Source organism: Georgenia sp. 311 (assembly GCF_006151955.1).
In the GTDB taxonomy this organism is placed as follows: Bacteria; Actinomycetota; Actinomycetes; order Actinomycetales; family Actinomycetaceae; genus Oceanitalea; species Oceanitalea wutianyii.
Genome location: NZ_VDFS01000052.1, coordinates 85,360 through 143,030 on the forward strand (window position 1 = coordinate 85,360; position 57,671 = coordinate 143,030).

Consider the following 57,671-nt stretch of genomic DNA (forward strand, 5'->3'; position numbering starts at 1 on the left):
GCGGCGTCGTGCTCGCCGCGTCCTACGAGGCGAAGGCGCACGGGGTGAGCGGCGGCATGCCCGGCTGGCGGGCCGCCCGGCTGTGCCCGGGGCTCACCTTCGTCCGGGGCAGCTTCGAGCGCTACCAGGGGCTGGCCGACGAGGTCATGGCGGTCCTGCGCGACGTCACTCCGCTCGTCCAGCGGATCTCCATCGACGAGGCCTTCCTCGACGTGTCCGGCGCGACCCACCTCTTCGGGCCGCCGGAGCAGATCGGCCGGCTGCTGCGCCGGCGGGTGCGGGAGGAGGTCGGCCTGCCGATCTCGGTCGGCGCGGCGAGCACGAAGCACCTGGCGAAGATCGCCTCGCAGGTGGCCAAGCCGGACGGGCTCGTCGTCGTCGAGCCGGGGACCGAGCGCGAGTTCCTCGACCCGCTGCCCGTCTCGCTCATCTGGGGCGTCGGCCCGGTGACCGAGCAGCGCCTCGCCGACCGCGGCATCCACACCATCGGCGACCTCGCCCGCTCCGACCGCAAGGCCGTCGAGCGGTTGCTCGGGCGGGCCGTCGGCTCCACGCTCCACGGCCTGGCCCACAACGAGGACCCGCGCCGGGTGAGCACCCACACCCGCGCCGGGTCGGTCGGGGCGCAGTCGGCGATGCGCCGGGTGGTGCCCACCCGCGAGCTCGTGCGCGCGGTGCTCAGCCACCTCGCCGAGCGGGTCGCCGGGCGGCTGCGGGCGAAGGGGCGGGCCGGGCGGACGGTGACCGTGCGGGTGCGCTTCGCGGGGATGCGCGCGGTGACGCGGGCACACACGCTCGCCGCCCCGGTCTCGGCCACCCTGACGATCACCGAGGTCGCCGAGCAGCTCGCGTGGCAGGCGATCGGGGACCAGGAGGAGGAGCGCCCGGAGATCACCCTGCTCGCCGTCTCCGTCTCCAAGCTCACCACCCAGGTGGCCGTCCAGCTCGAGCTCGAGCTGCCGCCGCCCGACCCGTGGCGGCCCGGCTCGCCCACCGGCGCGGCCCGCTGGGCGCTCGACCGCTCGATGGACGCCGCCCGGGAACGGTTCGGCCGTTCCGCCGTCGGCTACCTGCCGGCGACGATGCGCCGGGGCGGGGTGCCCGACGAGTTCCGCGAGCTCGCCGAGCACGACCTGTGAGCCGCTGTCAGTAGCCGCGCCCGAGGTCGACGGCGAGCGGGGGGCGGCGCCCGGCGGTGAGCGCCTCGTAGGCGGCGAGCACCGCCTCGACGACGTCCTGCGGCTCGGTGGGGCCCGAGATGTGGGGGGTGACGGTGACGCGCGGGTCGCGCCAGCGCCAGTCCTCGGCGGGCAGCGGCTCGGTCTCGTGGACGTCGAGGACCGCGCGGCGCACGTGGCCGGCGTCGAGCGCGGCCCGCAGGTCCTCGGGCACGAGGCTCGCGCCGCGGCCGACGTTGACGACGACGGCGCCGTCGAGCCGGGCGAGGAGGCCCGCGTCGATGAGCCCTCGGGTGGCGTCGGTGAGGGGGAGGGCACCGACGAGCGCGGCGCACTCCGCGAGGTGGGGACCGGCGTCCGTCAGGGCCACGACGTCGTCGAAGGCCGGCGCGGCGGTGCCCCGTGTGTTGACGCCGACCGTGCGGTACCCGCCGGCGCGCAGCGCTCCGGCGACCCCCGAGCCGATCTCCCCGGTCCCGAGGACGACGGCGGTGCTCCCCTCGACGCGCGTGGGCCCGAGCGGCTCCCACCGGGCGGCGAGCTGCTGGGCGGCGTACTCGCGCAGGTGCCAGGCGTCGGCGAGGAGGTGGGCCAGGACGTAGCTGCCGATGCGGCGCGGCATCGCGCCGACCGTCCGGGTGAGGACGACGTCGGTCCCGGCGAGGTCGGCGACGACCCGGTCCACCCCGGCCATCGGCAGGTGCATCCAGCGGATGCCCGAGCGCTCGAGGCCGGGAGGGACGGTGAAGCCGACGTAGCTGTCGGCCCACGCCGCGTCCTCCTCCGTCAGCGGGCCGTGCCGCACCGTCCGGGTCTCGAGCTCGGGCAGCGCCCGTGCGAGGTCGGCGGCGACGCGTTCGGCGTCACGGCCTGCGAGGAGCATGCGGCGGGGGGTGAAGGCGTCCACGTGATGGCTACTCATGTGGTCGTGTACAGCCGGCAGGGGTGCGGGGCATGTCTGCTGACGATGCGGAGCGTGCCGGGGTGGACTTCGAGGTCCGTGGACCTGGATGCCAACCCCGCGGCGCTGCGACTGGTGAAGGCGCTTGAGCTCAGCTCGGCGCCGGTGGTGGCGACGGGGGACCGGTGGTGGTCGGGCTTCCGGCTGGAGCAGATCCGGGCGTTGCGCCACGAGGCGTGACTGGGGGGAGCGGGGGACCGCACCTCACGGCTCGCCGGCGTCGGAGCTCGGCGGCTCTCCGCGCCCGGGCCGGCCGCACGATCGTCGGGCGGTGGGGCGGTCTCCCGCTCGACGTCGGCCGGGACCTCGGCGGCGCGCCAGCGGTCGAAGAGCTTCACGGCCCCATATTCCCGACGCGCGGGGCGGGCCGTCACTGCGCCCGCGGCGTCAGCGTCGTGACGACGCACCGCCACCCGCCGTCGGCGTCCCGGGCGAAGACGTCGGTCGTGTACTCGTCCTCGTGGAAGGGCCGGCCCTCCCAGTGGCCCGAGTTGGTCCCGTGCGCGAGGACGACGACGACGTCGCCCAGCTCCCGCACGTCGAGCACCTCGAAGCCCATCTCCTCGTGCGTCAGCCGCCCGCTGCGGACGAGGTCGAGGAACTGCCGGCGGTCGACCGTGCCGCCCGTGCCGACGAGCACCCAGTCCTGCGCGGCGTAGGCGCCGATCCGGTCGGCGTCGTTGGCGACGATCGCCTGCGCCCAGGCGTCGAGGACGCCGCGCATCTCCTGCCTCAGGTCCTGGCCCATCCCCCGATACTGCTCCGCCGCCGGCCTGGTGTCACGGTCTGGTAATAGGTGAGCTGTCAGCGCGAGGGGGGTGAGGGACACGAGGGGGACGCGCTGATCACGGCGGAGGACCTCCGGGGCGGCGGTGGGTCGCCGCCCCGGATGTCCTCCCGTCCCTGGCCTAGCTCAGCGTCAGGAGCGTCACCGCCCCCCGGCCGTTCCCGCTGCCGACGTCGCTGCGGGCCGCGGCCCGCAGGATCGCGTCGCGCTCGCGGACGGTGAGCACGCCGTCGGAGACGAGCACGCCGGTCACGTCACGGACGTGCCGCACGAACTCCCCGGGACGTGCCCACGTCGCGTCGTCGCGGATGAGGTCGTTGACCGTGCACCCGTCCGCGGTCCGGTGGTTGGGCACCCGGCTGTCGACGTCGCCGACGACGACCGTCTCGCGGGTGTCGGAGTCCGGGCACTCACCCGGGGGCTCCTCCTGCCCGACGATGCGGAAGGTGACCGTCTGCCACTCCTCGACGTTCCCCGCGATGTCCGCCGAGCGGAACTCCACCGTGTGCTCGCCCTCCTCCTCGAAGGTCACCGGGCCGCCGTAGACCGTGAAGTCCTCGGCGCCGGCGAGCCGCCAGTGGGTCTGGGCGACCCCGGAGGTGGCGTCCTGCGCCGTGAGGCTCAGGGCGACCTGACCGGTGTAGTCCTCCCCGTCCTGCTCCCCGGCGAGCGCGGCCGTGGTGCCCGGCGCCGTCTGGTCGATGAGGAACTCGATCTCCTTGATGCCCGTCTCCACCGGCTCCTCACCGGAGGAGGAGGGGGTCACCTCGAAGGTCGCGACCATCCCGCGCCACGTCGTCGGGTCGGTGAGGTCGGGCAGGTTCGCGTGCGGCGTGCAGTACACGTAGAACCGACCGGCCTCGGTGGCCTCGAAGTAGAACGGGTCGTCCTCCCAGTCCGAGCCCTCCGGACGGGAGGCGAGCACGTTCCCCTCGTCGTCGGTGACGACGACGTCGTGCGGGTAGCCCGGCACGTACTGGAACTTGATCGTGTCCCCCTGCTGGACGGCGAAGTCGGTCTCGCTGAACCCGAACCCGCCGGACCCCACGAGGATCTCCTTCTCGCTCGGCTCCTCGCCACCACCACTACCCGGCCGCACGGCCTTGTAGTCGATGTTGTAGACGCCGTCCTCATCGAAGGTGACCGGCTCGGTCCACGTGCGCCACTGCGTCTCGTCGGTCCGCGGACGCCACAGCAGCTGCGCCTGCGGGTCGTTGGACTCCAGCGTGAGCGTCACGGGGGAGACGTACCAGCGGCCGTCACCGTCGGGCGCGCCCGGCTCGAGCGTGGCGTCGACCGTGAGCTCTGGGACCTCCTGGGTGAGCTCCTTGATCCACACGTTGCGCAGCTCGACGTTGTCCCCGGCCTGCTGGCCGGAGGCGTGGTTCTGCAGGCCGACGAAGCCCTCGAGCCCGCGGCTGCCGTCACCGGTGTACGTCGCGACCTCGACGTCGTTGATCGTCACCCGGTACTCCTGGCCGATCGCCTCGATCTCCATCGTGTTCCACTCACCGATGGGGTTGGTGGCGACGGGCTCGGCCGGCGCGAAGGTGTAGATCGAGCCGGTGCGGGTCATCGGGTCGGTCGCCGCCTCGTAGATCTGGATCTCGTAGCCGTCGTCCACCGGCTTCCACGGGTCACCCTCCGGGTCCGGGAAGCGCACGAACACCCCGGAGTTGTCGGTCGGGTTCTGGACGCGGAAGTCGACCTGCATGACGAAGTCCTCGAACATCTGCTCGTCGTACCAGAGCAGACCCATGCCACCGTGCGGCTGGAGCACGCCGCAGTCACCGATCTCGAAGCCTCCGGTACCGGCCTGCGTCCACCCCTCGAGCGACTCGCCGTCGAACAGCGAGACGTAGCCCTCGGGCGGGGTCTGCTCGTCGGGGCAGGTCGTGTCCCCGAGCTCCTGGACCCAGACGTCGCGGAAGAACACGTTGTCCTCCACGCGGTTGTTCTGCAGCCCGATGTAGCCGGAGGACAGGTCGCGGCCGAGGTCGCCCGGGTCCTCGTAGTCGTTGACGAGGATGCCGTTGATCCACACCTTGACCATCGGGTCGTCGACCTCGATGACCATCTCGTTCCACTCACCGGCGACCGTCGGGAACGACGTCGGGGCCTGGTAGGTGTAGATCGACCCGGTCTTGGAGCTGTCGGCGGCGTTCGGGCTGCCGCCGGTGTCGTCGATGTTGATCTCGTAGCCCTGGCGCACCGCGACCCACGGGTCGTCACCCGGGTCCGGGAACCCGAAGAACACGCCTGAGTTGTCCGCCTCCGTCACGGCCTTGAAGTCGACGTGCAGCCGGTAGGACTCGAACTCCTCCTCGTACCAGAGCATGCCCAGCCCGGCCGGGTCACCGATGGTCTCGAGGGCGCACGCGCCCTCGCGGTCCGGGTCCGGGACGACGGCGAGCCCACCGGGCCCGGACTGGCGCCAGCCGTCGAGCGAGGCGCCGTCCCACAGCGCGCGGTAGCCGGCGTCGGGCGTCGGTGCGGCGCACACCGGCGGGGTCGGCTCCTGCTGGCCGCACAGCGAGAAGTCGCTGAACGTCGCGGTCTGCGGTGTCTGGATGGCGCCGGGGCCGTGCACGGCGAAGAAGCCGATCTTCGGCGCCTCGTACTGCCCGACCGGCGCCGGACGTCCGATGTTCACCCAGGAGCTGCCGGCCACGGAGTAGGCGGCCGCGACGTTGGTGCCGTCGCTCGTCAGCCGCAGGGTCAGCGTCCGTGGCGCGTTGTACAGGTACTGGTCGTCGACGTCGCCCTGGTAGCGGATCTCGCCGTCCTGGTGGAAGAGGTACTCGAACCGGGCCTCGGTGCTGTTGCCGTACGGCGGGAAGTACGCCAGCTTGGTGAAGTTGGCGTCGTCCTCGTAGACGATGAACCCGGCCTGGTCGTAGTCGACCGCGCCCGTCGGCATCTCGAGCGTGACCTCCGAGACCCACCGGCCCTCGGGGAGGTCGGTGAGCACGAGGTTCTGCCCGTCGGTCAGGATGTTGCCGCTGAGGTGGTTGCTGATCATGTCGCCCTGGAGCATGTCGATCTCCAGCGCGCCGTCCACCTGGCGGTAGCCGTCGGGGTTCTCCCGCACGATCGTCGACCACAGCTCGCGGTCGAGCTCCTCGCCGGCGAAGTCGTCGGCGCGGCAGACGTCGGGCACCGACCCGCCGTCGTCGCTCACGTAGTCGATGCGGTAGAGCGCCTGGCTGGCGCCGGTGTCGAACGAGCCGCCCTCGAGCACGTACAGCGAGCCGTCCGGGCCGAACTGCCCGTCCATGAGGCCGGCCCACCACTCGCCCGCCATGAAGTCGTCGATCGCGGTGACCTGCTCGTTCTCGTCCAGCTCGGCCGTCTTGATGTGGCCGCGGTGGTAGTCGAGGAGGAACCAGCGCCCGTCGTAGTGCTCGGGGAACTTCGTGTCGGAGTCGAGGTCCGCGTCGTAGCGGTACACCGGTCCGGACATCGGGCCGCCTGCGCCGGAGCCCATGTTGAGGAAGGGCTCGGGGATCGGGTTGATCTCCTGGGCGGGCCAGCCCTCCCACGACTCGGGCCAGTTGGCCCAGCTGCGCGGGTAGTAGATGGTCGCGGGCTTGACCGGCGGGAGCTTCTCCAGGCCGGTGTTGTTCGGGGAGTCGTTGACCGGACCGCCCACGCAGTCGTAGAAGTCGCCGAGCGGCTGGTCGGTCACGTAGTCCCACGGCCGGTACGGGTAGTTGTTCCCGATGCAGAACGGGTAGCCGAAGTTCGCCGGCTCGGACGTCGCCATGTACTGGTCGAAGCCCCACGGCCCGCGCTCGGTCCACTCACCGAGCCGGTCGGGCCCGTAGTTGCCGATGTGCAGCCGGTCGGTCGCCGGGTCGATCGAGATGCGGAAGGGGTTGCGGAAGCCCATCGCGTAGATCTCGGCCCGCGTGAGGTCCGGGTCGGAGGTCTCGGGCGGGAAGAGGTTGCCCTCGGGGATCGTGTACGTCCCGTCCGGCTGGGGCGTGATCCGCAGGACCTTGGCGCGCAGGTCGTTGGTGTTGCCCGACGTGCGGCGGTCGTCGTTGTACCAGTGGGTCGGCCGGTTGTCGATGGGCGAGTACTGGTTGTTGAGGTCGGGCGTCGACTCGTCGCCCGTGCTGAGGTAGAGGTTGCCCTCGGAGTCGAAGTCGAGGTCGCCCGCGACGTGGCAGCAGTTCGTCTTCTCGTAGGGGACCTTGAGCATGACGATCTCCGAGGAGACGTCGATCTCGTCGTCCACCAGCGTGAAGCGCGAGAGGACGTGGTTGTTCTCCTCGCGGCTCGTGTAGTAGGCGTACAGCCAGCCGTTGGACTCGAAGTCCGGGTCGAGGGTGAGGCCGAGGAGGCCGCCCTCCTGGTTCTTGGACCCCTCGATGTCCGGGCGCGCCGGCAGCGGGTGGTCGTCGAAGACGCTGAGCTCGGCGGCGACCGTCGTCTCACCCGTGTCCGGGTGGTAGATCTGGACGACGCCGTCGCGGCTGGTCGTGAAGACCCGGCCGTCGGCGGCGATGTCCATGGTCATCGGCTGCGGCACCGAGGCCAGCCGGACCTTCTCGAACTCGTCCGTCGCCGAGAGCTCGGCGAACGTCCGTTCCTCCGCGACGTCCTGCGCGGCCACGTCGACAGGGTCTGCCCCTGCCGGCGCGGCCACGAAGAATGACATCACCAATGGTAACGACAACAATCCAGCAATGGATCGTCTACTCATGACCCCTCCACTCTGAGTAAACATACGGAGTTATTCACAGTGTCCGCAGGTGTGGGGGTTGTCAAGGGTTCGTCCTGCATTTGAGAAATGTAATTCGCGGCTTTGTCGTGCGGGCGCGCGCAATTGCGCGAACCGAATATTCGCAGGCTGTCGCGAGGTCCGCGTGGTGCATTGATTTCTCAAAGGCCGCCGGAGCGGCTCGTGTGCGGCAGGTGGGAGCGGTTCCTCCTCCCCCCGGGTGCCCCCACCTGCCTGCCGCGGGCGGGGCCGTCGCCGGACCCGCCCGCGGTACCGCTCAGCCCGGCTGGCCGACCGTCTCGAGGATCTCGCCGGTCTCCCGGTGCTGGAAGAGCACCTTGGTCCGGCCGTCGGGCAGGATCTCCCGCTTGATGACGGCGTGCCCCTCGTGCAGCTCGGGGGACCGGGAGATGCGCGGCGTCGTGCCCCCGCGCCAGTCCTCGATCTCCACCGGCGCCCACGCACCGCTCTGCGCGGAGGCGTAGCACGCGTCGATGATCGCGTTGACGACGTACCCGTCGTAGAACGACTCCTGCGGCCGGGTCCCGGCGTCCATGGAGTCGAACATGTCGGTGAACATGTCGAGGTAGCCGAGCTCGGTGACCTCGTCACCCACCGGGAAGAGCCAGCCGCTCGTCGTCTCCGCCTTCTCCGCGACGTAGCCGGCCGACTTGCCGGTGGTGAACATGTCGAAGCCGGTGCGCAGGAAGTGGTTGAGCCAGATCGTGCCCTCGGTGCCCTGGACCTCGTCGCGCAGGTCGAGCCCTCCGCGGAACGCCCAGGAGACCTCGAACTGCCCGATGGCGCCGGACTCGAAGCGGATGAGGGCGACCGCGTGGTCGTCCGCGCTGATCGGGTGGACCAGCGTGTCCTTCCAGCAGAAGACCTCGACGGGCCGGTTCCCCTTGCCCACGAAGTTGCGGCAGATCGCGATGCAGTGGCAGCCGAGGTCGACGATGACGCCGCCGCCCGCCTTCTTCTCGTCCCAGAACCACGCGCTGTGCGGACCGGGGTGCGTCTCGCGCGACCGGACCCACAGGACGTCCCCGAGCGCGCCGTCCTGCACCGACTTCACCGCGGTGAGGGTCTTGGGGGTGTAGACGAGGTCCTCGAGGTAGCCGGCGAACACCCCGTGCTGCTCGACGATGTCGAGCATGCGCTTGGCCTCGGCGGCGGTGCGACCCAGCGGCTTGGTGCACAGCACCGCCTTGCCGTTCTCGGCGGCCAGGCGCACCGCCTCCTCGTGCATGTCGTTGGGGAGCCCGATGACGACCGTGTCGATGTCCGGGTCGGCGCAGGCCGCCTCGAGCGACGTCGTCGAGCGCGGCACCCCCCAGCGCTCACGGAACGCGGCTCCGCGCTCCTCGCTGCGCGAGTAGACGAGCTCGACCGTGTCCTTCGTGCGGCCGCGGTTGAGCGCGGCGGTGTAGAAGTCACCGATGAGTCCGGTGCCCAGCATGGCGATTCGATGTGCTGTCACAGCACAGTCCTCCTTCGTCGAGTGCTTGCGTGGTGTCCGCGCGGCGACGCCGCCTCCGGGCAGTGGGCCCGCCGGTCGGCGCCGCCCGTCGTGTGTTCCCCCTGACCACCCCTCCCGCCCGAGACGCGGTCTCAGTCCGACCGCTGCCCGGAGACGGCGACGTACACCCAGGCCAGGGCCAGGACGATCGCGCCGTACACGAGCTGCTGGACGGCCTGTCCCACGCCGAGGGTGAGCAGCAGCCGGTTGAGGACGGTGAGGACGAGCGCGCCGACGATGGTGCCGCCGTACCCGCCCGCCCCGCCGAGGATCGAGGTCCCGCCGATGACGGCCGCGGCGATGCTCGGCAGCAGGAAGGAGTTCGTCTGGCTCGGGCCGACGGAGCCGCTGCTGCCCGAGATGAGCAGGCCGGCGATCGCGGCGAGGACGCCGACGACGACGTAGGTGGCGATGAGCACCTGCCACACCTTGACCCCGGAGAGCCGGCACGCGAGCGGGTTGTCCCCGACGCCGTAGATGTTGCGTCCCAGCCCGGTCCGGGCGAGCCCGAGGACGAGGACGACGGAGACGACGGCCCACACGACGGCGTTGAGCGGGACGGGCCCGACGAGCGTCCCGCCGCCGACGGTCTCCAGCACCGCAGGCACGACGGTGGGGCCGGAGAGGAAGCCGCCGCTCGAGAGCCCGACGGACACGAGTCCGAGCAGGACGCTCGACATGCCGATCGTCATGATGAGCGGGTGGACGCGGAAGATGCCGATGCCGACCCCGTTGACCAGGCCGGCGGCCGCGCCGACGACGAGAGCGAGGGCGAGTGCCTGGACCGGTCCCGCGCCGCTCTGGGTGGCGGCGACGTAGGCCGCGACGTTCGCCGTCATCGTCACCGACAGGTCGATCCCGCCGGTGAGGAAGGCGAGCGTCTGGCCGGCCGCGAAGATCGCGAGCGGGCAGGCGAGCAGGAGGATCGAGCGCAGCCCTCGCATGGTGAACAGGCTCGGGTCGAGCAGCGCCGTCACGAGGTAGAAGACGACGAACACGACGCCGAGGACGATGACCGGTCGGTCGGTGAGCCCTCGCCGCAGGCGCTGTGACCTGGGGAGGGGAGGGGCGACGGCGGTGCTCACAGCTTCCTCCTGCGCAGCTCGAGCAGGCCGCCGAGCATGACCACCCCGATGATGATCAGCCCCTCGAGCAGCACTGCGACGTTCGGGTTGACCCCCAGGCTCAGCAGGATCGCCGGGATGAGGGTGAGGACGAAGGCGGCGAGGACGGGGCCGAGCAGCTGGCCGCGTCCGCCGGAGAGGGCGACGCCGCCGAGGACGACGGCCGCGACCGAGCCGAGGAGCGCGCCGAGGGCGATCGACTCCTGCGGGCTGCCGCTGCCGAGCAGCGCCGTCGTCACGAGGCCGGCGAGCCCGGCGAACACGCCGGAGACGACGTAGGCGTGGACGCGCGCCCGCTTGACGACGATGCCGGCGAGGAACGCTGCCTGCCGGTCGCTGCCGATGGCGTAGGTCGCGATCCCGGCGCGGCTGCGCCGGAAGGGGATCCAGATCAGGCAGTAGATGCCGGTGAGCCAGAGCAGGGCGGGCCAGGGGTTGGAGAAGCCGCCGACGATCAGCTGGGAGAGCTGCGGGTTCGCCCGGCCACCCGGCCCGCCGAGGATGAGCAGCGCGAGCCCGACGAAGGCGAAGTGCAGCGCGAGGGTGACGACGATGTCGGGCATCCCGGACACCGTGACGATCCAGCCCATGAGCCCGGAGAGCAGCGCGGTCCCGGCGACGGTGAGGACGGCGACGAGGACGCTCGTGCCGAGGGACGCGTCCTCCATGAGCCAGGCGGAGAAGCAGTTGGCGAGCACCATGAGCGCCCCGACCGCGAGGTTGATGCCCCCGGACAGGACGACGACCCCCTGGGCCATGGCGAGGAGCGCGAGCATGAGGCTGCCGGCCGTGAGGGCGCGCAGCTCGAAGCCGCCGAAGTTCTCCACCTGGAGGTAGCGGACGAGGATCATCGCGAGCAGCAGCACGGCCACGCCCGCGACCCACCCGTTCTGCTGGCGGAAGCGGGTGAGCCGGCTGGTCGGCTCGGGGACGGTGGTGGTGACGCTCACGAGGTGGTCACCTCCGCCTCGTGCAGCCCGTGCGCGGCGTGCAGCAGCGCCTCCTCACCGGCGTCCGCCGGCAGCTCGGCGACGACGGTGCCGCGGTAGAGGACGAGCACGCGGTCGCAGACGAGCCCGATCTCGCGCAGCTCGCTCGTGTACATGAGGACGGCGGCACCCGAGTCGGCGACCTCGCGGACGAGGTCGTAGATCTGGCGCTTGGTGCCGATGTCGATCCCGCGGGTGGGGTCGAAGAGGAGCAGCGTGCCGAACCCCTCGGCGAGCCAGCGCCCGATGGTGAGCTTCTGCTGGTTGCCGCCGGACAGGCGCCGGGCCTGGGAGGCCGCCCGGGTGTCGATCGACAGTCGCGCGACCGCCCGGTCGACGGCGCGGTCCTCCCGCCGCCGGCTGATCGGCCCCCAGCGGGAGACGCGCGCCCGGGAGGGCAACGCGATGTTCTCCCGGATGGACCGCTTGGGCAGCAGTGCCCACGACCTGTCGGCGGGGACGAGCACGACCCCCTTGCGGATCGCCGCCGCCGGGTGGCGGGCCGTGAGCACCTCGCCGTCGACCCGGATCTCCCCGGTGCGCGGGCGCTGGTCCCCGGCGAGGACGTCGAAGAGCGTGTCCTGCCCCTGGCCCTCGAGCGCGACGAGGCCGAGCACCTCGCCCGGACGGACGTCGAGGCTGACGTCGTGGAGCATGTCCCCCGCGCCGAGGTCCTCCACGACGAGTCGGGGCGCCACCTCCGGCCGGTCCGCCGTGCGGGTCCGGCGGCCCTCCGCTGCCTCCTCGACCAGCCGGTCCCCGAGCATCGAGGCGACGATCCGCTGCTCCCGGCCCTCCTTCGGGGCGAAGCGTGCGACGTCGCCGCCGTCGCGGAAGACGGTGCACATGTCGCAGTGCTCGACGACCTCCTCGAGCCGGTGGGAGATGAACAGGACCGACCCGCCCTCCTGCCGCTGGCGGGCCATGACGGCGAAGACCTTCTCGCTGAGGTCGGCCGGCAGGGCCGCGGTGATCTCGTCGAGGATGAGCAGCCGAGGCCGGTGCGCCAGCGCGCGGGCGAGGTCGATCATCCGGAGGAACGGGAGCGGGATGTCGCGCACCCGCTCGTCGAGGTCGAGGCCCCGGATGTCGAGCCCGGCGAGGTGCTGCTCGACGGTGCTCGCGTCGGTGGCGGTGAGCCGGAGGTTGTCGCGCACCGTGAGGTCGGGGATGAGCGCGGGGTCCTGGAACACCGCGGCGATGCCGCGGGCGTACCCGTCGGCGGGGGAGCGCAGCGTCACGGGTGCGCCGTCGAGGGTGACGGTGCCGGCGTCGCGGGTGATGACGCCGGTGAGCGCCTTGACGAAGGTGGACTTGCCCGCGCCGTTCGCGCCGAGGAGCGCGTGCGTCTCCCCGTGGCCGACGGTGACGTCGGCGGAGCGCAGGGCGAGGACGCTGCCGTAGGACTTGGCCACCCCGCGGGCGGCCAGCAACGTTTCGGAGGACATCGTGCTCTCTCACGTCAGGGCCGGGGTGTCCGGGGCGTGACCGCCCCGGACACCCCCTGCCGTACGGCAGGTCAGGAACCGCTGGGGCCCTCGCAGGCGTAGAGCTGCTCCCGGGTCATCTCGAGCGGGTAGTCGATCTCCACGGCGGCGCTGGTGTCCTGCCCGCGGTCGGGCTCGTGCGCCTCCTCGAGCCGGTCGGCGGCGTCGGCCATCGTCCACAGCTCGGGGGTGAGCATCGTCGTCTGCTCGACGTCCTCGCCGGCGAGCACCTTGAGCGCGACGTTGGTGCCGACAGCGCCGATGACGGCGGGGTTGGTGACGACGGCGCCCGGTGCGCCGTCGAGCAGCTGCCCGACGAACGCGTTGCTGTCCTGCCCGGTGACGGGGACGAGGTCCTTGCCGGCGGTGCGGATGCCGTTGACGACGGTGTAGTCCGCGCCGGTGGTCCACACGCCGTCGTAGTCGCTCGCGCTGAACTGCTGGACGGCGATCTCCCCGGCGAGCGTGTAGTCCCAGTTGCTCCACACGGTGGTGAGCTCGATGTCGGGGTAGTTCTCGAGGGCGGCCATGACGCCCTCGTGCCGGTCGGTGTCGGACTGGACGCCCTCGATGCCCCGGACGTAGAGGATGTCGCCGGAACCACCGACCTCCTCGGCGAGCCACTCCATGCCCACGCGGCCCCACTCGACCTGGTCGTTCGTGACGACGTAGGCGTTCTCGCTCGTCACGGCGGCGTCGACGGCGACGACGACGATGCCCTGGGCGGTCGCCTCGTCGATGATGCCGTTGAGCTGCTCGGGGTCCGAGGGGTTGACGACGATGGCGTCCACGCCCTCCGAGATCAGGGTCTGCAGGTGCTGGACCTGCTCGGTGGGCCCGGCGTTCTCCGAGAGCACGACGACGCGGGAGACCTGGCCGCTGGCGAGGGCCTCGGCCTGGATCGAGCAGACCATCTGCTCGCGCCACCCGTTGCCGGCGAGGGTGTTGCTCACGCCGATGACGTAGTCACCCCCGCCTCCGTCGGCGTCGTCGGTACCGTCGCCGCTCGCGTTCCCGTCACCCGAGCCGCAGGCGCTCAGCGCCAGGACGAGTGCGGTGGCGACTGCTGCCGTGCCGGCTTTCGTGTTCAGCCTCATCGCTGGTTTCTCCCGTGTATTCGATTTGTCGTTTCGAATTGGCGTCCGGGCGCGCCGAACCACTCGGTCGTACGTCCCCGGGTGCGCAGCTCCTTTGCTTTTGTACGACCTCATAACTAAAGCGGGGCGCCTGCGTGTACCTAAGAAACTAATGACTCCGGACAGAAGCCGTCAAGGGTTGACGCAAATGTTTGTCGTCAGTCGCTGCGAAGGTCGGTGCGCCGGGTCGCGCCCGCTCGTGCTCCCGGACGTCCGCGCTCGGCCGGAGGGTGGAGCCGGGACGTGGCGGGACCGGCAGACCCGGTGACTTCGGCCCGGCCGGCCACTACCCTCCCGGCCATGAGCGGTGAGCCGGGGGGCGCCGCCGGGCGGACCACGGGTCCGTCCGGCGGGCTCCGGCTCGCCGCGCTGCGCGGCGGGTTCGGTGCGCTGGACCGGGTCGCGCCGGAGGTCGGCGCGCGGTGGGCGGTGCGGATCTGGTGCACGGTCCCTCGCGGCGGAGGGCTGCGCCGGGACGAGCGGCCGGGCGAGGGGGAGCGTTCCACCGTCGCGGTCGCGCCGGGACGTGACGTCGTCGTCGAGACGTGGGGGAGCGGTGAGCCTGTCTACCTCGTCCACGGGTGGGGTGGCTGGCGCGGGCAGCTCGGCGCGTTCGTCGCCCCGCTCGTCGCGCAGGGTCGTCGCGTCGTCGCGTTCGACGCCCCCAGCCACGGCGAGTCCGCTCCCGGGTTCCTCGGCCCGCGCCGGTCGACCGCGCTCGAGATGGTCGACGCGCTGAAGGCGGTGACCGCCGCCCACGGCACACCGGCCGCCGTCGTGGCGCACTCCCTCGGCGCGACGGTGACGACGATCGCCGTCACGGACGGCGTCGCGGCGGGCCGGCTCGCCCTCCTCGCCCCGAGCGCGGAGGTGCTCTCCATGACGCGGACGATGGCGCGCCACCTGGGCTACGGAGAACGGACCCGGAGCCGGTTCGACCGGCGCCTGGAGGCGCTGGCCCGGCGGCCCCTGCGCGACTTCGACCTCACCGCCCACGACGTCACCGTGCCCGTGCTCGTCGTCCACGACCGGCAGGACAAGGAGGTGCCACACGCCGACGGCGTTCGCGTCGCGGGCACCTGGCCGGACGGCACGCTCGTGACGACCGAGGGGCTCGGGCACCGGCGGCTGCTGCGTGACCCGGGCGTCGTCGACGTCGTCACACGGTTCGTCGCCGCGTCGGACGGTGCGCAGGGCAGCTCTCCCGCGCGCTGACGGCGATGTCGGTGGTCGCCGATAGCGTGGCGGCAGGCACCGAGGGAGGTGGACGGCGTGACGGCAGTGGTAGCGGGACCGGCCTGCGAGGAGTGGGAGTGGCCGGCGGGTACAGCCGAGGAGGGTCCTGCCGTCCTCCGTCCGCTGCCGCCCGACCCGCTCGGCGAAGGCGGTCCGGGTCTCGACCTCGCCCGGCTGGACGACTGGGCAGGCGACGAGGAGGACGGTCCGTCGCCGAGCGACCACCTGCCCAGCGACGTTCTCGCCACCGTGGAACCGGGCGAGCTCCTCCTGGCCGAGCTCGAGTCCACCGACCCACGCACGGCGGACGACTACCACCTCGTGGAGATGATCGCCGGGTACCAGCGGGTCGCGGCCTGGGCGCAGTGGCGGATGGCCTGCCTGGCCCGCCGGCTGTCGCGTCGCCCGGCGCTGAGCCCTCGTCACTCGCTGCCGACCGGCGAGCAGGTGGTCGACATGACCGCTCAGGAGCTCGCCCCGCGCCTCGGCATCTCCCGGTTCGCCGCGCGCCGGCTCGTGGAGAACGGGCGGCTGTTCGACCTGAAGCTCGAGGACACCGGCGCCGCGCTCGAGCGCGGCCGGATCGACTACCCCAAGGCCTGCACCCTCGCGCGGCTCCTCAAGGACCAGCCCGACGACGTCGCCTGGGCCGTGCAGCAGGAGGTCCTTCCCCACGCCCCGCACCAGACGGTCACCCAGCTCGAGCGCGCGGTGAGCAGGGCGATCATCGCGATCGACCCGCTGCGGGCAACGGCCCGGGCCAGGGAGGCGCGCGAGCTGCGGCGTGTCCACCACCCGCGGCCGCTGCCCGACGGCATGGCCTCGCTCACGGCCGTCCTGCCCGCCACCGACGCCGCGGGTCTGGACCTCGCGCTGGAGGCCGCGGCCCGGTCGGCGCGGGCCGGTGGTGACCCGCGCACCATCGACCAGCTCCGCGCCGACGCCCTCGCCCTGCTCGGCCACGGCGCGCTCGACCGCGGGTTCATCGGGGAAGCTCCCGGCGACTGTCGCCCGGCAGGGGCGGAGGCGGGCGGCCCCTCGGCCCACTCGGCACCGCCGCGGGACCTCGGTGACGATCTGCCCCGCATGGAGACCGGCAACAGCTTCCTGCGCACCCGGCACATGCCCGTCGGGGGCATCGGCGGCGACAGGGCACAGGTCAGGGTGACCGTCCCGCTCTCGGTCCTCCTCCCGCCCGCCCCGCCCGCCGGCGGTCGTCCCGGGTACGGCCCGCCCGACGAGGACTTCGCCGACCAGGGCCCGCCCGACGACGCTCCACCCGACGACCGCCACGACGGACCCGCGGTCGAGGTCGCCGAGCTCGACGGCTACGGGCCCATCACCCCGGACGTCGCCCGCGCACTCGCCCACAGCGGCGGCACCTGGCGCCGGATCGTCACCGACCCGTTCTCCGGGCGGCTGCTCGACGTCGGCCGGTCCCGCTACCGCCCACCCGCGCCTGTCGCCGACTTCGTGCGTGCCCGCGACGGCACCTGCGTGGCCCCGGGCTGTTCCACACCGGCCGGTGCGTGCGAGATCGACCACGTCGTGCCGTGGGCGTTCGGCGGCCGCACCGGCATCGACAACCTCGCGGCGCTGTGCCCCCGGGACCATGCCGCCAAGACCGTCGGCGACTTCCGGCTCCGCCACCTGGGCGACGGTGCCTTCGAGTGGACCACCCCCACCGGCCACCACTACGTCCGGCACAGGTCCGGACGTGTCACCTCCCTCGGCCGGGCGGAGGCCCCGGGCAACCCGCCGTTCTGACCGGCCGGACCGAGTGGCTCGCCACCTTGGCCGAGGGCCACGAACCGGGCCGCGGGTCTGTCCGCGGGACGGGTGCCCGCCCTACGATGGCCGCCTCAGCGCCGACGCCGCCGAGCGCCGGCCCCGCGACGTGGAGGTCAGCATGACCGGTCGAGTCGTCCACTTCGAGATCCCCTTCGAGGACAAGGAACGGGCCAAGCGCTTCTACGGCGAGATCTTCAACTGGACCTTCGACGAGATGCCCGAGCTCGACTACGTCGGGGTGTCCACCGGCCCGGCGCGCGAGGACGGCATGCCGGACGAGCCGGGCTACATCGGTGGCGGGATGACGCAGCGTCAGGGCGCCAACACCGCCCCGATCATCGTGCTCGCCAGCGCCGACATCGACGCCGACCTCGCGCGGGTGGAGTCGAACGGGGGAGCGGTGCTCGAGCCGAAGTCGCCGGTGGCCGAGATGGGTTTCGCCGCGTACTTCACCGACTCCGAGGGCAACGTCGTCGGGCTCTGGCAGAGCGCCTGACCGGACACGTCCGGCCTGGTCCGCCGGCAGGGCCCGGCCCGTGCGACGAGCGCGGCCCGGCTGTGCCCGACCCTCGCACGCCTGCGCGCGCGGGTGCTCTCTGGTGGGATGCTGCGGGGACGCGATGATCGTCGGAACGGAGACACCATGCGACCACACGAACCGGCCCTCGGGCCGGCGGGACGTGGCAGGGCCTGGAGACCGTGGTGAGACGACAGGCGCCCCGGCCCGCGGAGCTCCGCGAGCTCCTTCAGCTCAAGCGCCCCACGTTCGACGCGCGACGGCGGCGACTGGAGGCCGCCCTCACCATCGAGGACCTGCGGCGCATCGCCAAGCGGCGCACGCCGGCCGCGGCGTTCGACTACACCGACGGTGCCGCGGAGGACGAGCTGTCGCTGAAGCGGGCCCGCCAGGCCTTCCGGGACGTCGAGTTCCACCCCGCGATCCTGCGCGACGTCTCCCACGTCGACACCTCGACCACCGTGTTCGGCGGCCCGTCCGCGCTGCCCTTCGCCATCGCCCCCACCGGCTTCACCCGCCTCATGCACACCCAGGGCGAGCACGCCGGGGCGGCCGCCGCCGGGGCGGCGGGCATCCCCTTCACCCTCTCCACGCTCGGCACCGCGACCATCGAGGACGTCCGCGCCGCCAACCCCCACGGGCGCAACTGGTTCCAGCTCTACGTGATGAAGCAGCGCGAGATCTCCTACGGCCTCGTCGAGCGCGCGGCGCAGTCGGGCTTCGACACGCTGTTCTTCACCGTCGACACGCCCGTGGCCGGTGCCCGGCTGCGCGACACCCGCAACGGCTTCTCCATCCCGCCCCGGCTCACCGTCCGCACCGTGGCGAACGCCGTCCCGCGCCCCTGGTGGTGGGTCGACTTCCTCACGACGCCGAAGCTCGAGTTCGCCTCCCTGTCCTCCACCGGGGGGACTGTCGGAGAGCTGCTCGACTCGGCCATGGACCCGTCGATCACGTGGGCCGACCTCGAGACGATCCGCTCGATGTGGCCCGGCCGGCTCGTCGTCAAGGGCGTGCAGACGGTCGCCGACGCGCGGCAGCTCGTCGACCACGGGGTCGACGGGATCGTGCTGTCCAACCACGGCGGGCGCCAGCTCGACCGCGCGCCGGTGCCCTTCCACCTGCTGCCGGAGGTCGTGCGCGAGGTGGGCCGGCACACCGAGGTCGCCGTGGACACGGGGATCATGAGCGGTGCCGACGTCGTCGCCTGCCTCGCCCTCGGGGCGCGGTTCACGATGGTGGGCCGGGCCTACCTCTACGGCCTCATGGCCGGGGGACGCCAGGGCGTGGACCGGGCGATCGAGATCCTCGCCGGGCAGGTGGTGCGCACGATGAAGCTCCTCCAGGTGACGTCGGTGGAGGAGCTCGGTCCCCAGCACGTCACCCAGCTCCAGCGACTGGTGCCGCGGCGGCTGCCGGGAGGCGACCGGTCGCCGATCTGAAGCCGACAGGGGTCGTCGCTAGTCCGGTTGTCCGACGTCGAGCAGCCGCAACGCCACCCGCAGCGTGTCCCCGACCTCCAGGCCCTCGGCCCGGCGCACGGCCCGCTTCACCGGGAGGACGTAGGTGCGTGCCGCGGCCGACGGGAAGAGCGAGGTCCGCCACGTCGTCGTCCCGACGGTCACCTCGACCCGCACCGACCCGAACCCGCGGGTGAACCCCTCGGCGCGCTCGAGCACCTCGTCCGCGAGCTCCGGCGGGAGCGACACGAACGTCCAGGCGTCGGTCGCCCGGGCGTCCCACAGCCACAGCTCGGCGTCGAACTCGAGGGCGGCCATCAGCCCACCCAGCGCCGCACGAACGCGTTGGTGAACTTCCGCTCCGGGTCGAGCGTGCGGGCGAGGTCGAGGAAGTCCGCGCGCCGCGGGTAGAGCCCGCGCACCCGGGCCGGGTCGGCGGCGGACACCTTGCCCCAGTGGGGCCGGCCGCCGAGCGGGGCGAACGCCGCCTCGACGAGCGGCAGCACCGCCGCCACGCGCTCGACGTCGCGCACGAGGGTGAGGTGGACGGCGACGCACGGCTGGTCGTGCATCGGGCTCAGCCAGGCGCGGTCGGCCGCCACCGAGCGCACCTCGCAGACCTGGAGGAGCCCGGCGAGCGGGCGAGCCAGGCCGGCGAGGGCGCGCAGCGCGGCGCGTGCCTCCTCGCGCGGCACGAGGTACTCGCACTGGATCTCGGCGCCGGCGCTGGGCATCCCCTCCGCCCGGAAGTGGGGGAGGCGGTCCGCCGCGGGGCCGGGGACCCCGCCCTGCGGGGTGCAGTTCGCCGGGTCGACGCCCGGGATGGGGTGGACGGGGGAGGTGAGCGCCTTGGCCCCGAGCACCTCCTCGGGCATGCCCTCGTCCGCCAGCCGCTTGACCCACACCGTCTCGACGTCCGGGCCCCGGAGCGTGGTGAAGCAGCTGACCGAGTAGCCCAGCGCGCTGACCTCGTCGAACGCCTCGACGAGCCCGGCGAGGGGGAGGGGGCCGTAGACGGTCTGCGCGACGTCGAACGCGGGCACCGTCGCCAGCGTCACGCCGTGGACGAGGCCGAGGGCGCCGAGGGAGACGGTCGCGCCGTCGAGGACGTCGCCGTCGGTGTCGCGGTGCAGCCGGCGCTCGGTGCCGTCGGCGAGGAGGAGGTCCAGCCCGACCACCGAGGCCGCGAGCACCGGGTTGCCGGTCCCCGAGCCGTGGGTGGCGGTCACCACCGCCCCGGCGACCGTGATGTGGGGCAGGGAGGCGAAGTTCGGCAGGGTCCGGCCGTGGTCCGCGAGGAACAGGGCGAGGTCCGCGTAGCGCGTGGCCGCCGGGACCCACACGTGCCCGGTGGCGGGGTCGAGGCGGGGTTCGGGGCCGCCGGTGAGGTCGTCGGGGCCGGTCCTGCTGCCCGGGTGGCGGTAGGCGAGGCGGTCGAGGCTGACGAGCGCCCCCTGGGAGTCCGCGGCGTCGTTGAACCCGTGCCGGCTGCCCAGGGCGCGCACGTGCCGGGAGCGGGCGACGACGTCGGCGGCCTCGTCGAGGGAGCCCGGGTGCACGAGCGTGCCCGCGTAGGCGCGGTTGCCGGCCCAGGTCAGCAGCGGTTCCACCCGCACACGCTAGCCGGACACGCGTCGCCGTGTCGGTGGGTCGCCGTAGGGTGGCAGCGTCCCAGGGGAAGGAGGCCGGCCGTGCTGCACGTCCACCGGTCCGAGCGCGCCGACGCGCTCGTCGCGCCGCTCGCCGCCGTGCTCGCCGAACCGCCCGCGGACCCCTTCGCCCCCGACGTCGTGGCCGTGCCCACCCGCGGGGTCGAGCGCTGGCTCGCCCAGCGCCTGTCCCACCACCTCGGCGCGGGACCGGGCGACCGGGCCGGCGTGTGCGCGAACGTGTCCTTCGACCCGCCCGCCCGGCTCGTCGCCACCGCCCTCGCCGGCGTGCTCGCCCGCGACCCGGACGAGGACCCCTGGGACCGCGAGCGGCTCACCTGGCCGGTCCTCCAGACGCTCGACGCCGCCGCGCGCGAGCCGTGGTTCGCCCCGGTCGCCCGCTACCTCGGCGAGGAGGACGACGAGCTGCGCCGCGGCCGGCGCCTCGCCCTCGCCGGGCGCCTCGCGGGCCTGTTCTCCCGCTACGCCGCCCAGCGGCCGGACCTCCTCACCGCCTGGGCCGCCGGCCGCGACGAGGACGGCGCGGGCGCGCCCGTTCCGGCCGACCTCGCCTGGCAGCCCCGGTTGTGGCGGCAGGTGCGGGCCGCGGTCGGCGAGCCGAGCCCGGCCGAACGGCTGCCCGACGCCCTCGCCGCGCTGCGCGCGCGGCCGGACCTGGCCGCCCTGCCCGCCCGGCTCTCCGTCTTCGGGCCGACCCACCTGCCCGAGGCCCAGCTGCGGGTGCTCGAGGCGCTGGCCGAGCACCGCGAGGTCCACCTGTGGCTGCCGCACCCGTCCCCGGCGCTGTGGCAGGCCGCCGCGCCGCGGGCGGCGCGGCCGCTGCGGCGGGTGGAGCACCGCTCCCCGGCGCGCCACCCGCTGCTCGCCTCCCTCGGTCGCGACGTCGCCGAGCTCGGTCACCGGCTGCGCGGCGTGGCCGGCAGTGACGAGCACCACCCCGCCCCCGCGCCGCCCGCCACCCTGCTCGGTGTCCTCCAGCGCGAGCTCCGCGCCGACTCCCCGGGCACGGCCCAGCACCTCCTCGCGCCGGACGACCGCAGCGTGCAGGTCCACGCCTGCCACGGCCGGGCCCGGCAGGTCGAGGTGCTCCGCGAGGTCCTCGTCGGCCTGTTCGCCGACGACCCCGGCCTCGAGCCGCGCGACGTCCTCGTCATGTGCCCGGACATCGAGGCCTACGCCCCGCTCCTCGCCGCGACGTTCGCCCCCGTCCCCGAGGGGGAGACACACGCCCACCCGGGCCGGTCCTTCCGGGTGAGCCTGGCCGACCGGTCCCCGCGCCAGGTCAACCCGCTCCTCGACCTCCTCGCCACCCTCCTCGAGATGGCCGACGGCAGGGTCACCGCCTCCGAGGTGCTCGACCTCGCCGCCTCCGCGCCCGTCCGCCACCGCCTCGGCCTGGACGACGCCGACCTCGCGAGGCTGCGCGAGTGGGCGGTGCAGGCCGGCGCCCACTGGGGCGAGGACGTCACCCGCCGCGCCCGCTTCGGGCTGCCCGACCTGCGCCAGGGCACCTGGGACATGGCCCTGGACCGGATCCTCCTCGGGGCAGCCATGGCGGAGGAGGACCACCGGTTCGTCGGCGCCGCGCTCCCGCTCGACGACGTCGACAGCACCGACATCGAGCTCGCGGGCCGCCTGGCCGAGCTGCTCGACCGGCTCGCGGCGGTGCTCGCCCGGCTCACCGGCACCCGCCCGCTCACGGTCTGGCTCGATGCCCTCGAGGACGCCCTCACCCTCCTCGCCGAGACCGCCCCGGAGGATGCCTGGCAGGAACCGCACGCGCGCGCCGTCCTCGCCGACGTCCGCGTCGCCGGGGCCACGCACGAGGGCACCGACCTGCGACTGCCCGATGTCCGGGCCCTGCTGGGCAGGAGGCTTCGCGGACGCCCCACCCGGGCCGGCTTCCGCACCGGCGCGCTCACCATCTGCTCCCTGGAGCCGATGCGCGCCGTCCCGCACCGCGTCGTGTGCCTCCTCGGCCTCGACGACCGCGCCTTCCCGCGCCGCGCCACCGCCGAGGGCGACGACCTCCTCCAGCGCGCCCCGCTCGTCGGGGAGCGCGACCGGCGCAGCGAGGACCGGCAGATCTTCCTCGACGCGATCACGGCGGCGCAGGAGCGCCTCGTCCTCCTCCACAGCGGCGCCGACGACCGCACCGGTGCCATGCAGCCGCCCGCCGTGCCCGTCGGTGAGCTGCTCGACGCCCTCGCGGCCGCCACCGTCGTCCCGGAGGGTGGCAGCGTGCGCGACCACGTCGTCGTGCACCACCCGCTGCAGCACGTCGACGAGCGCAACTTCACCGGCGGCGCGCTCGGACGACCCGGTCCGTTCAGCTTCGACGTCCTCGCCCATCGCGCAGCGCTGGCCGCCCGTGCGCCCCGCGCCGGGCGCGCCCCCTTCCTCAGCGCGCTGCTGCCGGCCGAGCCGCCCGCCGCGGACCTCGACCTCGACGACCTCGTCGCGGCCCTCGAGCACCCGGTCAAGTGGTTCCTGCGCGAGCGGCTGGGCGTGTCCCTCGCCGGCGAGGTCGATGACGTGGCCGACGAGCTGCCCCTGGAGCTCGGGCCGCTCGACACGTGGCAGCTCGGTGACCGGCTGCTCGCCGCCGGGCTGGCCGGGGTGGACCCGGTCCACGCCCTCAACGCGGAGTGGCGCCGCGGGCAGGTCCCGCCCAAGGAGCTCGGCCGCGCCGTCCTCCTCGACGTCGCGGGCCGGGTCGAGCCGCTCGCCGCCGTCGCGCGGCAGCGCGCCACCGGGGAGGCGCGCGCCGTGGACGTCGCCGCCGTCCTGCCCACCGGCCAGGTCGTGTCCGGCACCGTGCCCGGCGTCCACGGCGACACGGTCGTGCGCGCCGTCTACTCCAGGCTCGGTGCCAAGCACCGGCTGCGGGCGTGGGTCCAGCTGCTCGCCCTCGCCGCCACCGATCCCGGCCGGCAGTGGCGCGCCGTGACGATCGGCCGGCCCCCCGGCACCCGCCCCGGCGCCGCCCTCGCCGAGCTGCGGGCACCGGCCGACCCGGCCGCCCACCTCGCCCGGCTCGTCGAGATCCGCGAGCTCGCACGACGCGAGCCGCTGCCCCTGCCGGTCGCCACCGCGAGCGTGTACGCGACCTCGCGGCTGGCGGGCAACACCGTCGAGCAGGCTCTCGAGGACGCCGAGCGCACGTGGCGCGAGTCCTACGAGTCCGTCGACGCCCACCACGCCCTGTGCTGGGGGGAGGGGGCCTCGCTCCGCCAGGTCGCCGGTGAGGCGGGCGAGGCCGAACGGGCCTGGGGGAGTGAGGAACGGCTGCGGCTGGGGGCCCTCACCCGGCGTGTCTGGGACCCGCTGCTCGACCACGAGGAGATGGCACGCGCATGAGCTCCCTCCAGGTCCGGCCCGACGTCTTCGACGTGTGCGGCGCGCTGCCCAGCGGCACCACCGTCCTCGAGGCGAGCGCCGGCACCGGCAAGACGTGGACGATCGCCGCCCTCACCACCCGCTACGTCGCCGAGGGCGTGGCGAGCCTCGCCGAGGTCCTCGTCGTCACCTTCGGGCGGGCCGCCACCTCCGAGCTGCGCGACCGCGTCCGCGAGCGGCTCGTCGGCACGGCCCGCGCCCTGCGCGAGCCCGGCGCCCGGGACGCGGATGACCCCGTCGTGCGCCACCTCGCCGCGGTCGACGACGCCGAGCTCGTCCGCCGCCGCGCGCGCCTGGACGCCGCCGTCGCCGACTTCGACGCCGCCACCATCACCACGACCCACGGGTTCTGCGAGCAGATGCTCACCTCCCTGGGGATCGCCGCGGACGTCGACCCGGACACGTCGTTTCTCGCCGACCCGGGCGACCTGCGCGAGGAGGTCGTCGCGGACCGCTACCTCCAGCGCTACAGCCGCGACCCCCACCCGCCGCTCACCGTCGCCGCCGCCCGCGAGGTGGCCCGCGCCGCCGTCGGGGACCCGCACGCCGCCCTCGCCCCCGCCGACGCGCCGCCCGACTCCCTGCCCGGGCACCGCCACGCCTTCGCCCGCGACGTCGTCGCCGAGGCCGCCCGGCGCAAGCGGCAGCGGCGGCTGCGCGACTACGACGACCTCCTCCTCGTCCTGCGCGACGCCCTCACCGACCCGGTCACCGGGCCGGCCGCCAGTGAGCGGGTCCGCTCGCGCTACTCCCTCGTCCTCGTCGACGAGTTCCAGGACACCGACCCCGTCCAGTGGGAGATCCTGCGCACCGCCTTCCACGGCCACCGCACCCTCGTCCTCATCGGCGACCCCAAGCAGGCGATCTACGCCTTCCGCGGCGGGGACGTCGTCACCTACCTCGCCGCCCGCGCCGAGGCCACCGCGACCGCCACCCTCGGGCGGAGCTGGCGCGCGGACGAGCCGCTCCTGCGCGGCCTGGACACCCTCTTCGACGGCGCCGCGCTCGGCGACCCGGACATCCTCGTGCGGCCCGTCGACGCCGAGCACACCGGGCGGCGTCTGGTCGGCGGCGCGCCCGTGCGCATCCGGCAGGTGACCCGCGAGCCCTTCGGCAAGCGCGGCAACCGCAACCCCGCCGTCGCCCAGGTGCGCGAGCTCATCGCCGCCGACGTCGCCGCCGACGTCGTCCGCCAGCTCGAGGACACCCGGCTGGGGACCGGCCACGGAACACGGTCCCTCGCGCCCGGCGACGTCGCCGTCCTGTGCCGCCGCAACGCCGACGCCGCGGCGGTGCGCGACGCGCTCGTCGCCGCGGGGGTGCCCGCCGTCGTCTCCGGGCTCTCCAGCGTGTTCGGCACGCCCGCCGCCCGCGACTGGCTCGCCCTCCTCACCGCCCTCGAGCAGCCCGGTCACGCCGGGCGCACCGCCGCGCTCGCGCTCACCCCGTTCGTCGGCTGGGACGCGCGCAGACTCGCCACTGCCGGCGACGACGAGCGCGACCGGCTCGCCGACACCGTCCGACGCTACGCCGAGCTCCTGTCCGGCGGGGGAGTGGCCGCCCTCGTCGAGGCGCTGCAGGCCGACGGGCTCGCCGGCCGGCTGCTCGCCGGCACCGACGGGGAGCGCCGGCTCACCGACGTGCGCCACGTCGGCCAGCTCCTCCACCTCGCGGCCGTCGAGAACCGCTACGGCGTCGCCGCCCTCACCGACTGGCTGCGCAGCCGCGTGTCCGAGGCGCCGGAGGACTACGCCGAGGAGCGCAGCAGACGGCTGGAGACCGACGCCGCCGCCGTCCAGGTCGTCACCATCCACGCGAGCAAGGGCCTGGAGTTCCCGGTCGTCTACGTCCCCTACGAGTGGGACCGCTTCGAGTCGCGCACCCCGGCCGTGCTGCGCCTGCACGACGACGACGGCCGCCGGGTCCTGCACGTCGGTGGCAGCGAGGACCCGGCCTACCCGGCGTTGCGCGAGCGGCACGCCGAGGAGGAGCGCGGGGAGGACCTGCGCCTGCTCTACGTCGCCCTCACCCGCGCGGCCTGCCAGGTCGTCACCTGGTGGGCGCCCACCCGCAACTCCGCGTCCGGGCCGCTGAGCCGGCTGCTCCTCGCCGAGCGGGCGCCCGGCGAGGTCCCTCCGCGCACCGTCCCCACCCCGGCCGACGACGTCGTCGCCGCGCGCCTGGCCGCGCTGGCCGAGCGGTCGGGCGGCACGGTCGCGGTCGAGCCGGTGACCGCCGCCCCCGCCCCGGGCCGCTGGGTGCCGCCCGCCGGCGAGCCGCCCGCGCTGTCGGTCGGGACGCTGCGCCGGTCGGTCGACCAGACGTGGCGGCGGCTGTCCTACTCCGGCCTCACCGCCGCCGCGCACGAGTGGCTGCACGCGGGTGGGCCCGAGCCCGAGTCGCCGGGCACCGTCGACGAGGTGGACGTCGACGTCACCGGGTCGGCGGTGACGCCGGCCGAGGAGGCTGCCCGGGAGATCTCGCTGCCCCTGGGCGACATGCCCGCGGGCACGACCTTCGGCACCCTCGTCCACGACGTCCTCGAGCACGTCGACACCGCCGCCCCCGACCTCCTCGCCGAGCTCCGCCGCCGGTGCGCCGAGGGCATGCGGATGCCCGGGGTCGAGCCCGAGGAGCTCGCCGAGGCGCTCCTCGCCGTCCTGCGCACCCCGCTCGGCCCGGCCGCCGGCGGGCGCACCCTCGCGGACGTCGCGCCCGGCGACCGGCTCCCCGAGCTCTCCTTCGAGCTGCCGCTCGCCGGCGGGGACGCCCCGACCGGCGCCGGGGCCACCCTGCCCGACCTCGCCGCGCTGCTGCGCCGCCACCTGCCGGCGGACGACCCGCTCGCCCGCTACGCCGACCTCCTCACCGGGCTCGGTCCCGCCCACCTGCGCGGGTACCTCACCGGGAGCATCGACGCCGTCCTGCGGGTTCGGGACGAGACCGGGGAGCCGCGCTACCTCGTCGTCGACTACAAGACCAACCGGCTCGCGCCGTGGGACGAGCCGCTCACCGCGTGGCACTTCCGGCCGGCCGCCCTCGCGGAGGCGATGATGGCCGCCCACTACCCGCTGCAGCTGCTCCTCTACCTCGCGGCGCTGCACCGCTACCTGCGCTGGCGCCAGCCGGGGTACGACCCCGCCCGGCACCTCGGCGGCGGCCTGTACCTCTTCGTCCGCGGGATGAGCGGCCCGCACGCCCCGGTGCTCGGCGAGGCGCCCACCGGGGTCATGGCGTGGCGGCCGCCGGCCGCGCTCGTCGTCGAGCTCTCCGACCTCCTCGAGGGGCAGCGGTGAGCGCCGTGAGGGAGTGGGCCGGGGGACCGCCCACCGACGGCGACGCCCGCCTCGCCATCCGGGCCCCGGACCTGCTGCGACGGCACAACACCGCCGGCACCGTCTCGGCCGCCGACGTGCACGTCGCCCGGCGGCTCGGGCGGCTCACCGGGGAGGCCGACGAGCGGGTGCTCCTCGCCGTCGCCCTCGCCGTGCGCGCCGTGCGCGGCGGCTCGGTGTGCGTGCGCCTGGACGAGCTCGACGCCCTGGCCGCCGAGTGGGACGCCGGCCCCGGCCCCGCCGCCGAGCTCCCCGAGCCGGACGCGTGGCACGCGGCGGTCACGACCAGCCCGCTCGTCGCCGTCGGGGTGGACGGCCCGGCCGACCGGCCCGCCCGCTGGGTCGACGGACGGCTCTACCTCGACCGGTACTGGCGCGACGAGCAGCTCGTCCGTCGCGAGGTCGACGCCCGGCTCGCCGCACCGCTCGCCGCACCGCCCCCGAGGCTGGGCGAGACGGTCCGCCGGCTCTTCCCCGCGCCGGCCGACGCGCGCCAGCGCCTGGCCACCGCCGCCGCCGTGACGAGCCGGCTCACCGTCCTCACCGGCGGGCCGGGCACCGGCAAGACGACGACCGTCGCCCGGATGCTCGCCGCCCTCCAGGCGACCGTCGGCCCCGGGCTGCGGACCGCGCTCGCCGCGCCCACCGGCAAGGCTGCGGCCCGGCTCCACGAGTCGGTCCGCGCAGAGCTCGCCCGCCTCGGTCCGGCCGACCAGGCCGCGGTCGGCAGCCCCGAGGCGATGACCATCCACCGGCTGCTCGGGTGGCGCCCGGGCAGCTCGACGAGGTTCCGGCACCACGCGCGCCACCACCTGCCGCACGACGTCGTCGTCGTCGACGAGACCTCGATGGTGTCCCTGCCCCTCATGGCGCGGTTGCTCGAGGCGCTGCGGCCCGACGCCCGGCTCGTCCTCGTCGGCGACCCGGACCAGCTCGCCTCGGTCGAGGCCGGGGCGGTGCTCGGCGACCTCGTCGCCCGCCCGGCCGTCGCGGACGCGCTGCCCGGCGCGCTGCGCGCCGTCCTGCCCGGCGACCTGCCGGCCGACGGGCCCGCGCTCGGCGCGCTGCGCAACGGCGTCGTGCGACTGGAGACCGTCCACCGCTTCGAGGCCGGCATCGCCGCCCTGGCCGAGGCCGTGCGCGCCGGTGACGTCGACGCCGCCCTCGGTGTGCTGCGGGCGGGCCTGCCGGACGTCGAGCTCGTCGAGCCGCGCGGCGAGTGGCCGTCGGACGCCGACGTCGCCGGGCTGCGCGCGGACGCGGTGGCCGCGGGGGAGCGGGTGCTCGCCGCCGCCCGGGCCGGGGACGAGCGGGCTGCCCTGGCGGCGCTCGAGGAGCACCGGCTGCTCCTCGCCCACCGGCGCGGGCCGGCGGGCGTGGCGCACTGGGCCGAGCAGGTCGAGGACTGGGTGACCGAGGCCGCCCACCTCACCCCCGAGGGGCCCTGGTATCTGGGGCGCCCGCTGCTCGTCACCGCCAACGACCGGGGCACCGGCCTGTACAACGGCGACACCGGCGTGCTCGTCGCCGACGGCGCGGGCGGCGTCGTCGCCGTCCTCGGGGACCCGGACGAGCCGGTGCGCGTCCGCCCGCACCGCCTCCCGCCGGTGGAGACCGTCCACGCGATGACCGTCCACCGCGCCCAGGGCAGCCAGTTCGCCACCGTCTCCCTCGTCCTGCCCGAGCCTGCCTCCCCGCTGCTCACCCGTGAGCTGCTCTACACCGCGGTGACCCGAGCCCGGCGCAAGGTCCGGGTGGTCGGCAGCGAGGAGGCCGTCCGCGCCGCCGTCGCCCGCCCCGTCCGCCGCGCCAGCGGTCTCATGCACCCCCAGTAGGACCCCGGCCCGCGCCCCATCCCGCCGAGCGCTGGATCCTGCACGGGCTGGGCGTGCGGGAGACGGGGACGCCTCAGGGCGTCGTGAGGTGGAGGAGGACGAGCTGCTCGGGGTTGAGGACGGGGGCCTGGACCCCGACGGCGGCGAGCACGCGACCGGTGAGCACGGCCGGCTCGTCCCACCACGGCGCGGGCCCGTGGCCGGCGCGGCCCGTGGTGACGTCTCCGGGTGGCAGCGGCGCCACCCGGTAGGTGAGGTCGTCGGCGAGCCCGGGCAGCCGCACGCGCCCCACCGGTGAGGCCACCGGCGTACGCGCCTGGACGACGGCGAAGATCGCCTCCCGCCGGTCCGGCGCGACGACGCCGTGCACCCACAGCGACGGCTCCTGGTGGTCGGCGTGGACGACGGTCCCGGTGTGGAGCAGCCGGCGGTGACGCTTGTGCGCCGCAACCCACTCGGCGAGCCGTTCGCGCTCCTGCGGGCTCGCCGTCCGCACGTCCCACTCGATGCCGAGGTGGGAGAAGAACGCCGTCCCCGCCCGGAAGTCGAGGCTGTGCGCGCGGCCCGTCGCGTGGCTCACCGGCGAGCCGATGTGCGAGCCGATGAGCTCGGGCGGGATCAGCAGCCGCGTGCCCGTCTCGATGAGCTGGCGCTCGAGCGGGTCGATGCAGTCCGAGGCCCACACGCGGTCGGTGCGCGCGAGGATGCCGAGGTCGGCGCGGCCCCCACCGCCGGCGCACGACTCGATCTCCAGGCCGGGGTGCGCCGCCCGCACCTCCTCGAGCAGGCGGTAGACCGCCAGGGTCTGCTCGTGCGCCCCCGCCCGCCCGGTCGGCTGGTGCCCCGGCTCGACGAGGTCGCGGTTGTAGTCCCACTTGACGTAGTCGATCTCGTGCTCGGCGAGCACCGCGAGCAGCCGGGTGCGCACGTGGTCGTACGCCGCGGGGTTCGCGAGGTCGAGGACCTGCTGGTGACGGGCCGGCACCGGCACCCGGCCCCCGGCGGACAGGATCCAGTCCGGGTGGGCGCGGTAGAGGTCGGAGTCGGGGTTGACCATCTCCGGCTCGAACCACAGCCCGAACTGCATGCCGAGCGCGTGGACGTGGTCGACGAGGGGGGCCAGGCCCTGCGGCCACACGTCGGGGGAGACGTACCAGTCGCCCAGGCCGGAGGTGTCGTCCCGGCGCGAGGCGAACCAGCCGTCGTCCAGGACGTAACGCTCGACGCCGATCGCGGCCGCGACGTCGGCGAGCTCGGACAGCCGCTCGAGGTCGTGCCCGAAGTACACGGCCTCCCACACGTTGAGCGTCACGGGCCGCGGGGAGCGGGGGTGCTCGGGCCGGGCACGCAGGAATCGGTGGAAGCGCTCGGCGAGCTCGTCCAGACCCTCACCGTGCGAGGCGTACACCCAGGGTCCGGTGTAGGTCTCGCCCTCGGCGAGCCGGACCTCCCCGGCGAGGAGGAGCTCCCCGCCGGCGAGCATCGAGCTGCCGAGGTTCGTCCGCTCCGCGTAGCACCGGGTGTTGCCCGACCAGGCGACGTGGACCGCGTGCACCTCACCGGACCGGTGGCCGAACCCGGCGACCCCCGCGGCGAGCACGAGGCTCGCGTCGTGCCCGCGCGCCCGGCGTGACTCGCGCAGGTGGGTGCCGAGGGTGAGCTCGTGGCGCTGGACGGCCCGCTCGCGCAGGTGCCTGCCGGTGAGGTCGAGGACCTCCGCCGCCGAGCGCGGCACCGGCAGCGCGAGGTCGAGGGAGCCGACGTCGAACACCCCCGGTGCCTCGTTCCGCAGCGACGCGCGCATCCGCAGCAGCCCGGAGGGCAGCAGCTCCAGGACGATCCCGATGCGCAGCCCCGCGACGTCGTCGGCCGCCTCCACCCGCACCCGGGCGGCGACGTCGTCCTGCGGCGCCGGGTCCTGGACCTCGAGGGACCGCACGACGAAGGCCGTGCTGAAGTCGGTGCCGGCGCGGTGGCCGGTGAGGCCGGGGGTCCCCATCCAGCCGCTCGAGTGCTCGGCGAGGAGCGCGAGGGGGACGACGACGTCGAGCTGGCCCGAGACGAGCGGCGGCTCGCTCACCCGGACGAGGTCGACGAGCACGTGGCGGTCGACGTCGCCCAGGTCGGGTCCCCAGTGCAGGACCTGGGGCAGCGCGGTGCCGGCGGTGGCGAGGACGACCGACGTCCCGCCCGCGCGCAGGTGGTGGACCGTCCCCGCGTTGCTCACCCGGCCGTTGTACCGCGCCTCACCGCCGGCCGCACGGGCGCGCAGGCCAGGGCCGGGCCCTCCGGTGGCGGGCGACACCCGTCCTCGGATAATGGGCATCGTCCAAGGCAGGGCTGCTTCCGGGGGGACCGCAGTGACCAGAGCGACGCGCACCGTGGCGGCCGGGGCCGTCGTGGCCTCCCTCGCGCTCGCGGCCTGTTCCGGAGCCTCGGGCGAGGGCCGCACCGAGATCGTCTTCTTCCAGTTCAAGCCGGAGGCGGTGGACTTCTTCACCGAGGCCGCCGCCCGCTTCGAGGAGGAGAACCCGGACATCCGGGTGACGGTGGACAACGTGCCGAGCGCGGAGACCGCGATGCGGATCCGGCTCGTCAAGGAGGACGCGCCCGACGTCCTCACCTTCAACGGCAACGGCACCTTCGGGGAGTTCGCCTCCGCCGGGGTCTTCGCCGACTTCGCCGACAGCCCGCTGCTCGACGGCATCACCCCCGCCTACGTCGAGGTCGTCCAGAGCCTCGGGGCCGACACCCCGGGTGCCGTCAACGGCATCCCGTTCGCCGCCAACGCCTCCGGCGTCCTGTACAACGTCGAGCTGTTCGCCGAGCACGGGCGCGAGGTCCCGACGACGTGGACCGAGCTCATCGAGACCGCCCAGTACTTCGAGGGCGAGGGTATCTACCCGTTCTTCGGCATGCTCGCCGACGCGTGGACGGCGCAGTCACCGCTCGCCCCGCTCACCGCCCAGACGCAGCCCGAGGGGTTCTTCGAGGACCGGTTCGCGGGGGAGGTGACGTTCCTCGCCGGCTGGGCCGAGGCGATCGAGAAGGAGGGGACCCTCTTCGAGTACACGCAGCCCGACCCGGCGGCCTTCGGCTACGAGGAGGGCACCCGCGCGTTCGCGGCGGGGGAGTCGGCGATGCTCCTCATCGGCAGCTACGCCGTCCCGCAGATCCGCTCCTTCGACCCCGAGTTCACCGTCGGCACCTTCGCCCTGCCCGCCACCGACGACCCGGCACGCACGACGCTCGTCTCCGGCGTCGACGTCGTCCTGTCCGCCTCCGTGGACACGCCCCACCGCGAGGAGGTCGACCGGTTCCTCGCCTTCCTCCTCGAGCCCGAGCTCGTGGAGGAGTACGCCGAGCAGCAGGTCGCCATCCCCACCCTCGAGGGCCTGAGGAACGACGACCCGGCGCTCGCCGGCATCCAGTCCTACATCGAGGAGGGACGGATCGTGGGCTTCACCGACCACCAGTTCATCCAGGCCATCCCGCTCGGCCCGCTGCTCCAGCAGTACCTCATCGACCGCAACGCCGAGGCCTTCCTCGAGGGCCTGGACGACAACTGGGACCGCGTGGCGCAGCGCCGCACGTGGGGCCTGGGGGCGGTGGAGGACTCGTGACCACCTCGTCCACCCCCACCCGCGACGACGCAGCCGCCGACGCACCCGCCGGTCCGCCCACGACGCGCCGCGCCCGCGGGCTGGACCGGGCCTACTACTGGATGGTCCTGCCGGCGTTCGTGCTCTTCTTCGTCCTCCACACCATCCCGGTCCTCCAGGGCATCTTCTTCAGCCTCACCGACTCCCCGGGCTACGGCGCGTGGAAGTTCATCGGCCTGTCGAACTACGCGGCGCTCTTCTCCGACCCCCGCGTGGTCGACGCCTACCTCTTCACCTTCAAGTTCGCCGCGGTGACGACGGTGCTCGTCAACGTCATCGGGCTGCTCATCGCGCTCGGGCTCAACGCGCGGATCAGGCTGAAGAACACCCTTCGCGGGGTGTACTTCATCCCCTACGTGCTCGCGCTGCTCGTCATCGGCTACGTCTTCTCCTACATGCTCAACCAGTCGCTGCCGACGATCGGGCGGGCCCTGGGCATCGAGGCGCTGAGCAGCTCCCTGCTCGCCGACCCCGACCGCGCGTGGCTCGGCATCGTCGTCATGACGGTCTGGCAGGGCGCGGCGTTCACGATCATCATCTACCTCGCCGGCCTGCAGACCGTGCCCGCCGACCTGCACGAGGCGGCCTCGATCGACGGCGCCGGGCCGTGGCGCCGGTTCTGGAGCATCACGCTGCCGATGATCTGGGGCTTCTTCACGATCAACGTCGTCCTCGCGCTGAAGAACTTCCTCCAGGTCTTCGACCAGATCATCGCGATGACCGGCGGCGGGCCGGGCACGTCCACCGAGTCCATCGGCGTCCTCATCTACCGGGGCGGCTTCGAGGGCGGGGAGTACGGCTACCAGCTCGCCAACGCCGTCGTCTTCATGATCGTCATCGTCGCCTTCGCCTTCTTCCAGCTACGCGTCCTGCGACGCGAGGAGGTGAGCGCCTGATGTCCGCCGTCACCATGCCACCGCCGCGCCGCCGCCGCCGCGGCCGCCGCGCCGGGGGCGTCAACTGGTGGCTCACCGCGCTCCTGTGCGTGCTGTCCCTCACCGTGCTCGTCCCGCTGTACTTCACCGTCGTCACCGCCCTCAAGACGCCCGACCAGCTCGGCGGCACCGGGTTCTCCCTGCCCACCGAGTGGGCGTGGGGCAACTTCGCCGAGGCGTGGCGCACCATCGACTTCCCGGCCCGCGCGCTCAACACCGCGTTCATCACCGTGGGCGCCGTCGTCCTCACGCTCGTGACGAACTCGATGGTCTCCTACGCCATCGCCCGCCAGATGCACCGGCCGCTGTTCAAGGCGCTCTTCTACTACTTCATCGCCGCGCTGTTCATCCCGTTCCCGGTGCTCATGCTCCCGGCGGCGAAGCAGGCGGCGATCCTCGGGCTGGACAACCAGGCCGGGCTCATCCTGCTCTACACGGTCTACGGCCTGTCCTTCAACGTCTTCCTCTACACCGCCTACATCCGCTCGATCCCCGTCGAGCTCGAGGAGGCCGCGCGGATCGACGGCGCGAGCACGTGGGGCGTCTTCTGGAAGGTGGTTTTCCCGCTCCTGTCACCGATCAACGCCACCGTCGGCATCCTCACCTGCGTGTGGGCGTGGAACGACTTCCTCCTGCCGCTCGTCATCATCTCCGACCCCGACGGCGCGACGATCCAGCTCGCCCAGTACGTCTTCCAGGGGCAGTTCAGCGCCGACTACACCCTCGCGTTCTCCTCCTACCTCATGGCGATGCTGCCGCTGCTCGTGGTCTACCTCGTCGCCCAGCGGTGGGTGATCTCCGGCGTCACGCGCGGGGCGATCAAGTGACGCGCCGGGCGGCAGGACCATCGGCCCGGACCGGCTCATAACGCCCGCGAGACGATCCTCACGGGTCGAGGTCCGGCCCGTGCACCGGGGGCCACATCTGGAGGACGTCATGGAGATCGCGGGCAAGGTATTCGTCGTGACCGGGGGCGGCAACGGCATCGGACGCGCCGTCACCCTCGAGCTGCTCGCCCGAGGGGCCGAGGTCGCGGCCGTCGACATCGGGGAGGCCGCCCTCGCCGAGACCGCCGAGATGGCCCGCAGCACCCGGCTGAGCACCCACGTCGTCGACCTCGCGGACCGTCCCGCCGTCGAGGCACTGCCCGAGGCGGTCGTCGCCGCCCACGGCCAGGTCGACGGCGTGCTCAACGTCGCCGGCATCATCCAGCGCTTCGTCCCCGTCAACGACCTCGCCTACGAGGAGATCGAGAAGGTCATGGCGGTGAACTTCTGGGGCGTGGTCCACATGTCCAAGGCGTTCCTGCCGTACCTGCTCGAGCGGCCCGCCGCCAGCCTCGTCAACGTCGCGAGCATGGGCGGGCTGTCCCCGGTCCCCGGGCAGTCGACGTACGGCGCGAGCAAGGCGGCCGTCAAGCTGTTCACCGAGGGGCTGTACGCCGAGCTGCTCGAGACACCGGTCGCCGTCACGGTGATCTTCCCCGGCGCCATCGCCACGAACATCACGCAGAACTCCGGGGTGTCGATGGGGAGCAGCAGCGACGCGAGCGGGTCGAAGATGAAGCTGACGACGGCGCAGGAGGCGGCCCGCCAGATCGTCGCCGCCGTCGAGAAGGGCGCCTACCGGGCCACCATCGGCTCCGACGCCCGCATGGTCGACCGTCTCTCGCGGCTCATGCCGCGCCGCACGACCGAGCTCATCGCCAAGAAGATGAGCGCGCTGCGCGCCAAGCCCGAGGCGAGCTGATCAGCGGCGGCGGGTGAGCCGTCGCCGCAGCCGGGCGACGAGCCCCTGCCGCCCGTCCGGGTGGACCGCGGCGAGCGGCCGCAGGTGCGCGGTGCCGGCCGGGGGCACGTCCAGCTCGAGGTTCGCCACGACCTGGAGCCCCGGCCGGTCCTCCGGCCCACCGGCGACCCGGCCGCCGAGCCACTCGGTACGCAGCCGGCCGTCGGCGATCTCGAGCACCGCGAGGTTGTTGTCGAACCACGGGCCGGCGATCCCGTGCCACCGCCACGGCGGCTCGGCGATCCCGGCCAGGCGCAGCACCGTCCCCAGCGGCCGGGCGGCGTGCGAGCCGAGCGCCGCGAACGCGCGCAGCGCACCGGGCAGCGGGTTGCGGATGGGGGAGCACACGAGCTGGAGGATGCGGGAGCCGGACTCCCGGTGCACCTCGGTGATGTAGGAGAAGTGGACGTCACCGGAGAGGAACAGCACCGACGCCGGCGCCCCGCCGCGCCGACCCTCGGCGACCTCGGTGACCATGCCGACGACGGCGTCGAAGCTCTTCCCGAACGCCGCCCAGTGCTCGAGGTCGATCTCCTGGCGCACCTTCTCCCCGGCGCGCGCCGCCCGCCGTCCGAAGCGCCCCTCGGCCACCGCCTCGCTCAGCGCCTCGACCCGGTGCAGGCCCATCGGCAGGAGGAAGGGCAACGACGTCGCGACGAGCAGGTGCTCGACGTCGCCGGTGAGCCGTTCGTCGAGCCAGTCCTGCTCGGCGCGGTCGAGCATCGCGCGCTCACCCGGGTCCAGGGTGCGGGCCGCGCGCGAGTCGACGACGACGAGCCGGGAGCGCCCGAGGTCCTTGGTGTAGCTCCACCGGTAGCTCGCCGGTTCGACGTCGGCCCGCTCGGCGAAGGCGTCGAGCGCGTCGGTGAGGTCGACCTCGGCCGACGGGTCGGTGTCCTGCCGGCGCTGCAGCTCGCGCCACAGCGGGTCGGCGGCCCGCTCGGTCGGGGAGAGGTTCCCCAGGTGCTGGTGGACCCAGTAGGACCCGAGCGCCGCGACGATGCGCCCGTGCCACCAGGACGTCGCCGCCATCTGCGCCCGCCACGCGGCCGAGGTGTTCCAGTCGTCGCGCACGTCGTGGTCGTCGAAGATCATGAGCGAGGGCAGCCAGGACCACAGCCAGCGCAGCGCGGGCTCGCCCCAGGCGAGGCGGTACAGGTGCGCGTACTCCTCGTAGTCGGCGAGCTCCTCGCCGGGCTCCTCGGTGATGTCGCGCCTCGCCGCGATGAACTCCTGCATCGCCTCGCTCGTCGCGTCGGCGTACACCTGGTCGCCCAGGAGGAGGAGCAGGTCGGGGGCGGCGTCGAACGGCCCGGTCTCCCCGTCGGCGAGGGCGAGCGCGTAGGTGCGCAGGGCGTCGACGCCGTGGCTGAGGTGGTGGGTGGCGTCGTGCGGCACGCTCGTGCGGCACGAGCCGAACGCGAGCCGCACCGGGTCCCCGTCGCCCGGGGTCGTCACGGTGCTCGGGGGGAAGGGGGAGTCGGCCTCGGGCCAACGGACGACGTCGTCGAGGAGGACCTCGTACGTGGCGCGGCGCCCCGGCTCGAGGCCGGTGAGCTCGACGAGCGCGTAGTGGTGACCGTGGGCGGCGAACGTCGGCGCCCGCCACGTCGCGCCGTCGTCGGTGAGGCGGACGGTGACGGTCGCCGCGGCGTCGGTCTCGACCCAGACGGCGGCGGACGTCGGCTCGGTGCGGCGGAGCATGGGTCCGAGCACGAGGGAGGGGGCCATGGGCCAAGTGTGCCGCCCACGGGAGGTCCCCGGCCCTGTTCGGCGGCACGCGCGGCGCGGCGCGGGCAGGATGGCTGTCGAATCCGGGCGAGCCCGTTCGTGTACATGGTGAGACGCCGGACCGGCCGGCGTCCCGAGACACGGAGACGACGATGAGCCAGTACCTGCTGAGCATCTACCAGCCCTACGGCGAGACGATGGACCAGTTCCCGGGCGCCGAGGTCCTCGAGCCGATCATGCGCGAGGTCACCGCCCTCAAGGAGGACATGCGCCGCGAGGGCGTGTGGGTCTTCGACGGCGGCCTGCACGCCCCGACGACGGCCACCGTCCTGCGCACCCAGGGGGAGGACGTCGTGACGACCGACGGCCCGTTCGCCGAGGCGAAGGAGTACCTCGGCGGCCTCACGGTGGTCGACGTCCCCGACCTCGACGCCGCGCTCCACTGGGGCGGCCGGCTGGCGCGGGCGACGACCCTGCCGGTCGAGGTCCGGCCCTTCCAGGAGGGCTGAGTGGCCACGGCCGACGACGTCGCGGGGGTCTTCCGCGCGGAGTACGGCCGCGTGGTCGCCGCCCTGGTCCGCCGCCTCGGGGACATCGACCTCGCCGAGGAGGCGGCCCAGGACGCCTTCGTCATCGCCCTGGAGCGGTGGCCGCTGACCGGGCTGCCGCCCAGCCCGGCGGGCTGGCTCATCACCACGGCCCGCCGGCGGGCGGTCGACCGGCTGCGCCGCGAGGCCACCCGCGACGCGCGGCACGCCCAGGCCGCCCTGCTGCACACCCGTGAGGAGCCGGATGAGGAGGACACCGTGCCCGACGACCGGCTGCGCCTCGTCTTCACCTGCTGCCACCCCGCGCTGGCCCCGGAGGCGCAGGTGGCGCTCACCCTCAAGCTCCTCGGCGGGCTGACCACGGCCGAGGTGGCGCGCGCCTTCCTCGTCCGGGAGCCGGCGATGGCCCAGCGCCTCGTGCGCGCCAAGGCGAAGATCCGCGACGCGCGCATCCCCTACCGGGTGCCCCCGGACGGCGAGCTGCCCGGGCGGCTGCGCGCCGTGCTCGCCGTCGTGTACCTCGTGTTCAACGAGGGGTACGGCGCGAGCTCGGGGGAGCACCTCGTGCGCACCGACCTGTGCGCCGAGGCGATCCGCCTCGCCCGGCTGCTCGTCGAGCTCATGCCCGACGAGCCGGAGGCCCGCGGCCTGCTCGCCCTCCTGCTCCTCACCGAGGCCCGCCGTCCCGCCCGGACGGCGCCCGACGGCGCTCTCGTCCCGCTCGCGGAGCAGGACCGCTCACGGTGGGACGGGCGGCTCGTCGCCGAGGGGCAGGAGCTCGTGCGGCAGTGCCTGCGGCTCGGGCGGCCCGGGCCCTACCAGCTGCAGGCCGCGATCGCCGCCGTCCACTCCGACGCTCCCGACGCCGGACGGACCGACTGGCGGCAGGTCCTCGCGCTGTACGACCGGCTCCTCGCCCTCGCCCCCACGCCCGTCGTCGCGCTCAACCGGGCGGTCGCGCTGGCCGAGGTGGCGGGACCGGGGCCGGCGCTCGGGGTGGTCGACCAGCTCGCGCTGGAGGGGTACCACCCCTTCCACGCCGTGCGCGCGGACCTGCTGCGCCGGCTCGGCCGCGGGCCGGAGGCGGCGGTGGAGTACGCCGCCGCGGCGGGCCACGCCGGGAACGCCGCGGAACGCGACTTCCTCCGGGCGCGCGCCGCCGAGCTCTAGTCCGCCCAGCGGGCGACGACGACGGTGCGCACCTCACCGCCGCCGGTCTGCCGGACCTCGGTCCAGCCGAGGAACGGTCCGCCGCAGGTGAGCTCGCCGGTGTACGGGCCGAGCGGGAGGACCGACGCCGTGCCGCGCGCGGTGTCCAGCACATACACCGACTCCGGCGGCCCCTCGGCCTGCGGTGCCCAGACCACGCGCCCGTCACACACGACCGGGTGCGCGGCGTCGTGGGAGGGGTCACCTACGGCATGGAGTCCGTGCCCCTGCTCGCGCGGCTCTTCGCGGACGAGTCGCCCGGCAGCCCCGAGGGCTAGCGGCCGCCGCGGCGTCGGCCCGGAGGCCCCTGGCGTCGTGGTCCGCTGCGACCCCGTCCGCGACCGGGCTGGGCCACCCCGCCGCGGGCAGCGGACGGGCGCGGCTCCTCGCGGGGACGCGCGCCGTCGTCGACCGGCTGGCGCGAGCTGCGCTCGGTGCGCCCCCGGACGATGCCGATGAACGTCTCGACGCGCGGGTCCTCGTTGTCCACCAGCCAGGCGAGCCCGATGCCGGAGCCCTCCACCCCGGTGAGCGGCCGGTACCGGACGTCCTTGCGCTGGTGCAGGCGCGCCAGGGACATGGGGACGATGAGCACGCCCGCCCCGCTCGCGGCCACCTCGACGGCCTGCTCGAGGGTCATCGGGGGTGTCTCCACCCGTGTCCCGTCGCGGACCTCGTCGGCGACGGCGGCCCACGCGGGGCAGGTGGCCGGGTCCTGGAGGAGGTGCTCTCCGGCGAGGTCGGCGACGTCGAGCTCGTCGAACGCGGTGAGCGGGTGGTCCTTCGCGGCCACGACCACCGGGGCCTCGGTGTAGAGGGGGATGAGGTGGAGGCCCTCGCGCTCGAGCGGCAGACGCACGAAGCACACGTCCAGCTCGCCCCCGGTGAGCAGCTCGCGCTGCTCCTCGACCTCGACGAGCCGGGGCGCCAGCGGGGAGTCGGGCAGCCGCTCCTCCCACTTGCCCAGCCACTTGCCCGGACTCACTCCGGGGACGAAGCCGACTCGGAAAGGCTCGGCCATCGGGGCTCCTCAGCACGGGGACGGGACGTCGCGAGACTATCGGGCCGCCGCGTCCGCAGCGGCCGCGGACACCGGGCGCGGCGCGGCCGGGTCGGGCAGGATGACGGCCATGCTCATCGTCGAGGACCTCCTCCTGTGCCTGACCGCTGACGACACCGGACGCCTGCTCGTCTCCGGCCCCGAGGCGGACGTCGGCCTCGGCGGCGCGCTGCTCGTCGAGCTCGCCCTGCGCGAGCGGGTCACCGTGACGCCGGGACGCTCGGGGCGGCTCACCGTCCTCGACGCGAGCCCCACCGGCGAGCCGCTGCTCGACGACGCGCTCGCGACCCTCACGGCCAAGGAGGGGCGCCGGCCGCAGGGCGCGGTCACCGCCCTCGGCCGGGGGACCCGCGAGCAGGTCTACGCCCGGCTGGTCGAGGCCGGGATCCTCGACGCCGACGAGCGCCGCGTCCTCGGTCTGTTCCCCTCCCGCTCCTGGCCGACGGTGCAGCCCGCCCACGAGGAGTCCGTCCGCGCGCGGCTGGCGCAGGCGCTCGGCACCGGGACCACCGGCGACCCGCGTCTGGCCGCGCTCGTCTCCCTCCTGCTCGCCGTCGGCGCCGTCCACAAGGTCCAGCCGCCGGACTCCCTCGGCCTCACCCGGCGCGAGCTCACCGCTCGGGCACGCGGGATCGCGGAGGGGGAGTGGGCGGGCAGGGCGGTCCGTGACGCCATCGCGGGAGCGAACGCCGCGATCATGACCGTCCTCGGTGTCGCCGTCGCGAGTGCGGGTTCCGGCTCCGGCTCCTGACGGGCGGCCCGGGCGCCCCCGCGCAGCCGATATCCTGCGGGCATGGCCACGCCGCAGATGCTCAAGCCCCTGACCGCCGCACGCAAGCTCGGGGTGCTGCTCTCGGCGACCCCGGAGGACTTCCAGGGCCGGGACATCTCCCGCGAGGAGCTCGCCGAGCTGCAGGCCGACCCGCCCGAGTGGCTGCGTGACCTGCGCCGCAACGGTCCGCACCCGCGCCAGGAGGTCGCCCGCCGCCTCGGGGTGTCCGCCTCGGGGCTCGCCCGCGCCGGCGTCACCGAGCCGCTCACCACCGAGCAGATCAAGGAGCTCCTCGAGGCCCGGCCGGAGTGGCTGCGGGCCGAGCGGGAGACCCAGGCGAAGGTCCGTGCCGAGGAGGCGCGCCTCAAGGAGCGGCGGTCCGCGGAGGGCTGACCCCCTCCGGATGCCGACACCTGTCGGTTCTGCGAGTCTCGCCCGCATGAGTGAGACACAGGATCCGGACCGCAGCACGACCGACAAGCTCGCCGACGCCGCGGCGTCGGCCGCGCACGCCGCGAAGGACGCCGTCGCCGGCGTGGCGCACGCCGCCAAGGACGCGGCCGGGGGCATCCGCATCCCCGGCGCGCCGGGCAGCGAGCCGCCGACGGTGGCCGAGCCCACCGAGCCGCGTGAGCCGCTGCCGCCCAAGCCGGAGCAGCAGGCTCCTGCCCCGGTCTCACCGACCGGCCGCGACACCGGCGCGCCGCCGGACGCACGCGCCCAGGACGGCGCCTACCTGACGACGGCGCAGGGCGTGCGGCTGTACGACACCGCCCACTCGCTCAAGGCCGGCGCGCGCGGCCCGGTGCTCCTCCAGGACCACCACCTGCGCGAGAAGATCATGCACTTCGACCACGAGCGCATCCCCGAGCGCGTGGTCCACGCCCGCGGGACCGGTGCCCACGGTGTCTTCCAGTCCTACGGCAACGCCGCGCCCGTCACGCGCGCCGCGTTCCTCGCGGAGGGTGCCGAGACCCGGGTGTTCGTCCGGTTCTCCACGGTCCAGGGCTCGCGCGGCTCGGCGGACACGGTGCGCGACACCCGCGGCTTCGCGGTGAAGTTCTACACCGAGGAGGGCAACTTCGACCTCGTCGGCAACAACATCCCGGTGTTCTTCATCCAGGACGCGATCAAGTTCCCCGACGTCGTCCACGCGGTGAAGCCCGAGCCGGTCCGCGAGATCCCGCAGGCGCAGAGCGCCCACGACACCTTCTGGGACTTCGTCTCCATCCACACCGAGGCCCAGCACCACACGATGTGGCTCATGTCCGGGCGTGGCATCCCGCACACCTACCGCACGATGGAGGGCTTCGGCGTCAACACCTTCCGCCTCGTGGCCCACGACGGCGCGACGACGCTCGTGAAGTTCTTCTGGAAGCCGCGCCTGGGCACCCACTCGCTCGTGTGGGAGGAGGCCCAGCTCATCGCCGGCGCCGACCCGGACTTCCACCGCCGCGACCTCTACGACGCGATCGAGGCAGGTGCGCTGCCGCAGTGGGAGCTGGGGATCCAGACGTTCCCGGACACCGAGGACCAGATGTTCCACGGCATCGACCTCCTCGACCCGACCAAGTTCGTCCCCGAGGAGCTCGCGCCGGTCCAGCCGGTGGGCCTGCTCACGCTCACCGGCACGCCGACGAACTTCTTCGCCGAGGTCGAGCAGGTGGCCTTCCACCCCGGCCACCTCGTCCCGGGCATCGACGTGTCCAACGACCCGCTCCTCCAGGGCCGGCTCTTCTCCTACCTCGACACCCAGCTCACCCGGCTCGGCGGGCCGAACTTCCCGCAGATCCCGGTCAACCGGCCGCACGTGCCGGTCAACGACATGCTCCGCGACGGCTTCCACCAGGACGCGGTCCACGTCGGCAACGCCTCGCACTACAAGCCGAACAGCATCGACGGCGGCTGCCCGTTCACCATCGGGGCCGACGGCGGCGGCTACGTCGAGGTGCCCGAGCCGGTCGCGGCGTCGGTGAAGGAGCGCCGGGCCCCGGAGTCCTTCGACGACCACTTCAGCCAGGCCCGGATGTTCTGGCTGAGCATGACGCCGCTCGAGCAGGAGCAGATCGTCCAGGCGTACACCTTCGAGCTCGGCAAGTGCTACGAGCAGGCGGTCAAGGAGCGTCAGCTCCTCGCCCTGGCGAACATCGACCCCGAGCTGTGCCGCCTCGTCGCGCAGGGGCTGGGCCTGCCCGCCCCGGAGGCGACGATCCCGCTCGCCGACGACGTCGTGGTGAGCCCGTCGCTGTCGATGATCGGGAAGGCCTGGCCCACCGACGGACGCCGCATCGGCATCGTCGCGGACGAGTCCAGCGACCTCGACGGCGTGCGTGAGCTGCGGGAGGCGATCGACGCCGCGGGCATGGTGCCGCTCGTCATCGCGCCGCACGGGGGGATGCTCGGTGACGCCACCGGCGCGCCGTTCCCGGTCCAGCGCACCTTCCTGACCGCGCGGTCGGTCGAGCTCGACGCCGTCGTCCTCGCCGGCGCCCCCGCGCCCGGTCCGGACGCCACCCCGGCCCACGACGCGAAGGCCGGCGGCGAGCCGCGGGCGGCGTCCGTGGACCCGCGCGTCACCATGCTCGTCGCCGAGGCCTTCCGTCACTCCAAGGCGGTCGGCGCGTGGGGGCAGGGCAGCGCCGTGCTCGCCGAGGCGGGCATCACCGGCCCCGGCGTGGTGACCGGGGACTCCCCGGCCGCCGTCCTCGAGGGTGTGCGCGAGCTCCTCGCCGCCCACCGGGTGTGGGAGCGGTTCCCGGTCCGCGTCTAGGGCTCAGGCGTCCCAGCGGAAGGAGCGCGTGGCGAGCAGCCCGCCCGCCACGGCCCAGGCCGCGAGGACACCGAGCGCGACCAGGTCGACCTGCCCCACGGTGCACAGGGTGCGCAGTGCCTCACCCAGTGCGCCGGGGGGCAGGTAGGCCGCGACGGCGGCGAGCGGTGCGGGCAGCGTGTCGAGCGGGAGCAGCAGGCCCCCGCCGACGACCATGAGGACGAAGAGCAGGTTGGCGATGGCGAGCACCGCCTCGGGCCGCAGCGTCCCGCCCAGGAGCAGGGCGAAGGCGACGAACACCCCCGTCCCCACGACCATGAGCACGGCCCCGCCCCCGACCTGAGCAGCGGTCACGCCGTCCGGGCGCCACCCGACGGCCAGCGCCACGCCCAGCAGCGTGAGGACCTGCACGCCGAGGACGAGCAGGACGGCACCGAGCTTCCCGGCGAGCAGGCCGCGCGGCCCGAGCGGCGTCGTCGCCAGCATCCGCAGCACGCCCCAGCGCCGGTCGAAGGCCACCGCGATGGCCTGGGAGGTGAAGGAGGAGGCCACCGCCATCGCGAGCGCGCCACCGAGAGCGGCGTCGGCGCGCGGCTCCGGAAGCGGCACGAGGTCGGTGGTGGTGAGGACGACGAGCGCGATGGCGGGCAGCAGGATCATGAGGACCAGCTGCTCGCCGTTGCGCAGGACGGCGACGGTCTCGAAGCGGGTCTGCGCCCAGACCCGGCGGGCGGTGGCGCTCATGCGGCCTCCCTCCGCAGCTCGCGGCCGGTGAGCGCGAGGAACGCGTCCTCGAGCGTGGGGCGGGCGAGGGCCACCTGGGCGGCCCGGTGCCCGGCGCGCGTGAGGGCGGTGGCGACGAGGGCGAGGTCGGCGGTGTCGAGGTCGCCCCCGTCGCCGTGGCGCACGAGGACGTCGCCGCCCTCGAGGGCGGTCACCAGTCGCGGGTGTGCGGCGAGCGCGGACCCGAGGTCCGCGGCGACGGCCGCTGCCGTGGCGCCCGGTGGGACGACGACGCGCACGTGCGGCGTCCCGCGCAGCTCGTCGGGCGTGCCGGCGGCCACGACCGACCCGCGGTCGACGACGACGACGCGGTCGGCGAGGTCCTCGGCCTCGGTCATGAGGTGGGTGGTGAGGACGATCGAGGTCCCGGCCTCGCGCAGCGAGCGGACGAGGTCCCACACCGCCAGGCGCGCCTGGGGGTCGAGGCCGGCCGTCGGCTCGTCGAGGAAGACGAGCTCGGGCTCCCCGACGATCGCGCAGGCCAGTGCGAGACGCTGGCGCTGCCCGCCGGAGAGGTGACGCACCCGCGTGCGGGCGACCGCCGTCAGACCGAGCCGCTCGAGCAGCGGCGCGGCCGCGCCGGGGCGGTCGTGCAGCCGTGCGACGTGCTCGAGGACGTCGACGGCGCGGGGCGAGAGCGGCAGCCCGCCCTCCTGGAGCATGACGCCCACCCGGCGGCGCAGCTCGGGGGCGTTCTCGGGGGCGGACCGGTCCAGGCCCAGGACGGCGACCCGGCCGCCGTCGGGGCGGCGCAGGCCCTCGCAGCACTCGATGGTCGTCGTCTTGCCGGCGCCGTTGGGGCCGAGGACGGCGGTGAGCTCCCCGCGCTCGGCACGCAGGCTCAGCCCGGTGACGACGTCACGGTCGCCGTAGCGCTTGCGCAGGTCCGCGACGAGGAGCGCGGGGGAGTCGGTGGGCACGGGCCCAGGGTAGACGGCGCCCACGGGGGCCCCGGGAACGGCGCCGACGGAGGGGAGTGACGCCCGACACGTGAGGTATGCCTTCCTTGCCGGGAACCATTTCGGCAACGACACTGTTCTCTAATGCGTGGGTGAGGTGTGCCCCCCGGAGAAGAAGGAAGGAGCGGTGATGAGCGAGACGAACGTCGAGTCCGACGTGACGACTCAGGACCGCGTCCTGCGCCTCGTCGTCGAGCAGGGGCCGATCAGCGCCGCCGAGCTCGCCCGTCTCCTCGAGCTCACCCCGGCGGGCGTGCGCCGCCACATCGCCGCCCTCGAGCGCGAGGAGCGGATCGTCGTCCACCTGCCCACCGGGCCGGAGCAGCGCCGCCGCGGGCGGCCCGCGCGGTACTACGTCGCCACCGACGCGGGGCGGGCCGGTCTGTCCCACGCCTACTCCGACCTCGCCACCCAGGCGCTCGGGTTCATCGAGACCGTCGCCGGACCGGACGCCGTCGAGCGGTTCGCCGGGCAGCGGGTCGGTGAGCTCGAGGAGCGCTACGCGCCCGTCGTCGCAGCCGCCGGCGACGACGTCGCGGACCGCGCCCACGCGCTGGCCGGCGCCCTCACCGCCGACGGCTACGCCGCCACGGTGCGCTCTGTCGGGCCGCACGGTCTGGCCGTGCAGCTGTGCCAGGGCAACTGCCCGGTGCTCACCGTCGCCGAGTCCTACCACCAGTTGTGCGACGCCGAGACCCGGGCCTTCTCCCGCCTGCTCGGCGTGCACGTCCAACGGCTGGCTACGCTGGCCCGCGGCGAGCACGTGTGCACCACCCACATCCCCACGGTCCAGATCGGCCGACCGAGCACGACCACGTCGCCGCGCGGTGACGCCATGGAAGGAAACTGATGACGAGTACGACCGACACCCCGATGACCCAGGACGAGACCATCGCCTCGATCGGGAACTACCGTTTCGGCTGGCACGACAAGGACGACGCCGGCTCCACCGCGCGTCGCGGCCTGGACGAGGCGGTCGTGCGCAACATCTCCGCGCTGAAGGACGAGCCGGAGTGGATGCTCAAGCGCCGCCTGCGCGCCCTCAGCCTCTTCGACAAGAAGCCCATGCCGAACTGGGGCGCGGACCTGTCGGACATCGACTTCGACAACATCAAGTACTTCGTGCGCTCGACGGAGAAGCAGGCGACCTCGTGGGAGGAGCTCCCCGAGGACATCAAGAACACCTACGACCGCCTCGGCATCCCGGAGGCCGAGAAGCAGCGCCTCGTCGCCGGTGTCGCCGCGCAGTACGAGTCCGAGGTCGTCTACCACCAGATCCGCGAGGACCTCGAGCAGCAGGGCGTCATCTTCCTCGACACCGACACCGCGCTCAAGGAGCACCCGGAGATCTTCGAGGAGTACTTCGGCACCGTCATCCCGTCGGGTGACAACAAGTTCGCCGCGCTCAACACCGCGGTGTGGTCCGGTGGCTCCTTCGTCTACGTCCCCAAGGGCGTGCACGTCGAGATCCCGCTCCAGGCCTACTTCCGGATCAACACCGAGAACATGGGCCAGTTCGAGCGGACGCTGATCATCGCCGACGAGGGCTCCTACGTGCACTACGTCGAGGGCTGCACCGCGCCGATCTACAAGACCGACTCGCTGCACTCCGCGGTCGTCGAGATCATCGTGAAGAAGGACGCCCGCGTCCGCTACACGACGATCCAGAACTGGTCGAACAACGTCTACAACCTCGTGACCAAGCGCGCGACCGTCGAGCAGGGCGGCACGATGGAGTGGATCGACGGGAACATCGGCTCCAAGGTGACGATGAAGTACCCGGCGGTCTACCTCATGGGCGAGCACGCCCGCGGCGAGACCCTGTCCATCGCCTTCGCCGGCGAGGGCCAGCACCAGGACACCGGCTCGAAGATGGTCCACATGGCGCCGCGCACGTCCTCCTCGATCGTGTCGAAGTCGGTCGCCCGCGGCGGTGGCCGCGCCTCCTACCGCGGCCTGGTCCAGGTGCTCGAGGGGGCGGCGCAGTCGAAGTCGACCGTCCTGTGCGACGCGCTGCTCGTCGACCTCATCTCGCGCTCGGACACCTACCCGTACGTCGACGTCCGCGTCGACGACGTCGAGATGGGCCACGAGGCCACCGTCTCCAAGGTCAGCGCCGACCAGCTCTTCTACCTCATGTCGCGCGGCATGGAGGAGCCCGAGGCGATGGCGATGATCGTCCGCGGCTTCGTCGAGCCGATCGCGCGCGAGCTGCCCATGGAGTACGCCCTCGAGCTCAACCGCCTCATCGAGCTGCAGATGGAAGGGGCGGTGGGCTGATGACCGCGACGACCGACACCACCAAGGGAACGACTGACGACCAGATGAAGACCGACCACTCCCGCGCCACCACGGACGCCGCCCACACCCACGGCGGCGGCACCGTCCCGGAGTCCTCCCGCGCCGACCGCGCCACCTCCTTCGAGCTCGCCGACTTCGCCGTGCCCACCGGGCGCGAGGAGGACTGGCGCTTCTCGCCCGTCGACCGCCTCCAGGGCTTCTTCGCCGGTGCGCTCGACGGCGCCTCGCCCGACGTCACCGTCGAGGCCGCCGACGGCGTCCTCGTCGAGCGCGTGGGCCGCGAGGACTCCCGCCTCGGCCAGGTCGGCGCCCCCGGCGACCGCGCCGCGGCCGCCGCCTGGACGTCCTTCACCGAGGCCCTCGTCGTCACCGTGCCGCGGGGCCACGCGGCGGGTGCGCCGACGATGGTCACGGTCAGCGGGACCGGCGCGAAGGGCGTCGCCGCGCAGCACGTCCTCGTGCGCGCCGAGGAGAGCAGCGAGGCGATCGTCGTCCTGGACCACCGGGGCTCCGCGAGCCTCGCCCAGACCGTCGAGATCGACGTCGAGGCGGGCGCGCGCCTCACCCTCGTCAGCGTCCAGGACTGGGAGGACGGTGCGCTGCACCTGTCCTCGCACCGCTCGCGCCTCGGCCAGGACGCCAACCTCAAGCACATCGTCGTCACCCTCGGCGGCGACGTCGTGCGCGTGACCCCGGACGCCTCCCTCGGGGCCCCCGGCGGCAACGTCGAGATGCTCGGTCTGTACTTCACCGACGCGGGCCAGCACCAGGAGCACCGCCTGTTCGTCGACCACGTGGCGCCGAACTGCGTCTCGCGGGTCACCTACAAGGGCGCGCTGCAGGGGCAGGACGCGCACTCCGTGTGGATCGGCGACGTCCTCATCCGGGCGGCCGCCGAGGGCACCGACACCTACGAGCTCAACCGCAACCTCGTCCTCACCGAGGGCGCGCGCGCCGACTCGGTGCCGAACCTCGAGATCGAGACCGGCGAGATCGAGGGTGCCGGGCACGCCAGCGCCACCGGGCGCTTCGACGACGAGCAGCTGTTCTACCTGCGCTCGCGCGGCGTCCCGGAGGCCGAGGCCCGCCGCCTCGTCGTCCGCGGCTTCTTCGCCGAGCTCATCGCGCAGATCGGTGTCCCGGTCGTCTCCGAGCGGCTCATGAAGGCCATCGAGGCCGAGCTCGACCGCACGATGGAGCACGCGACCGCATGAGCGCCCAGTACGTGTGCGACACCGGGGACCTCGAGCCCGGTGAGGTGATGCGCGTGGACATCGAGGACGCCGACGGACGGCCCGTCCCGGTGGCGATCGTCCGCGACACCGACGGCGAGTACCACGCCATCTCCGACACCTGCTCCCACGGCCAGGTGAGCCTCTCGGACGGGGAGGTGGAGGACGGCGCGATCGAGTGCTGGCTCCACGGGTCGAGCTTCGACCTGCGCACCGGCAAGCCGACGAGCCTGCCGGCCACCCAGCCCGTGCCGGTCTACCCCGTCTCCGTCCAGGGCGACTCCGTGCTCGTCGACGTCACCACGACCGTCGCAGCCAACGCCTGACCCCCTGACACACCTTTTAAGGAAGAGAACACGAATGTCCACGCTTGAGATCAAGAACCTCCACGTCAACGTCGAGACCAACGACGGCCCGAAGCAGATCCTCAAGGGCGCGACCCTCACCATCAACAGCGGTGAGATCCACGCGGTCATGGGCCCCAACGGCTCGGGCAAGTCGACCCTCGCCTACGCGATCGCCGGCCACCCCAAGTACGAGGTCACCGAGGGCGAGATCCTGCTCGACGGCGAGAACGTCCTGGAGATGAGCGTCGACGAGCGCGCCCGCGCGGGCCTGTTCCTCGCCATGCAGTACCCGGTCGAGGTCCCCGGCGTCACCGTCTCCAACTTCCTGCGCACCGCCAAGACCGCCATCGACGGCGAGGCCCCCGCCCTGCGGACCTGGGTCAAGGACGTCAACGCGGCCATGGAGAAGCTCCGCATGGACCCGGTGTTCGCCCAGCGCGACGTCAACTCCGGCTTCTCCGGCGGTGAGAAGAAGCGCCACGAGATCCTCCAGATGGAGCTCCTCAAGCCGAAGTTCGCCGTCCTGGACGAGACCGACTCCGGGCTCGACGTCGACGCGCTGCGCATCGTCGCCGAGGGCGTGAACCGCGTCCACACCGAGACGAACGCCGGCTTCCTCCTCATCACCCACTACACCCGGGTGCTGCAGTACATCAAGCCCGACTTCGTCCACGTGTTCGTGGCCGGTCGCGTCGCCGAGGAGGGTGGCCCCGAGCTCGCCGACCGCCTCGAGGCCGAGGGCTACGACAAGTACGTCGCGGCCGCGGTCTGACCCGCTCCGGAAGGACAGCCATGAGTGCACCGGTCACCGCCGGCTCGGGCGCGCTGAGCGCGGCCGAGCTGGCGGCCGTGCGCGCCGACTTCCCGATCCTCGGGAGGACGACCCGCAGCGGCCGGCCGCTGGTCTACCTGGACTCGGCGGCCACCTCGCAGAAGCCGCAGTGCGTCATCGACGCCGAGCAGGACTTCTACGAGAAGCGCAACGCGGCCGTCCACCGTGGTGCCCACCAGCTCGCCGAGGAGGCCACCGAGGCCTACGAGCAGGCACGGGCCGCGGTCTCGGCGTTCGTCGGGGTCGCCCCCGACGAGCTCGTCTGGACGAAGAACGCCACCGAGGGCATCAACCTCGTGGCCTACGCGATGTCCAACGCCACGCTCGGGCGGGGCGGGGCTCGCGCGCAGGAGGTCTTCGGGCTGCGTCCCGGTGACGAGATCGTCGTCACCGAGGCCGAGCACCACGCCAACCTCGTCCCGTGGCAGGAGCTGTGCGCCCGCACGGGCGCGACGCTGCGGTGGGTCGGCCTGACCGACGACGGCCGGCTCGACCCGGCGACCTTCGACGTCGTCGGTGAGCGCACCCGGCTGCTCGCCTTCACCCACGCCTCGAACGTCACCGGGGCGGTGAGCCCGGTGGCCGAGCTCGTCCGCCGGGCCCGCGCCGTCGGCGCCCTCGTGCTGCTCGACGCCTGCCAGAGCGTGCCCCACCTGCCGGTGGACCTGCGTGCGCTCGACGTCGACTTCGCGGTGTTCTCCGGGCACAAGATGCTCGGGCCCACCGGCGTCGGCGCCCTGTACGGCAGGCGCGAGCTGCTCGCCGAGATGCCCCCGTTCCTCACCGGCGGGTCGATGGTCCAGGTCGTGACCATGGACCGCACGACCTACGCCGAGGCGCCCCAGCGCTTCGAGGCGGGGACCCAGATGGTGTCCCAGACCGTGGGCCTGCACGCCGCGGTCGACTACCTCGGCGAGCTGGGGATGGACGCCGTCGCGGCGCACGAGCACTCGCTCACCGAGCGCCTCATCGCCGGCATCTCCTCGGTGCCGGGCGTGCGGGTGCTCGGTCCCACGGACACGCGCGACCGCCTCGCCGTCGTCGCCTTCTCGGTGGACGGCGTGCACCCGCACGACGTCGGCCAGGTGCTCGACGACGCCGGGGTCGCGATCCGGGTGGGCCACCACTGTGCCCAGCCGGTCCACCAGCGGCTCGGGGTGCACGCCTCGGCGCGCGCCTCGGCCGGCATCTACACGACCGAGGAGGAGATCGACGTGTTCGTCGAGCAGCTCGGCACGGTCCGCCGATTCTTCGGGGTGGACCATGGCTGACGCGATGGAGCAGCTCTACCAGGAGGTCATCCTCGACCACTACCGTGCCAAGCACGGCGCGGGTGAGCTCGACCCCTACGACGCCGAGTCCTTCCAGGTGAACCCCACCTGCGGGGACCAGGTCACGCTGCGCGTGCGGCTCTCGCACGACGCCGGTGTGCCCAGCGTCGAGGCGGTCGGCTGGGTCGGTCAGGGGTGCTCGATCTCCCAGGCCTCCTTGTCGGTGCTCAACGACCTCGTCGTCGGGCGCACCATCAACGAGGTCGACACGCTCAACGAGACGTTCCGCGAGCTCATGCACGGGCGCGGCGCCGAGCTGCCCGAGGACAAGCAGGACTCCCTGGGGGACGCCAGCGCCTTCACCGGGGTCGCCAAGTACCCGGCGCGCATCAAGTGCGCGCTGCTGGGCTGGATGGCCCTGCGCGACGCGCTGGCCCACGCACTGACGAGCGAGCCCGCCTCGGGCACGCAGGAGGAGGAACGATGACCGAGTCCACCCAGACGAACCCGAGCCCGACGACCGCCGCGGACGTGGAGGAGGCGATGCGCGACGTCATCGACCCCGAGCTCGGCATCAACGTCGTCGACCTCGGCCTGGTCTACGGCATCACCGTGGACCAGAACAACAACGCGGTCATCGACATGACGCTGACGTCCGCGGCCTGCCCGCTCACCGACGTCATCGAGGACCAGGCCGCCCAGGCGACCGACGGCCTCGTCAACGACATGCGGATCAACTGGGTCTGGCTGCCGCCGTGGGGCCCGGAGAAGATCACCTCCGACGGCCGCGAGCAGCTGCGCGCCCTCGGCTTCAACGTCTGAGCACGATCCAGTTCTCGACGCAGACGCCCCCGCCCACCCCGGCGGGGGCGTCGCCCTTTCCCCCGAGAGCTGGATCGTGCGCGTGCCGGTCAGGCCTCGAAGCGGTAGCCGGCTCCAGGGTGGGTGATGAGGTGACGCGGGTGTGAAGGATCGACCTCGAGCTTGCGGCGCAGCTGGGCGGTGTAGACGCGCAGGTAGTTCGTCTCCGTGCCGTAACCCGGCCCCCACACCTCCTGGAGCAGCTGGGTACGGGTGACGAGCCGGCCCCTGTTGCGCACGAGCACCTCGACGATCGCCCACTCGGTGGGCGTGAGCCGTACCTCCTGCCCGGCACGCAGGACCCGTCGGCGGGCGAGGTCGACGGTGAGCTCCCCGGCCTCGACGAGGCCGTCGTCCTCGCTCGCCGGGGCCGAGCGCCGCACCGCCGCCCGCAGCCGGGCGAGGAGCTCGTTCATCGCGAACGGCTTGGTCACGTAGTCGTCCGCGCCCGCGTCCAGTGCGGCGACCTTGTCCTCGCCGTGCTGGCGGGCGGACAGGACGACGATCGGTACCCGGCTCCAGCCCCGGATGCCGGCGATGACGTCCATGCCGGGGAGGTCCGGCAGCCCGAGGTCGAGGAGCACGACGTCGGGGTGGGCGGTCGCGGCGAGCCGCAGGGCGTGGGTGCCGTCGAGGGCCGCGGCCACCTCCCACCCGTGGGCGCGCAGGTTGATCGTCAGCGCCCGGACGAGGTCGGACTCGTCGTCGACGATGAGGACCCGAGGGCTCACGGCGCCCGCCTCCCGGCCACCGGCACGGTGAGCACCATGGTGAGCCCGCCACCCGGGGTGTCCTCGGCGGAGATCTCCGCCCCGACCGCTCCCGCGAGACCGTGCGCGACGGCCAGGCCCAGGCCCAACCCGCCGGAGGAGGTGTCCCCGAGCCGCTGGAACGGCTCGAAGAGGTGCTCCTTGCGGTCCTCGCTCACCCCCGGCCCGGTGTCCACGACCCGCACCTCCACGTGCGCGTCCGTCGCCGAGGCGTTGACGAGGACCGGTGCCCCGGCCGGGGCGTGCCGCACGGCATTGGACACGACGTTGGCGATGACGCGCTCGAGCAGCCCCGGGTCGGTGAGGACGAGCGGGAGCGTCTCGGGCACGTCGAGCCGCACGGCCGCAGTGGCCAGGCCCTCGGTCGCGAGCGGGACGATCTCGTCGAGGCTCGCAGCCCGCAGGACAGGGGCCACGCTGCCGGTCTGCAGCCGGGAGAGGTCGAGCAGGTTGTCGATGAGCCGCTCGAGCCGCGCGGTCGCGTCGGCCACCGTGCGGGTGAGGTCGGCGGTGTCGGCGGCCCCGAGCCGGATGTCCGGGGCGAGCAGCCCGTCGATGGAGGTGCGGATCGTGGCCAGCGGGGTGCGCAGGTCGTGGGAGACCGCGGCGAGGAGGGCGGTGCGGGTCGCCTCGGCGTGCTCGAGGAGCCGCGCCTGCTCGGCCTGTTCACGCAGGCGGCGGTACTCCAGGATGTTGCCGGCCTGGGTGGCGAACGCCTCGAGCACCCTCCGGGCACCTGCGTGGAGGCTGTGCCCGCGCAGCGCGAGCACCCGCATCGGGTCGACCGTGGCGACCGTGTCCGCCTCCTCGGGCGAGCGCGGGGGGCTGCTCCCCGACGTCGCCACCGTGCGCCACCGGGCGCCGTCGCGGGCGAGGAGGGCGACCGACTCGAGCGTGAAAGCCTCCCGGACCCGCGAGACGAGGGACTCGGCGGTGTCCTCACCCTCGAGCACGGACCGGGCCACCTGGGCGAGGGCGCTCGCCTCCGCGCGCGCCCGGGCGGCCTGGGCGCTGCGCAGGACGGCGAGGTGGACGACCGACGCGACCGCCGCGGCGACGACGACGAAGACGCCGAGCGCGAGGAGGTTGCGTGGGTCGGCGACTGTCAGCCGTCCGGTGGGCGCGGTGAAGAAGAAGTTGAGGGCGAGGAATGCGGCGACCGCGGCGAAGAGCGCCGGCCACAGGCCCCCGACGAGCGCGACGCCCACGGTGAGTGCGAGGTAGAGCAGGATCTCGGTGCTGAGCCCGGCGGACTCGGGCACCAGGTGCAGCACCGCGGTGAGGGCGACCGGACCGGCGACGGCCAGCGCCCAGCCCGCCAACGTCCGGGAGAACGGCAGCCGCGCCTCCCGGTTGGGCCTTCGCCGGCCGCGACGGGCCTGCTCGTGGGTGACGAGGTGGACATCGACCGTCTCCGCGAGCCGGGCGATCTCGGTGCCGACGGACTCGGTGAGCACCCGGACCCACCGGCTGTGTCGCGAGACGCCGACGACGATCATCGTCGCGTTCACCGCCGCCGCGAAGTCGACGACCGCAGCCGCTGTGTCCTCCCCGATGACAGTGTGGAAGCTCCCGTCGAGCTCCTCGACCAGCCGGCGCTGGGCCTCGAGCGTCGCGGGGGCTGCGGCCGGCAGGCCGTCGCCGGACAGGACGTGGACCGCGAGCAGCTCGCTGCCCGCGGCGCGCTGGGCGATACGGGCTCCGCGCCGGATGAGTGTCTCGCTCTCCGGTCCGCCGGTCACGGCGACGACGACCCGCTCGCGCGTCGGCCAGGTCCGCGAGATCGCGTGCTCGCGCCGGTAGCTGATGAGGGCGTCGTCGACGCGGTCGGCCAGCCACAGCAGGGCGAGCTCGCGCAGCGCGGTGAGGTTGCCGAGGCGGAAGTAGGAGGACAGCGAGGCGTCGATCTGGTCGGCGCGGTAGATGTTGCCGTGGGCCAGCCGGCGGCGCAGCGCCTCCGGGGCGAGGTCGATGAGCTGGATCTGGTAGGCCTGGCGGACGACGTGGTCGGGCACCGTCTCGCGCTGGCGCACCCCGGTGACCGCCTCGACATCGTCGTTGAGGGACTCCAGGTGCTGGACGTTGACGGTGGTGACGACGTCCATCCCCGCGTCGAGCAGCTCCTCGACGTCCTGCCACCGCCTGGCGTGCGCCGAGCCGGGGACGTTGGTGTGCGCGAGCTCGTCGACGAGCACGACTCGGGGGCCGCGGCGCAGGACGGCCTGCGTGTCGAGCTCGGTGAAGCTCTGCCCGCGGTAGGTGAGCTCCTGGCGTGGGAGCACCTCCAGGCCCTCGAGGAGCGCCACGACCGGCGCGCGCCCGTGCGTCTCGACGTAGCCGACGACGACGTCCACGCCGCGCGTGCGGCGCCGGTGCGCCTCGTCGAGCATGGCGTAGGTCTTGCCGACTCCCGGCGCGGCGCCGAAGTAGACCGTGAGTCGGCCTCGTCGCCCCGGCGGTGGGCCGGGGCGCGGGGTGGACGGGGTGTCGCTCACCGGCCCATTGTCGCCAGCGCGAGGTTGAGCGTCAGGACGTTGACCCGCGGCGCGCCGAGGATCCCGAGGTCGCGTCCGGCACTGTGCTCGGCCACGAGGCCGCGCACCTGCTCGAGCGTCAGCCCGCGGGCCGCGGCGACGCGCGCCACTTGGAGCTCGGCGTACTCGGGGGAGACGTGCGGGTCCAGGCCGGAGGCCGAGGCGGTGACGGCGTCGGGAGGGACGGTGCCGGCAGGCACGCCCTCACGACTCGCCAACGTCTCGCGCCGCTCGACCACCGTCCTGAGGAGGTCCGGGTTCAGCGGGCCGAGGTTGGACCCGCCGGAGGCGAGGGTGTCGTGCCCCTCGCCGGCGGCCGACGGCCTGGGGTGGAACCACTCCGGCCCGGTGAAGGGTTGGCCGACGAGCGCGGAGCCGACGGCGGCCTCCGCCGACAGGGTCCGTTGCCCGGTGGCGGTGAGCAGGGAGCCGTTCGCCTGCCAGGGGAGGAGGACCTGGGCGACGCCGGTGACGGCCAGCGGGTAGGCGATCCCGAGGACGGCGGTGAGGACGAGCAGCACGCGCAGGCCCGCGCTGCAGTGCCGCAGGAGCGTCGTCGTGGTGGCGGCGGCGCCGGTGCGCCGCCGGCTCTGGGTGGTGGTCATGAGGCGATCCCGGGGATGAGGGAGACGACGAGGTCGATGAGCTTGATCCCGACGAACGGGACGACCAGCCCGCCGAGGCCGTAGACGAGGAGGTTGCGGCGCAGCAGCCGGGCGGCGGACGCCGGCCGGTAGCGCACCCCGCGCAGGGCGAGGGGGATGAGCGCGAGGATGACGAGGGCGTTGAAGACGACGGCGGACAGGATGGCCGACTCGGGGCTCGCCAGGCGCATGACGTTGAGGGCGTCGAGCTGGGGCAGCACACCGGCGAACATCGCGGGCAGGATCGCGAAGTACTTCGCGACGTCGTTGGCGATGGAGAACGTCGTCAGCGCCCCGCGGGTGATGAGCAGCTGCTTGCCGATCTCGACGATCTCGATGAGCTTGGTCGGGTCGGAGTCGAGGTCGACCATGTTGCCGGCCTCCTTCGCGGCGGTCGTGCCGGTGTTCATCGCGACCCCGACGTCGGCCTGGGCGAGCGCGGGCGCGTCGTTCGTGCCGTCCCCGGCCATCGCGACGAGGCGCCCGCCGCTCTGCTCGTGGCGGATGAGGGCGAGCTTGTCCTCCGGCGTGGCCTCGGCGAGGACGTCGTCCACGCCGGCCTCCGCCGCGATCGCCCGCGCGGTGAGCTCGTTGTCGCCGGTGACCATGACGGTGCGGATCCCCATGGCGCGCATGGCGTCGAACCGCTCCCGCAGGCCGTCCTTGACGACGTCCTTGAGGTGGATGACGCCCAGCGCCCGGGCGGGCCGGTCCCCGAGCTGCTCGGCGACGAGCAGGGGCGTCCCGCCGGAGGCACTGATCTCGTCCGCGGCGGCCGTGACGTCCGGCCCGGTGTGCCCGCCGGTGGAGGCGACCCACTCGGCGACGGCGCCGGCGGCCCCCTTGCGGATGCGCCGGGGCCCACCGCCCTCGCCGGGGAGGTCGAGCCCGCTCATCCGGGTGCGGGCGGCGAATGGGACGAGGACGGCGCCGGGCAGCTCACCGCTCTCGCGGGCCCGCAGCCCGAAGGTCTCCTTGACGAGGACGAGCACGCTACGGCCCTCTGGCGTCTCGTCGGCCATCGAGGACAGCTGTGCGGCGTCGGCGAGGTGGGCGGGGTCGGTCCCGGCGGCGGGCAGCAGGGCGGCCGCCTGCCGGTTGCCGAGCGTGATCGTGCCGGTCTTGTCGAGGAGGAGGGTGTCGACGTCCCCGGCCGCCTCGACGGCCCGGCCCGACATCGCGAGCACGTTGCGCCGCACGAGGCGGTCCATGCCGGCGATGCCGATCGCGGAGAGCAGCGCCCCGATCGTCGTCGGGATGAGGCACACGAGGAGGGCGACGAGCACGAGCAGCGGCTGCGGCTGCCCGGACCAGGTGGCGAAGGGCTGCAGGGTGAGGACGACGAGCACGAAGACGACGGTGAGGACGGTGAGGAGGACGTCCAGCGCCTGCTCGTTCGGGGTGCGCCGGCGGTCGCTGCCCTCGACGAGGGCGATCATCCGGTCGACGAACGTGTGCCCCGCGGGCGCGGTGATCCGCACGACGACCCGGTCGGAGAGCACCCGGGTC

At 73.8% G+C, this 57,671-nt stretch carries 46 protein-coding genes (1 of these 46 running past the window's edge); 26 read left to right on the forward strand and 20 right to left on the reverse strand.

What is annotated here, in order from left to right; genetic code table 11:
* On the forward strand, positions 1-1,139 hold a 1,139-nt coding region (locus FHE66_RS11415), incomplete at its 5' end, for a DNA polymerase IV (protein WP_139073124.1).
* Positions 1,140-1,146: 7 nt separating this feature from the next.
* On the opposite strand, the gene FHE66_RS11420 is transcribed toward FHE66_RS11415, so the two are convergent.
* The gene (locus FHE66_RS11420; RefSeq protein WP_139073073.1) at positions 1,147-2,100 is read right to left on the reverse strand and encodes an NAD(P)-dependent oxidoreductase; all 954 of its coding nucleotides are present in this window, start codon (positions 2,098-2,100) and stop codon (positions 1,147-1,149) included.
* A gap of 78 nt (positions 2,101-2,178) precedes the next feature.
* On the opposite strand from FHE66_RS11420, the gene FHE66_RS15745 reads away from it, so the two are divergent.
* Positions 2,179-2,319 (forward strand): hypothetical protein, encoded by a 141-nt coding sequence (locus FHE66_RS15745; RefSeq protein ID WP_218013700.1) that lies wholly within the window; start codon positions 2,179-2,181, stop codon positions 2,317-2,319.
* Positions 2,320-2,509: 190 nt separating this feature from the next.
* Here the strand turns inward: FHE66_RS15745 and FHE66_RS11425 are convergent, their stop codons facing one another.
* From FHE66_RS11425 to FHE66_RS11455, 7 genes are all read right to left on the reverse strand, one after another.
* On the reverse strand, positions 2,510-2,887 hold the full coding sequence (locus FHE66_RS11425) for a nuclear transport factor 2 family protein (RefSeq protein WP_139073074.1): 378 nt from the start codon (positions 2,885-2,887) through the stop codon (positions 2,510-2,512).
* Positions 2,888-3,047: 160 nt separating this feature from the next.
* Positions 3,048-7,592 carry a family 16 glycoside hydrolase gene (locus FHE66_RS11430; RefSeq protein ID WP_218013701.1) on the reverse strand — a complete coding sequence of 1,515 codons (4,545 nt, stop codon included), beginning with the start codon at positions 7,590-7,592 and terminating at the stop codon, positions 3,048-3,050.
* Between the two features lie 340 nt (positions 7,593-7,932).
* A complete protein-coding gene (locus tag FHE66_RS11435; RefSeq protein WP_139073076.1) occupies positions 7,933-9,135 on the reverse strand; it encodes a Gfo/Idh/MocA family protein in 1,203 nt (400 codons plus the stop codon).
* A gap of 131 nt (positions 9,136-9,266) precedes the next feature.
* On the reverse strand, positions 9,267-10,259 hold the full coding sequence (locus FHE66_RS11440) for an ABC transporter permease (protein ID WP_139073077.1): 993 nt from the start codon (positions 10,257-10,259) through the stop codon (positions 9,267-9,269).
* Positions 10,256-11,248: an ABC transporter permease gene (locus FHE66_RS11445; protein WP_218013702.1), complete on the reverse strand. Its 993-nt coding sequence runs from the start codon at positions 11,246-11,248 to the stop codon at positions 10,256-10,258. Before FHE66_RS11445 ends, FHE66_RS11440 begins: the two co-directional genes overlap by 4 nt.
* Positions 11,245-12,735 (reverse strand): sugar ABC transporter ATP-binding protein, encoded by a 1,491-nt coding sequence (locus FHE66_RS11450; RefSeq protein ID WP_139073078.1) that lies wholly within the window; start codon positions 12,733-12,735, stop codon positions 11,245-11,247. The genes FHE66_RS11445 and FHE66_RS11450 overlap by 4 nt, the downstream gene beginning before the upstream one ends.
* Before the next feature lie 71 nt (positions 12,736-12,806).
* Entirely contained in the window at positions 12,807-13,871 is a 1,065-nt protein-coding gene (locus tag FHE66_RS11455) for a substrate-binding domain-containing protein (RefSeq protein WP_139073079.1), read from the reverse strand.
* 339 nt (positions 13,872-14,210) lie between these two features.
* Between FHE66_RS11455 and FHE66_RS11460 the strand changes: the two genes are divergently transcribed.
* From FHE66_RS11460 to FHE66_RS11475, 4 genes are all read left to right on the forward strand, one after another.
* A complete protein-coding gene (locus FHE66_RS11460) occupies positions 14,211-15,125 on the forward strand; it encodes an alpha/beta fold hydrolase (protein ID WP_139073080.1) in 915 nt (304 codons plus the stop codon).
* A 57-nt stretch (positions 15,126-15,182) separates the two neighbouring features.
* The gene (locus tag FHE66_RS11465) at positions 15,183-16,913 is read left to right on the forward strand and encodes an HNH endonuclease signature motif containing protein (RefSeq protein WP_139073081.1); all 1,731 of its coding nucleotides are present in this window, start codon (positions 15,183-15,185) and stop codon (positions 16,911-16,913) included.
* A gap of 142 nt (positions 16,914-17,055) precedes the next feature.
* Complete coding sequence (locus FHE66_RS11470) at positions 17,056-17,433, forward strand: VOC family protein (protein WP_139073082.1); 378 nt, start codon at positions 17,056-17,058, stop codon at positions 17,431-17,433.
* Between the two features lie 203 nt (positions 17,434-17,636).
* Positions 17,637-18,896: an alpha-hydroxy acid oxidase gene (locus FHE66_RS11475; RefSeq protein WP_139073083.1), complete on the forward strand. Its 1,260-nt coding sequence runs from the start codon at positions 17,637-17,639 to the stop codon at positions 18,894-18,896.
* Positions 18,897-18,914: 18 nt separating this feature from the next.
* Here the strand turns inward: FHE66_RS11475 and FHE66_RS11480 are convergent, their stop codons facing one another.
* The gene (locus FHE66_RS11480) at positions 18,915-19,232 is read right to left on the reverse strand and encodes a DUF1905 domain-containing protein (protein WP_139073084.1); all 318 of its coding nucleotides are present in this window, start codon (positions 19,230-19,232) and stop codon (positions 18,915-18,917) included.
* Positions 19,232-20,524 (reverse strand): D-arabinono-1,4-lactone oxidase, encoded by a 1,293-nt coding sequence (locus FHE66_RS11485; RefSeq protein ID WP_139073085.1) that lies wholly within the window; start codon positions 20,522-20,524, stop codon positions 19,232-19,234. The genes FHE66_RS11480 and FHE66_RS11485 overlap by 1 nt, the downstream gene beginning before the upstream one ends.
* Positions 20,525-20,605: 81 nt before the next feature.
* Between FHE66_RS11485 and recC the strand changes: the two genes are divergently transcribed.
* The 3 genes from recC to recD are packed head-to-tail and all read left to right on the forward strand — an operon-like array spanning position 20,606 to position 29,153.
* Complete coding sequence (gene recC, locus FHE66_RS11490) at positions 20,606-23,944, forward strand: exodeoxyribonuclease V subunit gamma (protein ID WP_139073086.1); 3,339 nt, start codon at positions 20,606-20,608, stop codon at positions 23,942-23,944.
* A complete protein-coding gene (locus FHE66_RS11495) occupies positions 23,941-27,279 on the forward strand; it encodes a UvrD-helicase domain-containing protein (RefSeq protein ID WP_139073087.1) in 3,339 nt (1,112 codons plus the stop codon). Before recC ends, FHE66_RS11495 begins: the two co-directional genes overlap by 4 nt.
* Positions 27,276-29,153 carry an exodeoxyribonuclease V subunit alpha gene (recD, locus tag FHE66_RS11500; RefSeq protein ID WP_230976566.1) on the forward strand — a complete coding sequence of 626 codons (1,878 nt, stop codon included), beginning with the start codon at positions 27,276-27,278 and terminating at the stop codon, positions 29,151-29,153. The genes FHE66_RS11495 and recD overlap by 4 nt, the downstream gene beginning before the upstream one ends.
* Before the next feature lie 73 nt (positions 29,154-29,226).
* Here the strand turns inward: recD and FHE66_RS11505 are convergent, their stop codons facing one another.
* Positions 29,227-31,380, reverse strand: coding sequence for an alpha-galactosidase (locus FHE66_RS11505; protein WP_255303704.1), 2,154 nt, complete (start codon positions 31,378-31,380; stop codon positions 29,227-29,229).
* Positions 31,381-31,513: 133 nt separating this feature from the next.
* Here FHE66_RS11505 and FHE66_RS11510 point away from each other — a divergent pair, with 133 nt between their 5' ends.
* The 4 genes from FHE66_RS11510 (at position 31,514) to FHE66_RS11525 (ending at position 35,499) form a co-directional block, all read left to right on the forward strand.
* A complete protein-coding gene (locus FHE66_RS11510; protein ID WP_176554749.1) occupies positions 31,514-32,776 on the forward strand; it encodes an ABC transporter substrate-binding protein in 1,263 nt (420 codons plus the stop codon).
* Entirely contained in the window at positions 32,773-33,711 is a 939-nt protein-coding gene (locus FHE66_RS11515; protein WP_168202666.1) for a carbohydrate ABC transporter permease, read from the forward strand. Before FHE66_RS11510 ends, FHE66_RS11515 begins: the two co-directional genes overlap by 4 nt.
* Positions 33,711-34,577, forward strand: coding sequence for a carbohydrate ABC transporter permease (locus FHE66_RS11520; protein WP_139073090.1), 867 nt, complete (start codon positions 33,711-33,713; stop codon positions 34,575-34,577). The genes FHE66_RS11515 and FHE66_RS11520 overlap by 1 nt, the downstream gene beginning before the upstream one ends.
* A 79-nt stretch (positions 34,578-34,656) precedes the next feature.
* Positions 34,657-35,499, forward strand: coding sequence for an SDR family oxidoreductase (locus FHE66_RS11525; protein WP_230976567.1), 843 nt, complete (start codon positions 34,657-34,659; stop codon positions 35,497-35,499).
* Here FHE66_RS11525 and FHE66_RS11530 read toward each other — a convergent pair whose 3' ends face one another.
* Positions 35,500-37,269 carry an alkaline phosphatase D family protein gene (locus FHE66_RS11530; protein WP_255303706.1) on the reverse strand — a complete coding sequence of 590 codons (1,770 nt, stop codon included), beginning with the start codon at positions 37,267-37,269 and terminating at the stop codon, positions 35,500-35,502.
* 152 nt (positions 37,270-37,421) lie between these two features.
* On the opposite strand from FHE66_RS11530, the gene FHE66_RS11535 reads away from it, so the two are divergent.
* Both FHE66_RS11535 and FHE66_RS11540 read left to right on the forward strand, forming a co-directional pair.
* Complete coding sequence (locus FHE66_RS11535; RefSeq protein ID WP_139073091.1) at positions 37,422-37,778, forward strand: YciI family protein; 357 nt, start codon at positions 37,422-37,424, stop codon at positions 37,776-37,778.
* A complete protein-coding gene (locus FHE66_RS11540) occupies positions 37,779-38,987 on the forward strand; it encodes an RNA polymerase sigma factor (RefSeq protein ID WP_139073092.1) in 1,209 nt (402 codons plus the stop codon).
* On the opposite strand, the gene FHE66_RS11545 is transcribed toward FHE66_RS11540, so the two are convergent.
* Entirely contained in the window at positions 38,984-39,184 is a 201-nt protein-coding gene (locus FHE66_RS11545; protein ID WP_139073093.1) for a hypothetical protein, read from the reverse strand. The two genes, FHE66_RS11540 and FHE66_RS11545, sit on opposite strands and share 4 nt — an antisense overlap.
* A 116-nt stretch (positions 39,185-39,300) precedes the next feature.
* A complete protein-coding gene (locus tag FHE66_RS11550) occupies positions 39,301-40,047 on the reverse strand; it encodes a LysR family substrate-binding domain-containing protein (protein ID WP_139073094.1) in 747 nt (248 codons plus the stop codon).
* Between the two features lie 109 nt (positions 40,048-40,156).
* Here FHE66_RS11550 and FHE66_RS11555 point away from each other — a divergent pair, with 109 nt between their 5' ends.
* Genes FHE66_RS11555 through FHE66_RS11565 form a run of 3 tightly spaced genes read left to right on the forward strand, consistent with a single transcriptional unit; the run spans position 40,157 to position 43,628 of the window.
* Positions 40,157-40,837 carry a GPP34 family phosphoprotein gene (locus FHE66_RS11555; RefSeq protein ID WP_176554750.1) on the forward strand — a complete coding sequence of 227 codons (681 nt, stop codon included), beginning with the start codon at positions 40,157-40,159 and terminating at the stop codon, positions 40,835-40,837.
* Between the two features lie 42 nt (positions 40,838-40,879).
* Positions 40,880-41,251: a DUF5997 family protein gene (locus FHE66_RS11560; protein ID WP_139073096.1), complete on the forward strand. Its 372-nt coding sequence runs from the start codon at positions 40,880-40,882 to the stop codon at positions 41,249-41,251.
* 46 nt (positions 41,252-41,297) lie between these two features.
* The gene (locus FHE66_RS11565; RefSeq protein WP_139073097.1) at positions 41,298-43,628 is read left to right on the forward strand and encodes a catalase; all 2,331 of its coding nucleotides are present in this window, start codon (positions 41,298-41,300) and stop codon (positions 43,626-43,628) included.
* Positions 43,629-43,631: 3 nt separating this feature from the next.
* Here the strand turns inward: FHE66_RS11565 and FHE66_RS11570 are convergent, their stop codons facing one another.
* Together FHE66_RS11570 and FHE66_RS11575 are read right to left on the reverse strand one after the other, a co-directional pair.
* Positions 43,632-44,372 carry an ABC transporter permease gene (locus FHE66_RS11570; RefSeq protein ID WP_139073098.1) on the reverse strand — a complete coding sequence of 247 codons (741 nt, stop codon included), beginning with the start codon at positions 44,370-44,372 and terminating at the stop codon, positions 43,632-43,634.
* Positions 44,369-45,331 carry an ABC transporter ATP-binding protein gene (locus FHE66_RS11575; RefSeq protein ID WP_139073099.1) on the reverse strand — a complete coding sequence of 321 codons (963 nt, stop codon included), beginning with the start codon at positions 45,329-45,331 and terminating at the stop codon, positions 44,369-44,371. The genes FHE66_RS11570 and FHE66_RS11575 overlap by 4 nt, the downstream gene beginning before the upstream one ends.
* 169 nt (positions 45,332-45,500) lie before the next feature.
* Between FHE66_RS11575 and FHE66_RS11580 the strand changes: the two genes are divergently transcribed.
* The 8 genes from FHE66_RS11580 to FHE66_RS11615 are packed head-to-tail and all read left to right on the forward strand — an operon-like array spanning position 45,501 to position 52,175.
* The gene (locus FHE66_RS11580; RefSeq protein WP_139073100.1) at positions 45,501-46,220 is read left to right on the forward strand and encodes a metalloregulator ArsR/SmtB family transcription factor; all 720 of its coding nucleotides are present in this window, start codon (positions 45,501-45,503) and stop codon (positions 46,218-46,220) included.
* On the forward strand, positions 46,220-47,650 hold the full coding sequence (gene sufB / locus FHE66_RS11585) for a Fe-S cluster assembly protein SufB (protein WP_139073101.1): 1,431 nt from the start codon (positions 46,220-46,222) through the stop codon (positions 47,648-47,650). The genes FHE66_RS11580 and sufB overlap by 1 nt, the downstream gene beginning before the upstream one ends.
* Positions 47,650-48,885 carry a Fe-S cluster assembly protein SufD gene (gene sufD / locus FHE66_RS11590; protein ID WP_139073102.1) on the forward strand — a complete coding sequence of 412 codons (1,236 nt, stop codon included), beginning with the start codon at positions 47,650-47,652 and terminating at the stop codon, positions 48,883-48,885. The genes sufB and sufD overlap by 1 nt, the downstream gene beginning before the upstream one ends.
* Complete coding sequence (locus FHE66_RS11595; RefSeq protein ID WP_139073103.1) at positions 48,882-49,229, forward strand: non-heme iron oxygenase ferredoxin subunit; 348 nt, start codon at positions 48,882-48,884, stop codon at positions 49,227-49,229. Before sufD ends, FHE66_RS11595 begins: the two co-directional genes overlap by 4 nt.
* A 34-nt stretch (positions 49,230-49,263) precedes the next feature.
* Positions 49,264-50,022, forward strand: a complete 759-nt coding sequence (gene sufC / locus FHE66_RS11600) for a Fe-S cluster assembly ATPase SufC (protein WP_139073104.1) — start codon at positions 49,264-49,266, stop codon at positions 50,020-50,022.
* Between the two features lie 20 nt (positions 50,023-50,042).
* Entirely contained in the window at positions 50,043-51,353 is a 1,311-nt protein-coding gene (locus FHE66_RS11605; RefSeq protein WP_139073105.1) for a cysteine desulfurase, read from the forward strand.
* On the forward strand, positions 51,346-51,840 hold the full coding sequence (sufU, locus tag FHE66_RS11610; RefSeq protein WP_139073106.1) for a Fe-S cluster assembly sulfur transfer protein SufU: 495 nt from the start codon (positions 51,346-51,348) through the stop codon (positions 51,838-51,840). The genes FHE66_RS11605 and sufU overlap by 8 nt, the downstream gene beginning before the upstream one ends.
* Entirely contained in the window at positions 51,837-52,175 is a 339-nt protein-coding gene (locus FHE66_RS11615) for a metal-sulfur cluster assembly factor (protein WP_139073107.1), read from the forward strand. The genes sufU and FHE66_RS11615 overlap by 4 nt, the downstream gene beginning before the upstream one ends.
* Positions 52,176-52,264: 89 nt before the next feature.
* Here FHE66_RS11615 and FHE66_RS11620 read toward each other — a convergent pair whose 3' ends face one another.
* The 4 genes in view from FHE66_RS11620 to kdpB are tightly spaced (each overlapping or abutting the next) and all read right to left on the reverse strand, a layout consistent with a single transcriptional unit that may run on beyond the window.
* Positions 52,265-52,945 (reverse strand): response regulator, encoded by a 681-nt coding sequence (locus FHE66_RS11620; protein WP_139073108.1) that lies wholly within the window; start codon positions 52,943-52,945, stop codon positions 52,265-52,267.
* Positions 52,942-55,479 carry an ATP-binding protein gene (locus tag FHE66_RS11625; protein WP_255303710.1) on the reverse strand — a complete coding sequence of 846 codons (2,538 nt, stop codon included), beginning with the start codon at positions 55,477-55,479 and terminating at the stop codon, positions 52,942-52,944. The genes FHE66_RS11620 and FHE66_RS11625 overlap by 4 nt, the downstream gene beginning before the upstream one ends.
* Positions 55,476-56,123, reverse strand: a complete 648-nt coding sequence (gene kdpC, locus FHE66_RS11630; RefSeq protein ID WP_139073109.1) for a potassium-transporting ATPase subunit KdpC — start codon at positions 56,121-56,123, stop codon at positions 55,476-55,478. The genes FHE66_RS11625 and kdpC overlap by 4 nt, the downstream gene beginning before the upstream one ends.
* A protein-coding gene (gene kdpB / locus FHE66_RS11635; protein WP_139073110.1) for a potassium-transporting ATPase subunit KdpB crosses the window boundary here: on the reverse strand, positions 56,120-57,671 show its 3' portion. Its footprint extends 587 nt past the window's final position; 1,552 of the gene's 2,139 nt are visible here — the last part of the coding sequence; its start codon lies beyond the right edge, outside the window; its stop codon occupies positions 56,120-56,122. The genes kdpC and kdpB overlap by 4 nt, the downstream gene beginning before the upstream one ends.

Excerpts from the sequence above, each read along its gene's own strand:
- FHE66_RS11470 (WP_139073082.1), top strand. The coding sequence starts at position 17,056 with ATGACCGGTCGAGTCGTCCACTTCGAGATCCCCTTCGAGGACAAGGAA.
- sufU (WP_139073106.1), top strand. The coding sequence starts at position 51,346 with ATGGCTGACGCGATGGAGCAGCTCTACCAGGAGGTCATCCTCGACCAC.
- FHE66_RS11535 (WP_139073091.1), top strand. The coding sequence starts at position 37,422 with ATGAGCCAGTACCTGCTGAGCATCTACCAGCCCTACGGCGAGACGATG.
- FHE66_RS11565 (WP_139073097.1), top strand. The coding sequence starts at position 41,298 with ATGAGTGAGACACAGGATCCGGACCGCAGCACGACCGACAAGCTCGCC.
- FHE66_RS11560 (WP_139073096.1), top strand. The coding sequence starts at position 40,880 with ATGGCCACGCCGCAGATGCTCAAGCCCCTGACCGCCGCACGCAAGCTC.
- FHE66_RS11595 (WP_139073103.1), top strand. The coding sequence starts at position 48,882 with ATGAGCGCCCAGTACGTGTGCGACACCGGGGACCTCGAGCCCGGTGAG.
- FHE66_RS11555 (WP_176554750.1), top strand. The coding sequence starts at position 40,157 with ATGCTCATCGTCGAGGACCTCCTCCTGTGCCTGACCGCTGACGACACC.
- FHE66_RS11420 (WP_139073073.1), bottom strand. The coding sequence starts at position 2,100 with ATGAGTAGCCATCACGTGGACGCCTTCACCCCCCGCCGCATGCTCCTC.
- FHE66_RS11455 (WP_139073079.1), bottom strand. The coding sequence starts at position 13,871 with ATGAGGCTGAACACGAAAGCCGGCACGGCAGCAGTCGCCACCGCACTC.
- FHE66_RS11520 (WP_139073090.1), top strand. The coding sequence starts at position 33,711 with ATGTCCGCCGTCACCATGCCACCGCCGCGCCGCCGCCGCCGCGGCCGC.
- FHE66_RS11605 (WP_139073105.1), top strand. The coding sequence starts at position 50,043 with ATGAGTGCACCGGTCACCGCCGGCTCGGGCGCGCTGAGCGCGGCCGAG.
- sufB (WP_139073101.1), top strand. The coding sequence starts at position 46,220 with ATGACGAGTACGACCGACACCCCGATGACCCAGGACGAGACCATCGCC.
- FHE66_RS11615 (WP_139073107.1), top strand. The coding sequence starts at position 51,837 with ATGACCGAGTCCACCCAGACGAACCCGAGCCCGACGACCGCCGCGGAC.
- kdpC (WP_139073109.1), bottom strand. The coding sequence starts at position 56,123 with ATGACCACCACCCAGAGCCGGCGGCGCACCGGCGCCGCCGCCACCACG.
- FHE66_RS11570 (WP_139073098.1), bottom strand. The coding sequence starts at position 44,372 with ATGAGCGCCACCGCCCGCCGGGTCTGGGCGCAGACCCGCTTCGAGACC.
- FHE66_RS11550 (WP_139073094.1), bottom strand. The coding sequence starts at position 40,047 with ATGGCCGAGCCTTTCCGAGTCGGCTTCGTCCCCGGAGTGAGTCCGGGC.
- sufC (WP_139073104.1), top strand. The coding sequence starts at position 49,264 with ATGTCCACGCTTGAGATCAAGAACCTCCACGTCAACGTCGAGACCAAC.
- FHE66_RS11460 (WP_139073080.1), top strand. The coding sequence starts at position 14,211 with ATGAGCGGTGAGCCGGGGGGCGCCGCCGGGCGGACCACGGGTCCGTCC.
- sufD (WP_139073102.1), top strand. The coding sequence starts at position 47,650 with ATGACCGCGACGACCGACACCACCAAGGGAACGACTGACGACCAGATG.
- FHE66_RS11425 (WP_139073074.1), bottom strand. The coding sequence starts at position 2,887 with ATGGGCCAGGACCTGAGGCAGGAGATGCGCGGCGTCCTCGACGCCTGG.
- FHE66_RS11495 (WP_139073087.1), top strand. The coding sequence starts at position 23,941 with ATGAGCTCCCTCCAGGTCCGGCCCGACGTCTTCGACGTGTGCGGCGCG.
- FHE66_RS11580 (WP_139073100.1), top strand. The coding sequence starts at position 45,501 with ATGAGCGAGACGAACGTCGAGTCCGACGTGACGACTCAGGACCGCGTC.
- FHE66_RS11450 (WP_139073078.1), bottom strand. The coding sequence starts at position 12,735 with ATGTCCTCCGAAACGTTGCTGGCCGCCCGCGGGGTGGCCAAGTCCTAC.
- FHE66_RS11530 (WP_255303706.1), bottom strand. The coding sequence starts at position 37,269 with ATGGCCCCCTCCCTCGTGCTCGGACCCATGCTCCGCCGCACCGAGCCG.
- FHE66_RS11430 (WP_218013701.1), bottom strand. The coding sequence starts at position 7,592 with ATGTCATTCTTCGTGGCCGCGCCGGCAGGGGCAGACCCTGTCGACGTG.
- FHE66_RS11480 (WP_139073084.1), bottom strand. The coding sequence starts at position 19,232 with ATGGCCGCCCTCGAGTTCGACGCCGAGCTGTGGCTGTGGGACGCCCGG.